We start from the raw sequence: 57,671 nt of genomic DNA, 5'->3' as shown, positions 1-57,671 counted from the left end.
AACCGGCCATAGACAAGCTGGGCCAGCGTCTCCTTCTCCTCGGGCTGCCCCAGCCCTGGCTTGGAGCCCTGCGCGCCAGGCGAAATATTGGAAACCAGTTTTAAGCTCAATTTGGGATCCCGAATTTTATTCTAATTGGCCTTCTAAGCGGCGACCAAAAACCTGTCAAACAAATTGCCGACGTAAAGACGATTTCATCCCTCCCCCTCGCCCCACCAGCGCCGCTCCGGCCGCCGCGCGGGAAGACGCCGGAAACACGCAACCCCCGACGCACGAAGAGGATTGGTTAAAAAAGCACCATGCCAACACAAAACCAACCACAACCAGCCTAAAAAGCTATCTTTTGTTTACCATTATAGAAGACAACCCATTGATTTATTTCAAATATGCCCGCAAATCGCTGAAATATCACACCTCACGGTTCCCATCATTCCCGATTTATGCATGGATCCGGCAACGCCGCCCCCCGCCACGCCTGTAAAATTATATGTCTTTTCATTGCCTTACGGCCCATGATGGCGCCGCGCGGAAAAGCGCGCAGGGGCAAGGACACGCTCCACATTAAGAAAAATATATTCTTGGCACGAAAACTGCTTCCCCGCCTCCGGGTGGCCGCCTGAGAGGTGCCGCCACAATCTCTTACTGGAGGGCTTCAATGGCGGATGCGACACAATCGGTCATAATCACAGCGGCGCAGGCAAAGAGTCTGTCTGCGCTGCCATTTCTGCAAACCTTCGTGCCGGAAGCGTTCTTCTTCACCGCCGGGGTGTTGATGCTGCTGATCCATGCCGGGTTCCTGGCTTATGAGGGCGGGGTCTCCCGCTCCAAGAACCTGTTGGCGACGATGACCAAAAATCTGATGACCCTGGCCACGGTGGGTCTGACTTTCTATTTCTTCGGCTGGTGGATCTATAACGGGTTTCCCTTCTGGCCGGGCACGGGCCCGCTGCTGGGCCCGTGGACCGATGTCTCAAAGCTCTCCAGCGCGGTGTCAGCCGGTTTCTCCGCGGTGACGGCCTCTTATCCCTGGTCGGATTCGTTGAGCCCGACCAAGGGCGACGAGTTCACCGGCGTGTTCTGGATGGTGTTCGCTCTGTTCGCCATGACCACAGCCTCCATCCTCTCGGGCGCCTGCATCGAGCGTATCAAGTTTGGCGCTTATTATCTGCTCTCCATCCTGCTGGGCAGCGTCATGTGGGTCATTGCCGCCGCCTGGGGGTGGAATTACTTCGGCTGGATGACGACGCTCTGGGGCTTCCATGATTTCGGCTGCGCCGTGGTCGTGCATTGCGTCTCCGGCTGGTTCACCCTGGGTGTGCTATTGAACCTTGGCCCGCGCATCGGCAAATATAATGCGAATGGCACGACCAATGTCATCAAGCCGCATAATATCGCGCTGACCATGGTCGGGCTGATGCTGATTTTCGTCGGCTTTTATTTCTTCCTGGCCTGCTGCGAGGTCTATCTGCCCGGCTATACGACCATCGTGAACATCTATGGCTCGCCGACGACCTTGGCGATGCTGGCCGTGAACACCACGCTGGCGCTGGCGGCGGGGCTGATGGGCGCCTATGTGTCGTCCAAGGGCGATCCGTTCTTCACCATCTCCGGCGGTCTCACCGGCATCATCACGGTGGCCTCGGGCATGGATCTTTATCAATCCTCCCTGATCATCGTGCTCGCCTTCGCCGGGGCCTGGATCATGCCGAAAACCGCCACCTTCATCGAGAAAACCCTGCGGATCGACGATTCCGTGGGCGCCTTCGCGGTGCATGGCGTCAGCGGCACCATCAGCGGCATCCTGCCGGGCATCTTCGCCGTTGGGTATATCGCCCAACCCGGCCAGGCGCCGATCAACCTGATGGGCCAGATCGGCGGCACGGTCATTTGCGCCATTCTGCTCGGCTTCATCCCCGGCTATGCGTCAAGCTGGCTGCTCAAGAAGTTCAACCTGCTGCGTGTGCCGCCAGAAGTGGAAACCGCTGGCCTCGACATCAAGGAGCTCGGCGTGCACGCTTATCCCGAAGATATGCCCGCGGATGCCGCCGTGCTGCCGGCTGAGTGATTTTTGAAAGGAGTTTCGCAATGGGTTCCCCCTTCAAGACCGCCGATCAATTTCTCAACGCCACCGGGCCCCTGCATAGTTTCGCAGGCCACCCCGATACAATCGCCGTATTCACGGTTCTGGCCGTGGCCTTGACCGTCTATGCATTGGTGAAGGCTTTCACGATCCATCATTGACGGCCATCCGCCAGCGCCCTCTCCTCATGGGAGAGGGTCTCTGGCGGATGCATCCTCGGCCTCATGGCGCGAACGCGCCGGATAAGCGCACAGCGTGCCGATTCGCGTATCGGTCAACGCCAGGCCCACCGCAAAACAATAAACGACCTGAAGCGACTCATCCCTCATACCCAGCAGACGATGCACCTCATCGTCCAGAAAACATCCAATACCCGTGCCACCATGCCCCAGTGCCTGGGCTTCCAGATATAGACGCTGGCCGACCAACCCCGCCTGCCAGTGTAGCTGGCGGTAGCACCATGGGATCTTGGCGATGACATCGCCAAATTCAGCCAGCATGCAGATTGTCACGCACGCATCCGCGGCGATGGCCTGCCGACAGGCCAATGCCCGCGCCAGCTTGCGAAAATCCCCCTTGGCCAGCAATTTGAACGCCGGCAGCTCGGGCATGGCCACGATTTCATCCCACAGGAACGCGGCATCGAGACCGGCGCGCAGACCCAGTTCAGCCGCCAAGTTTCCCGGCAATGCGTACAACCCACGCTCCACCCCTTCGACATTATGCGCGAACACCAGCAGATGCAGCCGCGTGCCGCGCAGCAATTGGGAAACGGCATCCAGCAGACGCACGAAATCCGAGCGCGGCATGACATGGTCGCGCGCGTAGCGTTGGGCGCTGCGACGTTTCAATATAACCTCCGCCGCGCGCGCCAGCGGCGCGGGAGAGTCCGGCGCGCCACCATGCAGTTCCATGCTCTTGCTCATGCCACGGCTGGCCTTGGCCACGGCCTCGATCACCGGCCAGCGATAGATCGGGCGGGCATCGAGCAAATTGGCGATGCCAGACCAGACCGCCTGGCCAATGAGTCTGGGCGCCAAGCCGTAAGCCGACGCGCCGGCGCCTGGCGTGGTTTCGATATGGAGCAGCACTTCCGGCTCTTCCCTTTCAGCGCATCCGAAATCCAGCGCCCGGTCCAGCCCGAGCAAGCCGCCAAGTGCCTCCGTGCCGATCCCAGGGACAATCCGCGCATACCAGCCCAACGCGGCACAGGACGCGGCGAGCGCACCGAGCGCATGGCCAATATCGAGCTGACAATAACGAAACGCGCGCTCGCCATATTTCCAGGCCTCGCGCCATGAAACCGAGCTGAGGGCAACCCACAGGCCAGGCTGCGCGAACCGCGTTTTACAACGCTGTTCCAGCGCATGATCCTCCGGCCGGTAATGATGCACGCCATCCGCCACACCGGCAACGCCGCATGCCAGCACATAAACCTCCGTGGGATGCAGATTTCCGCTGGAGGGATTGCAGCGCAGAGCCCAGCGGTCCGGTCCGTATTCCTTGATCGCGGCGAGGCCGAAACCCAGTTCGAGCATGGCCCCCACGCCACGGCGGCCAAGCATGACGGGCGATGATTGGGCCTGCCCGGTCAAGCCCGCATAAGGTGTCTCGATCCCGTCCGACACCAGCTTCAAGGGCGTGACCGGCGCGCCCGCATAATGCCGGTATGGCGATGGCTGGGCATCCCAGTCGAGCGTCTCGGGACCGGCCGCATAGCCATCCAGCCTATGTTTGGTCTGGCGGTGATAGGCAAGCACGGCCTCGCCTCGTTCCCGCGCATTTGTCTCCAAGATATCTGGCATGGATCGCTGGCCTTTCCTCAACCGCGCGTTTCGATGTTTTTCGCAAACAATTTTCGTGCCACCGCGCGAAATTGTCCGGTTCTTGCATAGGGCTTGGCAGACAAAATCCCGGGGAATGAATCATGTACGATGTCGCCATAGTGGGAGCGGGTTTGAGCGGCCTGGCACTGGCCGAAATGCTGGAAACGCGGGGCCAGTCGGTTCTGATTCTCGAAGCGCGCGGGCGCCTGGGCGGGCGGATTTTGAGCGAGACGGATGCCGCCAGCGGCTTGGCGGTCGATCTGGGCCCAACATGGTTCTGGCCGCACCGGCAAGCGCTTGTCGCCACGCTGGCGCAACGCCTTGGCATTCCATCGTTCCCGCAAAGGGATGAAGGCGCCAATTTGTCCCTGGCCGACGCCGGCAAGGGGCCGGAACGGACCCCTCCCCAGCACGTGCATGACAAGGCCCACCGGTTGACCGGCGGCATGGCGGCATTGATCAAGGCCCTCGCCGCGCGGCTATCGCACACGGACATCCGGCTGGGCCATGTGGTTCAGGCCCTGTTCGATGAAACCACCCATGTCCGCCTTGCCTGGAGTTCCGGCGCGATGAGCGGTGAAACCCTGGCCCGGCGCTGCGTGCTGGCGATGCCGCCGCGACTTGTCGCGTCCCTGACATTTTCACCGGATCTGGACAAGGCGGCATGGTCGGCTCTGCGACATACCCCAACCTGGATGGCGACCTCCGCCAAGGCTGGCACCGCCTGCGCCAACCCGGTCTGGCGCGACGAGGGCTTGTCAGGCTCCGCCTTCGTCACACACGACCAGGCCGTGCTTGGCGAGATATGGGATGCCTGCGACGCCACCGGCACCCAAGCCGGGCTGGGTGGGTTTCTCAGCCTGTCCCCCGCCTTGCGGCGGGATTTCGCCACGGGGCTGCCAATGCTGATCGCCAGCCAGTTCACTCAGCTTTTCGGCGGGCATTTGAGCCTTGGCACGGCATTCTATCAGGATTGGGCGGACGAGGCCTTTACCTGCGCGGCCGCCGATCTCATCGACCCCGCGACCGACCATCCGCCCCGCGCGGACAATTTATTGCGCGGGGCTCACTGGAACGACAGGCTGCATTTCGCGGGCGCCGAAACGTCCGCGCGCGATCCCGGTTATCTGGAAGGCGCGCTCGACTCCGCGTGGCGGGTGGCGCAAACCCTGCATGAAGCCGATGAACGGGCGGAATTGCTGGCCCGCCCCGCCAACGCCGCCGCGCTCGCCAGTTTCAGCCAATGGATGGCGACACAGCGTGCCGCCGGTTTCTCCGCCTATCGCGTGGCCTTGTCGCGCAGCCTGATGCGCCAGGCCCACGAACAGCTGACCCAGCATGCACTGCTGGGGGCGGTGGAAGACAGTCTCGCCCAGGCGCTGAACCGGATCGCTGAACTGCCCTTCGATGGGGCCGACGCATCGGTGACACAGGGGCGCTCCTGCCTGCTCCCGGCGGTGCAGGCGCCGTTTAAGCCGTTTCTCGATGGGCTGCTTGCCGATGTTCTGGAATTCAACGCCGTATCCTGCGCGCTGTCCAATTTCCCCGACGAGCACAAGCCGCCGCGCGACTACATGAACGCCATCATGCGCGACATCGCCGCCGCCTGGGTCGAGTTTTCGCAAAACGCCAACGATCTCCTGCTGGCGGCGCATCCCCCCAGCGCCAGCGCAGGAGCGGCATGATGGCCAATATGCGCCTCTATATGGCCCCGGGTTCCTGCTCGACCGCCGCGAACATCATCCTAGAGGAAATGGAGGAAACATTCGAGGCCGTGGTGATCAACATCCCGGCGGGCGAGAACCGGCGCCCGGAATATCTGGCGGTCAATCCACGCGGCACCATTCCCAGCCTGCTGTTGAAGGATGGCGGCGTGCTGACCGATCTGATCTCGATCGCCGAATGGCTGGGCCGCCATTGCCGGCGTGGCCGCTACTGGCCCGCCGACCCCGCCGCGCAGGAGCATGCCCGCGCGATCATGCGGCATGTCACAGACATAATTCACGGTCAGGGCTTCGCGCGGATCTTCGTTCCGCAAGCCTATGGCCGGGAGGCGGAACAGACGGCGCGAACCATGGCGGAAGGCCGCCGGATCGCCACACAGGCATTGGCCGAGGCCGCCGGCATGCTGGCCCCCGAAGGGTACGCGCTGGGCGCGTTCAGCGTCGTCGACCCGATCCTGTTCTATGTCGCGTTCTGGGCGGACAAGACAAAGATCCCCCTGCCGGCGCGCCTGCTCGCCCATTACCGGCTCATGCTGGGGCGGGATGCCGTCTACCGGGTCTTGCGCGAGGAAGGCTACGACCCCACCCAGCTGGGCAAGGCGGCATGACCATTCCTCGTTTTCTCCTTAACCCTTGGATGGAGGACCATCATGGCTGAATTATTTGTTATCTGCGAAACACAGGAAATACAGGAGGAGAATGTGCGTGGCTTCGTGCTCGCGCGCATGGTCGACGGAACCATGACTCCTTGGCCCATTCTCGTCGCCCGCAAGGGGGGCGCTTTTCATGCCTATGAGAATAAATGCCCGCATGAAGGGGTCAGACTCGATGCGCGGACCGAAGACTTCCTCGACGAGGATGGCAATTTTCTAAAATGCGGCACGCATGGCGCGCTGTTCGATCTCGATGACGGTCAATGCTTCATCGGCCCCTGCAAGGGCGCGAGCCTGAAGCGGATCGACATCGTCATCGACGACGGCGATATTTGCCTGATCGATGATTCGCTTACCGAAGAGGATGGGCTGCATCTCGAAGAGCCGGACGCCCATCCGGAAGTGGTGATCACTTCGGAGTGAGCCCGCCGCCATCCTGGATATGCGCCGCTATTCGGCGCCTATCTCCGGCAAAGTGACCCTGACCGGCGCCTCGCCGGCCATGGTCACCAGCGCGCTGAGCAGAGCGCCGTCCTCGTCGTAAAAATAACGGTGGGACAGTTCCACATCGGCATGGACCAGCTTGTCGAACCCGATCAACCGCTCACCATCGTCGAACCATGCGCGGATGAAGGTGTTGCGGTTCAGGGCCTGCTCACCCTCGATCGGGCCAATCAGCCGGAAAGGCAGGCCGATCGCGGCATAGGTCACGAAATAACGGCACGCGCGCGCCGCGGGAACGACCTCGACAAGGACGGGCATTGCCCCTCACCCAGCGGAAGCGGCTGTGACGGTCTGGATCACCTCGAACCCTTCGAATTTCGGCGGACCGAGATAAAGCGGCTTATGCCCGCCAGCCCCGGCATGGGCCTTGCGAAAGGCCTCGGACGTGGTCCATGCCTCGAAATCCGCTTTCGAACGCCAGACCGTATGCGAGGCGAACAGCGTATGATCTTCCGCTTCAGGGCCCCGCAGCAAATGAAACGCCACGAAACCAGGGACCTCCCCCAGGTGACTTTCTCGGCTTTTCCAGACGGTCTCGAAGGTCTCTTCCTCCCCCCGGATCACCTGGAAGCGGTTCATCGCGATGAACATCGACAGCTCTCCTTCATGCAAGAACGCGCCGACGGCGCGCCCAACCTTGCTTTCTGCCTCCTGGATGGCAACACCGCAACCCGCGCGGCGGCGGAACGTCACCTCATGGCGCTGGGACATGACGTGAATGCGGCGCCATATCCATGCCGCGAAATATCGAGCAGCGCTGAAAGATCTCCAGCTCCGGCGCCACGCGCTTCTGGCTGCAATATTTGGCCGCGAGCTTGGCGAGCCCCTTGATGTCGCGGCCGCTTGCCTCGGGGAACAGATCCGCGAGACGCTCGGCCATCGCCGCGTCAACCTCCAGGCCGAACTGCTCGACCATCACCCGCCAGATACGCGCGCGGCTCTCACGGTCGGGCGGATAATAACGGATCAGCGCTATGCAGCGCGAGACGATGGCCTCGTCAATATCATCCACACGATTGGTGGTGAGGAACAGCAGCCCGTTGAAATATTCAAGCACGCGCAGGAACACGCCCACAACGGCGTTCATCGTCATGTCGTCATCGCGCCGTTTGATATAGACATCCGCCTCGTCGATCAGCATGACCGCGCCCCAGCGCTGCGCGCGGGTGAGCACATCCTTCAAGGCGGTTTCCATCTGCGTGACATTGAGGCCAAGCTGACCCGAATGGACACGATAAAGCGGACGGCGGATGATTTCCGAATAGATCTCGGCGGTCAGCGTTTTACCCACCCCAGGTGGACCGGCGCAAAGCACGGTCGTACCGCCGGACTTGCCCTCCACGATGTCGTCCATCAGCACATCCATCTCGGCGGTGAGGATGTCGATCAGGTCGGTCTGCTCCGGCGGCAATACCAGCTTGCCCTTGAGCGCGGGCTGGTAGGCATAGGGCTCCATATCGTCGACATGCACCCAGACATAATGATGCAGGTCGAGATGAAACATCAGGATGAAGCCATGCACGGGCACCTGCGCGAACATGCCGGGAGGAATCGCGTCGGCCAGCAGGCGGATAACCTCCTCGTTCTCATATTGATTGCTTTTGCCCGCGCGGCGCAGATAGGAGGTGAGGATCTCGCCAGGCACATCCAGTGTCAGCGCGCGCTCGGTGAGAATGCTCTCGTCATTGACGAGCCTCGCCTTGCCACCCGAAGCGGACAGCACCACCATGTCCTTGCGTGTCCAGTCTGTATCACGCCGCGCCGAGGCTGGATCCTCGGCGTAAAAGGCACGGCCCTGCGCGGCGAATTGCTCCCCATACCGGCCGCGCCAAGCAAAATAACGTTCAGCCGTGGCATCGTAGGCGGAGATCAATTCCGGCGTTTCCTTCAGGAAGCCTTTGTTCACCAGCACCTCGCCCAGCTTGCGCCCTTCAATATCGCCAGCGGTGACGCGGAGCACATTGGTAACAAGCGTTCCCTTGGCATTGGCCTTGAGTTCGATGAAAATCTTGCCGCTCTCGTCGCTATTGGCCGGCGTGTAATCCAGACGCGTCACGACATAAGGCAGCGGACGCCGTGAAATATCCGCGCTGAACAGCCAGCCACGCACCCCGTCGGTAACCAGATGACGCACCAGATCAGCCAGAAACTCCTCCAGATCATTGGCGCCATAGGGTTGGCCCGCATTGCCCAGAACATCGCGCAAAGTGGCAAGCTGAGCCGCGCGCACCTGATATTCCGCCCCCGCGCACCGGTAGAGTTCCCCCAGAAATTCGCATTGCGCATCGGATAGACGCGCGACCGGCACCTCCACCTTTTCACCGAAACGCAATTGCGCGCGCAATGGCTCAAGATCGGGGAACGCGCCGACCACCCTGTCCATATGTGCACGCTCGATCGTCAGCTTCATGCCGTGCAGCCTTCCGCCAGCGCGGCGACCACAGGCCAGCCGATCTCACCTTGCGGATCGAGCCCGCGCAGGGCTTGCAACATCGCGGTGGCATCGTCATGCCGCCCGTCGCGCAGGGCGATGAAAGCCAACGCCTTCAGCGTATAAAGCGCGAAGCGGCCAGGATCGGCGGGGCCGGTCCGCACGCTGCGCCATAGCCGCCAATCCGGGGCCCATCGCGCCTGCCGCGCGGCTTCCGCCAGCCCAGCCTCCGCCATGATACGCGCCTGTTCCAGCCGGCCGGAATAAGTGTGGATCTTGTAAAGGCAAAAATACGTCGGCAAGGCGGAGGGGTCGATCTCCAGGGCCTTGCGAAACAAGGCATCGGCCGCACCCTTATCGCGCCGATGCGCCAGAACGCCGGCCTGAAGCAGGGCATCAACTTCATCGGTCAGATGACCGAAATCAATTCCCTCGAAGGGAACATCCGTCCGCATGCATGACCTCCACGAAGTTCAGACGCTAAGACCAGCCCGGATCAGCGCCGGGACAACGAACGCAACAGACCTTGCGTTTCGTCCTGCAAATCGATGTCCACGGCCGGCGCGCCAAGCAGCAGCATGTTGGCGATGAAGGCCGCATCGTTGCGCGGCTCCTGCAAGGCTTCGCGCAGGATCGGTAGATTATCCTCGATGTGCGACATGAAGGCGACTCCCTTGTCGCATACCTCGCCCCACTGGGAGCGGGTCCAGAGCGCCAGCGGATAAAGGATCTCGCTCTTGAAATTGGACCCCATGGCCCGTTCAAGAAAACGCATGCCCGTGGTCCATGTCTCACCATTGCGCATGGGCGGCGGCGTTGGGTCGCCCGCGAGCATCTTCTTGCCCGCCTGCCCGACATGGTCGTCCAATGAGACCGGTGCCGCGATATCCCCCCGGAAATGCCACAAGCCCGCATGACCGGGAAAATCCGTCCCGAATTTTTCACGCAGCCCCGCCTCGACCCGCTCTACGGCCGCCTTGTCGCCCTTGGTCGCCGCATTCATGCAAAACGCGATTAGCGTGTCATCGCCGATCTGGTGTGCGATCCCGCCGGCCAATTGCCGCGCCGTCAATGCCGGCGTCACGCCCTTGGCCGGCATCTCCACCTGGCCCGCGCGATAGGCCGACAGAAAGGCCGTGATTTCAAGCCAAGGCAAATAATATTCGAGAAACGCCTCCGCATCCACATAAACGATGGCGAGATTGAGCGGCTGCTTGCGCTTCGCCAGCTCTGTCATATTGGTCATTCGCGGCCTCCTCATGTTCCGGGCGCTTCAGGGACAGAGGAAATAAGCAGCAATCATGCCATGTGGAGGCCAGGCCAGCGCGTCAGCCGACGGCGCGCTTTTAGGAGAAACCCGACAAAAACCGTCACCTTTGCGACATTCCATACCTTGGAGCCAAGCCGATCCACGACATTCGCCCTGGTGCGGTATTTGCTTTTCATGCCTGACACCCCTTACAGGAAAGCGACGAACTTGCCGTTCATCTCCATCTGTCATACGAGCGCCCTCCACGAAGGCGGCATGGGATTTTTTCGCGCGGGAAAGAAAAGCGTGCTGCTGCTCTGGCCGAAAGGCGGCGAGCCCAAGGCGTATCGCGGACGCTGTCCGCATGCGGATGTGCCCCTCGACGAAGCGAGCTTCGACGGACATATTCTGACCTGCCCTCATCACGCCTGGGGCTTCGACGGGGTGAACGGCAAATGCGTGACCCATATCGTGCGCAACACGCTCCACCCTTATCCTTTGCGTGTGGAGGACGACGAGTTTCAGGTCGATATAGGGCCCGTCAAGCCCGCCCCTTCGAAACAAGAGCAATGAACAGAAACAGCCCGCGCCTCCACGGTTGAAAACCAAAAATGCCCGGCATCCGAGGGTGCCGGGCATTTTCATGTCAGGCCATGTCGGCTCGTTCGGGAACCGGCATGCCGAGCCATTCCTTGTAGAAGGCATCCACATCCGGCTCAAAATCCCGGATCACCGGATACCATGGCGTCGGCGCCTCGACATCGTGCAGCGTGGCGCAATGCGGGCAGTAATATTCACGCAAAACCTGCCAATCGGTGCTGGGCGTCATCAGCTTGGGATAAATTTCCTCCATCTTCGCGGCGGAGTCCCGTACATGGATATGTGCGTGCAGTTTCCAATTCTCCCGCCAGCCGCAAAAATCATGGCCACATTCACAACGTATCTTCCATTCCTTGCTCGTCTTGAGCTGGACAATATATAGTTTCGGCCCCAATGGCAGCACGATGCGGTCGTCCCAGGGCATACGCTCCTGCAATATCTCCACATAGGTCGCGAAACGTTCCGGATCCTTTGGCGTGGAAAGCATCTGGTGCAGGGTGTCATCATCGATCGTGCCATCGATCAGATCCGCGATCTTGGTTCTCGTATAAGCCATTTGTTCCTCCTGATGTTTTTTGGGGGCGGCGAACCGCCCCGCCGGTTTTCATTCCTCGACGAACTGCACGGTCCGCACATCCGGCAATTCCGACAGATCCATGGAATATTTCGATCCATAGGTCGGCACGCCAATCTCATCCTCCGTCAACTGCCACTCGGCGGGCAATGTCCAGAAGGATTTGAACTCCTCGGCGAAACGAGGCCCAAGCTTGAACGAGGCCGCGAACATCTGCTTGACTTGCGAAGCCGCCTGCTTGGCGATGATCTTCTCACGTTCCCGCTTCATCCATTCAGTGACGGGAATGGATTTTTGCAGCCTCTGCTTACGAATTTCGTCGCGCCGGGCCTTGGTCGCGGCTTCATCCAGCCTGTACTGGCCATCCGCCCCCTTCGCCGCCACCACGCCATAGACGCCGGCAGCGAAGCGTTCCAGCAGGTAGCCCCCGTTCAGATCCTCCACCACACGGCACGGTTCACGATCCAGCGGGTCGCCAAAACCCGGCCCGCCACGCATATAATTGAGGTAAAGATCGTAATCGGCGAACATCTCCTCCGTGGTGATGGCCTGCTTGTCGCGCTTGATCCGGGCATCGGGCAGCAAGCCGTCGTAAACCGGATTTTCTGGATCCGCATCCCCGCCAAGAGGAATGGGCTTGCCCGTTTCAATCAGTTGCTTCAGCCCCGTTTCGTGAGCCGCGAACCGATAACCGGATGCCGCGGGGTAGCCCCCCATCAGCCCCCAGTCGGAAGAGATGTGACCATTGCCCATGAAGAACATTGTCCAGTCCTTGGCGTTCCAGACCATGCGCAGGCTCTCGAATCCGCAACCGCCACGATATTTACCAGCGCCACCGGAATTCGCCTTGATCTGCCGCCCAAGATAAACCAGCGGTTCGGCCAACTCCCAAATCTCCATATCACCCATATCGCCTTCCGGGTTCCAGATGGCGGCGGCATGGCTCAACCCGTCGCGCGCCGCCGTGGCGCCCGTGCCGTTGGCCGCGCACTCAAAGGAATTGACGGCATGGATCTCGTCATACTGGTTAAAGCCGCCCCCCTGCAGCCAGTTGGAGGTATTGGCATTGCCCGCGTTCACCTCCTCCAGATACCCACGGCCATAATAAGCGCGCGAAAGGCCACGCCATAACGCCGTCCAGGCGGAAACCAGAAAATGCCAGGAATAGGCGAAAGCCACGCGCCTGTCATCAGGGTTCATCCAGGTGCCTTTCGGCAACCGGAATTCCGTGCCGTAGGCGGCGCCGTCATTGATCATTTCGGACGGGATCAATGTCTGCGTCATCATCACCCATATGCCGGACGTGAAACTGACCTGGTGGGCATTGTAGGTATGCCACCCCCAACGGCTTGCCCCCTCAAAATCCAGACGCCAGGTACCATCCGGCCTGATGGTGATCTCGGATGGCGCATGCATGATCGTATCCAGCTTGGCGAAGTCGGAGGGTACGCGCACATCCTCATGGGAATAAGGCACATCGACAAACCCGACCTGCCGGTATTTACCGGGGATGGTCATTGCCTTGATCCGGTTTTGCAGGCCCAGACGGCCATGTTCGACAGACTCGTAGGCGAATTTCCAATAGGCGTCGATGCCCTCTTCCCTGATCACATCCTCGACCAGCTTACGGATCATATGGCACCCCGCGATGCGGGTGCGTTCATCGAGCATCCAATAACGCGTGGTGCGCACCATGCGTTGACTTTCATGCAACCAGTCGCGGAACAGCACGTCATTCTCACCGATCTTGCGGCAAGTGACGGAATAGCCGTCGCCAAAACGCTGAACCTGCCCAGTGCACATGGAACCGGGACCGACAGCGCCCGTGTCGATCACATGCGTCACACCGCCGACCCAGCCGATCAATTCTCCTTCCCAGAAAATCGGCACGATGGTGTGAATATCGCACGGATGCACATTGCCAATGAGAGAATCGTTGTTGCAGAAAATATCGCGGTCATTGACACCAGGATTTCCCTCCCAGTCATTTTCGATCATATATTTGATCGCCGCTCCCATGGTGCCGACATGGATGATGATTCCCGTGGATGTGAGAATGGAATCACCCGCCGCGTTATATAAAGTGAAGCAAAGCTCACCCTCCTGCTCCACGATCGGCGAGGCGGCGATCTTCTTCGCGGTTTCACGCGCATCGACCACTCCCGCGCGCAGACGCGAAAACAGCTTATTGTAGAGAATGGGCTGGCTGTCGCGCAGCTCCAGCTTGGTCAGGCCGGCATAGCTCTTGGTGCGTTTTGTCTCCGCCATGATATGGTCGCGGTGCTGCTTCAGCGTTTCGCCGCCGCGCACCACGCCGCGTGTGGCGGTTTGGGAATCGTTCACAAACTTATCCATGTTTCTCTCCATTCTGGCGCTTATAAACGCGCCGTTTTCATTACGGGATCAGACTTCCTTCAGGTGGAACAATCTGTGACCATCCAGCCAGGTCGCGAACCCATTGGGCACCACGAAGGTGGTCGCGTCGGATTCAATGATGGCGGGCCCCATGACCTTGTTGCCGGGCTTCAGGGATTCCATCTTATAGAGTTTCGCATCCACCCAGCGTTTATGCCGGTAGAACTTACGTGTGCCGATGAAGGCTTCCGCGGCTGGCTCCTCGCTCGCCAGCGCCTCGACGGGAATTTTCGGTTTGGTTATGGGCACCATGCCGCGCATGATGGCGCCGGTCACCGAATAGCCCAGCTCGGGAGACCGCGCGGACGCGGCATAGACACGCCCATAGGTGGCGTTAAAAGCATCCGTGAGCTGGTTCCAATCCTGTGCGGTCCCGACCGCCGGCAGGGGGGACTCGATCTCCAGATCGTTCAACTGGCCGCGATACTGCATGCGGTAACCCGGCTGAAGCTTGACGTGCGACGGGTCGTACCCATTCAGCTTGAATTCCTCCAGCACGTTATGGGTGAGCTCTTCCCAGGCAACCTGAAGAGTCTTGGCCGCATGGATACGCTGCTCTTCCGGTGCGTCCGGCGCCAGATTGATATCGAGCGATTTATCGTAGCGATATTCGAAATCCGCCGCCGCGCAGCCAAACGCCGAGAACCCGGCCGCCCAGGCCGGCACGATGACATCCTCGAAACCAAGCCCTTGCGTATAGCCATAAGTATGCACGGGGCCGGCACCGCCATAAGAGAAGCAGACGAAGCTCTGCGGGCTATATCCCTTACCGGAGATCATCGAGCGCAGATAATCGCGCAAGTCTGAATCCAGTAATTCGATCACGCCCGCCGCGGCATCCTCGACCGACAATCCCAGCGGATCGGCAAGCTGCACCTTGATCGCATCGACGGAACGCTGACGGTCAAGCTTCACCGCGCCGCCAAGGAAATTATCCGGGTTCAGATAGCCGAGCACCATATGGCAATCGGACACCGTGACGGTCTCGATGCCGCTTTCCTTCCAGCACACGCCAACACGGTATCCCGCTGAATCAGGCCCCAGCTTGATGGCCTTTGTATAAGGATCGAGCCGGATGAAGGACCCGGCACCGGCACCGACGGAATCCATCGCCACCAACGGCAGGGACAGCACGAGCCTTGCCATGTCCGGATCGTTCTTGATGGTCAGTTCGCCCTGCGTGATCAGCGCCACATCGAAAGAGGTTCCACCAATGTCGGAACAGGCGATATTCTTATATCCCAGCGTTTCTCCAAGATATTTCGCGCCGATGACCCCTCCGATCGGCCCCGAGACGATGGTGCGCGCCAGTTCCTTGGCCTTCCAGGAAATCGTGCCGCCATGCGTCGCCATCACACGAAAATCGAACTTCGTGCCGCGCTCCTTGAAGGCATCGGAAATACGCCGCAATGTCTGGCGCGACGGTTCCGCCGCATATCCTTCCAATATGGTCGTGTTCGTGCGATGGGTTTCCTTGCGCACCGGGTAATAATCGGCGGAAGCGAATACGGGGATTTCCTTTCCGCTGCGCGCGATTTCTTCCTGAACGATGTCCCTTGTCCGGCGTTCATGGGTCGAATTCTTGTAGGAGTGAAGCAGGCTGATGACGATCCCCTCAACCCCGGCGCCAATCAGTTCACGCGCCGCCTCACGTACCGTTTCCTCGCGCAACGGAATCACGACCTTGCCCATCATATCGACGCGCTCCACCACGCCGCGCGTGAGCTGACGCGGCACCAATGGCGGGTCGTAGCGATGCGTGTTCAGATGGATACGGTCTTCATAGGCATATCCAAGATGGCTTTGGATTGCCCGGCCCATCCTATGAAAATCCTCCATGCCGCGATTGACGATCAAACCGCATTTTAGCCCTTTTCTCTGCACAACGCGGTTGAGCATGGCGGTGCCTGAATACACACCGGTCTGCAATTGGTGCAATGCGTCATGCAGGGAGATGTCCCAATTGGCCAACCCATCCTCGCTGGAGGCGATCAGTCCAAGTGCTTCGTTCTGCGGTGTGGATTGCGCCTTGCCAACGACAAATTCCCCGTGCGCATCCACGAAGAACGTATCTGTCATGGTGCCGCCGGCATCGATGCCGAGCACCTGCACATTTCTGGTGTTCTTGCCTTCGTAGCCCACTTGCTTCCTCCTATTGTTTTGCTCTGCGGCCATATGGGCCGGGCAAGAACAATGGAGCAGAAGGCGTGCCAAGCTGGCTTGGTCAGGACTTTTCGTTACGACTCAAGGTTTTATGATTTTATCAGGCGTTAACAACATGTCCAAGAACCTCGACAGCCGGACAGTTTTGTCCGGAACTCGGACAATCACCGCGCCCGGTAACGGGAAAGGCGCAGATATAAAGTGGATCTCGCAATGCCAAGCCGGCGCGCCGCTTCTGAAAGATTACCGCCGCATGCCTCGATATGAGCCATGATGGTTTCGCGTTCAGCATCGCGCAGCACACTGGCGGCGGGGGGGGAGGAAGGCGTGACGGCCAGAATATCCTCGGGCAGTTCCTCCGGCGTGATCAGGCCCGATTCCGCCAGGGTAACCGCGATTTCCATGGCGTTGCGCAATTCACGTACATTGCCGGGCCAGCCATAAGCCATCAGCACATCCCTTGCCCTTGGATTCAAGGATGGCGCCTGGCGCCCCAACCTGATGGCCGCGCGCGAGGCAAAATGCTGGGCGAGCAGCAATATATCGCCGCCGCGCTCACGCAAGGGCGGCACCCGCAAACGCGCCACCGCAATACGGTAATAAAGGTCGCGCCGGAATCGCCCGCCCTTCACCTCATCGCTCAAATCACGATTGGTCATGGAAATCACGCAGATATCCACGGGCCGCCCCTCATGCTCACCAACGCGGTAAACCACCTGGTCCTCCAGAACACGCAGGAGATAGGATTGGAGATCCAGAGGCATCTCACCGATCTCATCGAGGCATAGAACACCATGATTCGCGGCCTCGATCTTGCCTGTGCGGCCCGCCTCATCGGCTCCCGTGAAGCTGCCCTTGGCATAGCCGAACAGTTCGCTGGCGATCAGCTCCTTGGCGACACCGCCGCAATTGACGGGAATGAACGGCCCGGCGGCAAGAGGGCCAGATGCGTGGATGGCCCGGGCAAACAGCTCCTTGCCCACGCCGGTTTCACCCTCGATCAGAACCGGCAGCTTGCTAGCCGCCAGCTTGCGCGCCCGCTCCCGCGCGGTTGCAATGGCTGGGCTGTCACCCAATATAGCGGTGAAATCCAACACCTCCTCCTTGGCGGCTTGCCGGGGATGGGACCAGCTCCCCCTCTGCTGCGGCCGGGCATGGTGCGTGATGATGAGACAGCCTAGAGCGCCATCCTCGCCCTCCACCACTTCCAGATTGGCGTTGGGCAAATGCTGGCGGATTTGTTTTTCCCATAATTCGGAAGGTATGCCGCGCATGATGTCCCGCAGCATTTTATGCGTTGTTTCCTGGGCTTCCAAAAATTTCAAGGCTTTCGGCGTACCGTGCACCAGCAGCCCGTGGCTGTCCAAGGCCAGGATCTCGTCCTTCAGCCACAAAGCACGCTTGGAGACAAAATGGCGCAGCAATTCCTCATGTTTCTGACGCGTGAGCCGGTCGAGCGACAGTTCGATCTCCTTGCCAATCCCGACCGCGAGCGCCAAATTTTGCCTGTTGAAGCCAGTGACCGGCCCGGAAATATCGATGACACCCAACAACTCGCCATCGCGCGGATGGTGCACAGGGGTGGCGGCACAGGACCAGCGCTGCACATCTTCGCAAAAATGCTCCGCCCCCAGAATCTGCACAGCGCGTTTTTCCGACAATGCGGTACCGATGGCATTGGTGCCGATACTGCCTTCAGCCCAGTGCCCGCCAGTTTCCAAATGGTTACGGCGCCCCTGCTCCATGGTGTGGGGATCTCCCGCGATTTCAATGATGAGACCGGCGGCGTCGGTGACGATCATCATCGAGGCCGTATCGGCCAGAAGTACGCCTGATCTCGCCAAGATGGGGCGTGCCATGCCGAGCAGACGGGCATTTTTCCGGCGCAGCTGAAAAAGCTCCGGCTCCGCGGCCAGTGGGGCCTCATTCCGGCGGGTCTGTACCCCGAGCGTGCGAGACCGCCGCCAGGAAGATGCCACCGCAACAGGAACCTGTTCCGAGATCCGTCCCGTCGAAAGGAATTGCTCCCATGCGGCGCGGATCGCTTTTTGCCGTTCCATTTTATTTCCCCCCGTTGAGGATTTGCCCTCAACTTTGGTCACTTTTTTGACAATAGCTGCCTACAGCTTATCGAGTCTTTCGCTTTGACGGAAGATGCCGCCTCTCTCCGGCAACAGGAGCGCTTATGAAACATTTCAATATGTTGTCGGAAACTTCGAGGAATAGCGTTTAAAAACTCCTTCATCTCGCGCTTCCGATCGGCATGACATGGATGTCATGTGAACAAGCCCGCATGCCAGCGGCGAAACGGGCAGGCCGGCCATTTCAGCAAGCCGCGCATGAAGGTTCGGAAAGCCCGCGCCCGCCTCCTTCCCTTCATCCACTCCGCCGCAAAAATCCCAATCAGCTTAAACCGCCCCGAACCGCCGTGACAGCCTGGTGGCGGCTTCACGCAATTCCTCGCCCAGCGCCGCCACCATGTCTGGCGTGGCCTCACTGCGCGTGAGGCTCAGCGCGATCCCCGCCACCGCGAGCCCATCATGCCCACGCAGCACCGCCCCCAGGCAGATCATGCCTTCCCGCACCTGTCCGTCATCGATCGAGAAACCGCGCGCGCGCATTTGCATCAACTCCTGGCGCAGCATGTCGATATTCCGCACGCTATGGGAGGTGAGCGGTGCCGGAAACGAAGGGGTCAGCAGATTTTCCAGGGTTTCATCCTCCAACTCCGCCAGCAATGCCTTGCCTGTCGCGGTGAACGTGGCAGGCAAGCGCATCCCGATACGGAATGTCACCCCCAGGGGCTGATCCGAATTACGGCAACTCAGATACACAACCTCGGCACCGTCGCGCACGGTCAATGTAACGGTATAGCGCGCCAGACCAGGATTTTCCGCGAAATAGGACTGGAAAATGGAGACAATGTCGAGCTGGGCCAAAAACCCGTTCGCCCAGCGCATGAGATACGGGCCGGGACGCAGGCAGCCATCATCCGCGCGGACGAGCAAATGCAGATCGAGCATGGCGCCGATCAGCCCGTGAGCACTGCTCTTGGGCAGCTTCAAGGCACGCGTCACTTCCGCCGCGTTTGGCGGTTTGGCGGCGGATGACACGTAATCAAGCACCCGGACAGCACGGCGCAAGGCCGGTACGCTTTCTGTTTCGGTTTCCATGGGCGGCAAACTTCCTCCTTGACTTGGTTCAGCCATCCTGACTAAGTTCAATTAAAAGAAAACAGTTCAACTTATTGAACTATAGCCAGGAGACACCGGATGCTCAAGCTCAAAAACCCCGCTCTTCTGCGTGATCGCTGCCTGATCGCCGGAAACTGGACCAAGGGCGGAAACGAAACCATCGAGGTCCACAACCCCGCCGATGGCGGGCTGGTTGGCAGCGTACCCTGCCTGGGGAGCACCGAAACGGAACAGGCGATCGCGGCCGCCGCGGCCGCCTTCAAGCCTTGGGCCGCGCGCCCCGCGCGCGAGCGCACCGCCATATTGCGCCGCTGGTTTGAGCTGATCATGGCCAATGCCGACGATCTGGCCGCGCTGATGACGGCCGAACAGGGCAAACCGCTCGCCGAAGCCAAGGGAGAAGCGGTTTATGCCGCCTCCTTCATCGAATGGTTCGCGGAAGAGGCCAAGCGCGTTTATGGCGAGACCATTCCCGCGCCAACGGCGGATAAAAGGCTGATCGTGCTGAAGCAGCCCATCGGCGTCTGCGCGGCCATCACGCCCTGGAATTTCCCGGCCGCGATGATCACCCGCAAGGCCGCTCCAGCCCTGGCGGCTGGTTGCACCATGATCGTCAAGCCCGCCGAACAAACACCCCTCACCGCCCTTGCCCTGGCGGCCCTGGCCGAGGAAGCCGGGGTACCGGCGGGCGTGCTGCAGGTCATCACCGGCCATTCCAAGCCCATCGGCGCGGCCCTCACCGCCAGCGATGTCGTGCGCAAGCTCTCCTTCACCGGTTCCACCGAGGTCGGGCGCATTCTGATGGCGCAATCCGCCCCCACCATCAAGAAACTCTCCCTGGAGCTTGGCGGCAACGCCCCCTTTATCGTCTTCGACGATGCGGACCTGGACGCGGCGGTGGAAGGGGCCATCGCCTCCAAATACCGCAATGCGGGGCAAACCTGCGTCTGCTCCAACCGCCTTTATGTGCAGGCGGGCATCTACGACGCCTTCACCGCGAAGCTGGCGGAAAAAGTAGCGGCTTTTCCCATCGGATCCGGCACGAAGCCCGGCGTCGTGATCGGCCCGCTGATCGACGAGGCCGCCATCGAAAAAGTGGAAGCGCATGTGAGCGATGCCTTGGCCAAGGGTGCCAAGCTGGTCACCGGCGGCAAGCGTCACGAGCTTGGCGGCACCTTCTTCGAACCGACGGTGCTCGCCAATGCCACACAAGACATGAAGGTCGCGCGCGAGGAAACATTCGGCCCCGTGGCTCCGGTTTTCCGGTTCGAACATGAGGAGGAGGCCATTGCCATGGCCAACGCCACGGAATTCGGCCTTGCCGCGTATTTCTACACTGAAAATGTCCGCCGTGCCTGGCGCGTGGCGGAGGCATTGGAATACGGCATGGTCGGGCATAATACCGGCTTGATCTCGAATGAGGTGGCGCCGTTTGGCGGCGTCAAACAATCCGGCCTGGGGCGCGAAGGCTCGCGCCACGGGATCGAGGAATATCTGGAAATTAAATATCTCTGCACGGCGGTTGGCTGAGGCAAAGCGGAAAGGAGAGGCAAATGAACCCGTTTGAATTTCGTACCGTCCCATCCATCGAGGTGGCCTGGGAAGGCTCCAGGACGCTAGGTGAAAATCTGGCCAAGCGCTTTGCCGCGCGTAAATTGATGCTGGTGACGGATGCCGGGCTGGTGAAGGCCGGAATCATCGCCCCGATCGAAACGAATCTGAAAAACGCCGGTTTCAGCGTCGTCACGTTCGACAAGGTGGTGGCCGACCCGCCGGACCATATCGTGCTGGATGCCGTAAAATCCGCCAAGGCCGCTGGGGTGGATATTGTGCTCGGGCTGGGGGGCGGCTCCTCGCTGGATATTTCAAAGCTTGTTGCCATCCTGATCGAAGGCAAGCAGGCCTTGCCGGACATGTATGGCATCGGCAACGTGAAAGGTGGTCGCCTGCCGCTGGTGCTGATCCCCACCACCGCCGGGACCGGCTCGGAAGTGACCAATATTTCCATCATCACCACCGGCGAAACCACCAAGATGGGCGTGGTCGCGCCGCAGCTTTATGCCGACCATGTGCTGCTGGATGCCGCGCTGACCGTGGGCTTGCCGCGCCTGCATACCGCGGCCACCGGCATTGACGCGATGGTGCATGCCATCGAGGCTTATACCGGCAAACACAAGAAAAATCCGCTCTCAGACGCGCTGGCGCGTGAGGCGCTGCGCCTTCTGGGTGGCAATCTGCTGACCGCGTGCGAGGATGGGACAAACCGGGAAGCGCGCGAGGCCATGTTGCTCGGCGCGACATTGGCGGGCCAATCTTTCTCCAATTCGCCCGTGGCGGCCGTGCACGCGCTGGCTTATCCGCTTGGCGGGCACTACCATGTTCCGCACGGCCTCTCCAACGCGCTGATGCTGGGCCCCGTGCTGCGCTTCAACGCCAAGGCCGCGGCGCCGTTATACGCGGAGCTGGCGGATGTGATGAGCGTGCCCGGCATGGGTGACACCGCCGCACGGGCCAGCGCCTTTGTCGCACATATGGAAAAGCTGATGGATGCGAGCGGCGCGCCAAGACATCTGCGTGATGTTGGCGTAACGGACAACACGCTCTCGATGCTGGCATCCGACGCGATGAAACAGACCCGTCTGCTACAGAACAACCCCGTGGAGATCAGCGAAGCCGACGCCCTGAACCTCTACCGCGAAGCATTCTAAGGCAATCGCCTTCCACCCCGCATCAGATCATAAGCAGAGGAAAACGCAATGAGCGATATACGACTTTATATGCTGCAATCTGGCACGCTGAAATGTAAGGTACACAATATCAAGATGAATGAAGGCAATGGCGCGGATTACGAAATCCCGGTGCCGTTCTTCTTCATCGCGCATCCCAAGGGACATATCATCATCGATGGCGGCAACGCCATCGAGGTCGCCACGGATCCACGTGGCTATTGGGGAGGCATCTGCGATGTCTATTGGCCGGTTCTGGACAAGGACAAAGGCTGTGTGGATCAGGTGAAGGCACTGGGCTACGACCCCAAGGATGTCAGATACGTTGTACAGTCGCATCTGCATCTGGACCATAGCGGCGCGATCGGCAGATTCCCCAACGCAACCCATATCGTGCAGCGTGCTGAGTATGAATATGCCTTCACGCCCGACTGGTTCGCCGGCGGCGGATATATCCGCAAGGATTTCGACCGGCCAGGCCTGAAATGGCAGTTTCTGAAAGGCGAAGTCGACGATTTCTACGACATCTATGGCGACGGCACGCTGACGACCATATTCACGCCAGGCCATGCGCCGGGGCATCAATCCTTTCTGGTGAACCTGCCCAAGACAGGCCCGATGCTGCTGACCATCGATGCGGCCTATACGCTCGACCATTGGAATGAAAAATCCCTGCCGGGATTCCTGGCCTCGACCGTGGACACGGTGCGTTCCGTGCAAAAACTACGCACGCTGGCGGAAAAGACCGGTGCGCAAGTGGTCACCGGCCATGACCCCGATGCCTGGCCAAGCTTTAAGCAAGGCCCTGATTATTACGATTGACGACACAAAAAAGGCGGTGCCCAGGCACCGCCTTTCCGCCGAAGAGATGGATTGAATCCAGCGTCCAGAAGCCGCACATCGAACAACATAAGATCGCAAACACCCTCTACCGGACCAGGATTCCCCCGTGCGACGCAATGCGATGCAACAAGGCCTCGTGAAGAATTCCAGCCTGCTCCAGGCCGGCGATCGGGGCCAGAGTGTTTATCGCCGATGCACCAGCTTCTGCCCCGCCACCGGGGCGCTGAAACCCGGCAAGCGCCACCGCCGCCCTTGAATGGCGCAGAGGCAACCGACGCCACAATGGCGCCCACCGTCAATTGCTGACCGGAACGGGAACCATGGCGGCGCAGATGCCGGAGTGACACCGGCTCCGGCAGACGGTTCGCAACGGCCCTCCGGTCTCGTGCGACGCCTGAGTCCGACATCTCAACCGACCAACGTCGCCTCGGTCGCGGCGCGCAGTTCGGCCTCGGTGACGCCGTCGGCCAGTTCGACCAGCTTCAGCCCACCCGGCACCACCTCCAGCACGCCCATGTTGGTGATGATCCGGTCGACCACGCCCGCCCCGGTCAGCGGCAGGGTACATTTGTGCAGCACCTTCGATTCGCCGTGCTTGTTGGCGTGGTCCATCACCACCACGACACGGCCGACACCGGCGACGAGGTCCATCGCCCCGCCCATGCCCTTCACCAGCTTGCCCGGGATCATCCAGTTCGCCAGATCGCCGGTTTCCGAGACCTCCATCGCGCCCAGGATCGCCATCGCGATCTTGCCGCCGCGGATCATCCCGAAACTCATCGAACTGTCGAAATAGGCGGTCTGTGGCAGTTCGGTGATGGTCTGCTTGCCGGCGTTGATCAGGTCGGCATCCTCCTCGCCCTCATAGGGGAAGGGGCCCATCCCGAGCATCCCGTTCTCCGACTGCAACGTCACGTTCACCCCCGGCGGGATGAAGTTCGGCACCAGGGTCGGGATCCCGATCCCGAGATTCACATAGGTACCGTCCTTGAGTTCCTTCGCGGCGCGCGCCGCCATCTGATTGCGATCCCACATGATCAGACCTCCTCGCCGCGATCGGCACCGGCCGCACCCGGAACGGGGGCGTCGTCGCGCTTGCGCGTGGTGCGTTGCTCGATGCGTTTCTCGTGTTGCCCCTGGATCAGCCGGTGCACATAGATTCCCGGCAGGTGGATCGCATCCGGATCGAGGCTGCCGGTCGGCACGATCTCCTCGACCTCCATCACACAGACCTTTCCGCACATCGCCGCCGGCGGGTTGAAGTTGCGCGCGGTCTTGCGGAAGATCGCGTTGCCGCTCTCGTCCGCCTTCCAGGCCTTGACGATCGAGAGATCGGCGAAGATCCCGGTTTCCAGTATATAGGTCTGACCGTTGAACTCCTTGTGCTCCTTGCCCTCGGCGATCACCGTGCCGACGCCGGTCTTGGTGTAGAAGCCGGGGATGCCGTGGCCGGCGGCGCGCATCCGCTCGGCCAGCGTGCCCTGCGGGTTGAATTCCAGCTCCAGCTCGCCCGACAAATACTGGCGCATGAATTCGGCGTTCTCACCGACATAGGAACTCATCATCTTCTTGATCTGCTTGGTGTCGAGCAGCTTGCCCAGCCCAAAGCCATCGACCCCGCAATTGTTCGAGGCGATGGTGATCTGCCGCACCTTGCTCGCCACCAGCGCGTCGATCAGCAATTCGGGAATGCCGCAGAGCCCAAAGCCCCCCGCCGCGATCAGCATCCCGTCGAACAAAAGCCCGTCCAGAACCTCCGCCGCCGAGCTGTATACCTTCTGCCTCATTCACGCCTCCTTCTTGGTTTTGCGTTCCCGCGCTGGGCCAAAGCCGGCGCGCTTGCGCCAGTTGCTCAGGCTGCGGCGGTTAATCTCGATCCCCCGGCGCTCCAAAGTGGCAGCGAGTTGGGCATCGGTCAGCGGCGCCCCGGGGGATTCGGCCTGGATCAGCTCAGCGATCAGCGCTCCCACCGCTTCGCCAGAGAGATCCTCATGGCCGTGGCGGGCAAAGCGCCCGCGCCCGAACAGACTGTCCAGTTCGAACACCCGCACCGGCCCCTGCACCAGCAAGTCGGCGCGGATCCGCCCCACCGTGGTCTCGTGCAGCCCCAGCGCCGCGCCGACCTCGGCATTGCTCAGCGGCCGCAGATATCTCATCCCGTGCTCCAGAAATTTGCGCTGGTGATCGACGACATGGCCCGCCACCCGCAACACCATCTCGTTGCGGCGGCCCAACGTGCGGGCCAGCCAGCGCGCAGTGGCGCGCGCCTCGGCGTCTGCCGCGGCGCCAGGCCGGGCCACGATCTCCGGGGCGCTGGCACGGTTGAGCGCGACATGCCAGCACCCCGCAGGATCGCGGTGCACCAACAGATCGGGCGCGCGGCGCAGAGCCGGCGCGCTGTCGAAGCGGCTGCCCGGTTTTGGATCGAGGCCACGCAACGCGCGCACCATCGCCCCGAGCCGGTCGGGCGTGACGCCGCAGAGTTCGCACAGTTCCGGCGCCGCGCCACGTGCCAGTTCCGGCAGATGCGCCAGCAGAGCGCGCATCGGCGCGTCCAACGCACCGCGCTCCTCAAGCTGGAGCGCAAGACATTCCGCGAGCGAGCGCGCGAAAAGGCCCGCCGGCTCGACACCGCGTTGCAGTTTCACCAGAACTGTCTCGGCCTGTTCCGGCGGTGCCCCGGCTTTGCGGGCAATCGCGTCCAACTCCTCGCCGAGCCAACCAGAGGGTTCGAGCGCGGCGGTGAGGGCCTGCGCCAGAACGACATCCTCGTGGGTGTCGACCAGCAACCCGAGCTGCGCCTCGACATGGGCATAAAGCCCCAGCGCCTGCGCCGTGTAGGCATCGCCGTCGAAAGCCTCACGCCCGGCCAGCTCGCCGAGCAGCCGCCAGCCGAGACGCGGCGGCTCCCGCGCCTCCATCGGCAAAGAAATCTCCAACGCCGGATTTATGGCCGCCTCCTCGACCAACAGCCCGGCGAGGTCGGCATTGCTCAGTTGCAGCAACCCGATCGCGCGCTGCAGCACCTGCGTCAGCCGCTGCGAGAGGTGCTGGCTCTGATGCAGGCCGGGGCTCACGACACGCTCCACCACGACCGCCCCCTGGCGCGGAAACGGTGCCACCTCGGTGCCACCGCCCTCCCGGCGAGACGAGACTGCGGCCGGATCGCGCAGGTCATTCCCCCTCCCCGAACACGCCGCGGCTCAGACCTGGCCCGGCTCGAGCACGGTGGCATAGTTGGCCACCGCCGCGCCACCCATGTTGATCACCACGCCGAGTTCCGGAGCCTCGATCTGGATGTCCCCGGCCTGCCCGGTGAGCTGACGATAGCTCAGCGCATGCATCGATACGCCGGTGGCGCCCACCGGGTGTCCCTTGGCCTTGAGCCCGCCCGAGAGGTTCACCGGCAACTTGCCGCCGCGATAGACCGTGCCCTCGTCGAGCAGCCGTCCGCCCTGCCCCGGCCCGCACAGGCCGAGCGCCTCGTACATCAGCAGTTCCGCGATCGTGAAGCAGTCATGCACCTCAGCAAAGCTGACATCCTGAACGCCGATCCCCGCCGCCGCATAGGCCTGTGCCACGGCACGCTTCGGTCCCTCGAACAGCAGCAGGTCGCGGCGCGACATCGGCAGGTAATCCGAGACCTGCTCGGCGGCACGGATATGCGCCGTGCGCTGGCCCGCGGCGGGTTCGCCCGCCAGCACCACGGCCGCGGCGCCATCCGAGATCAGCGAGCAATCCGACAACCGCAACGGCGGCGCGATCAGCGGGTTCTTTTCGGTGATCTCGTTGCACTGCTCGAAGCTCAGGTCGCGCCGCATCTGCGCCAAGGGGTTGGCCAGTGCGTTCTTGTGGTTCTTCGAGGCGATCTTCGCCATTGCCACCATCGGGTCGCCGTAGCGCTCGGCATAGGCCTTAGCCGCCAGCGCGAAGACCTGCGGGAAGCTCAGATGCGCCTCCGCCTCGTCGCCCTGATAACCGGCGCTGGCGAGGGCCTTCGTCACCTCGGGGGTGGCGCGATGGGTCATCTTCTCGACCCCGACCACCAGCACCCGCTTCGCCCGGCCCGCGCGGATCGCGTTCATCCCGGCATAGAGCGCTCCCGAGCCCGATGCGCAGGCGTTCTCGACCCGCGTCGCCGGCTTGAAACGCAACCCGTCATCGGCCTGGTGGATCAGCGAGGCGGCGAAACCGTCATCAGCCATGCCGGCGTTGAAATGGCCCAGATAAACCGCGTCGATATCGGTGCCCGGGAGCCCGGCCTCGGCCAAGGCCTCGCGGGCGGCCTCCACGATCAGCTCCTCGAGACTGCGCGCGTCGAAACGCCCGAATGCGGTGTGACCGCTGCCGACGATGTGAATTCCAGTCATGTTCTCTCCTTTGTTTCGGCCCCGGCCACCTCCCTCTTTGGGACCACCGGAACCCCCGTTTGCCTGTCAAACCATGCCGGGACGATCCCTCGTCGTCGCTCCGGACAGGCTATAACCCCACGTTGGCGACCATACCGGCTTTGCCCTCCGTGAGCCGCGCTCGCGGCCACCGCCGCTCACCGCCATTCACCTCCGCGCGCCGTCGCGCAGGAAGCGCGGCTGAATCACGAAGCCCTCGGCGGACAACCCCTTCGCCACCTTCAGCGGCAACCGCTCGTTGAACCAGGCGCGCGTCGGCAGCTCGGGCCGGGACGCCGCCCCGCGCAGCGCCGCCGCGTCGCCGGGCAGATCGACCAGCAGGACGCGGATCTCGGCCTCTTCCTCGGGTCCGAGATCCTCGCCGATGAACACCAGCGCTCCGTGGCCCGGCGCGATCGGCCCGGAGGCCGGCCAGCGTGCCAGCCAGACCGGCGCATAGGCCACCGACTGCACGCATTGCACCACCAGCGGCGCGCTCACGCCCTCGACCTCGACGATGCCCTTGAGCCGCATCAGCCGGCCCTCGTAGCGCTGCAGGATCTCGCCGATGCGTAGCGCGAAACCGCGCCAGGCCAGCGGCGGCAAGGTGACCGAGAAGCTGCGCAGCCGGTCGGAATGATGCGAATGCACCGGCGCAAGCGCGGCCCCCGGCGCGGAGGGAGCCGGGACGAACCCCAGCCAGTCTCCCAAACCCTCCGGCGCCTGCTCGGCCGCGTAGAGCCCACCGCCGAACAGCGCCGCGGGGTCGGCCCGCGCAGCATCCAGCAGCGGCGCGGTTGGGTTGAGCTCGGCCAACCGCGCGCGCAGCGCCTGGCGCGCGGCGGGCGTCGCCAACGGTGATTTCGACAGCACCAGCCGGTCGGCCAGCACCGCCTGCGAGCGCGCCTCGGCATGGCGGGCCAATTGCTCTGCGCCATGCATCGCGTCGACCACCGTCACCACCCCATCGCAGAAGAACCGCGCCGCGACATAGCGATCCTCCATCAGCGCGCGCACCACCGGCAGCGGGTCGGCCAGCCCGGTGGTCTCGATCACCACCCGGCTCACCGGCGCGATCTCACGCCGCGACATCCGCTCGTGCAAACGCTTGAGCTCGGTGATCAGGTCGCCCTGGACGGTGCAGCACAGGCAGCCCGAATCAAGGATCACCAGCGCCTCGTCGATTCGTTCGACAAGGTGGTGATCGACGCCGATCTCGCCGAACTCGTTGATGAAGATCGCCGCGTCGCCCATCTCCGGGGCGGCCATCAGCCGGTTCAGCAGCGTGGTTTTGCCGGCCCCGAGGAACCCTGTCAGCAAAGTGACCGGGATCCGTCCGCGCGGGCGCTGGTTGACCAGGACATGCGGCGGCGCATCCGTCGTCATCGGTGAAATCCTCCCTTTCTCCACCCTCTGGGAAGCAAGTTTCTTTCCAGACCGGCCGCGCGCCGGGAATCCGGGCCCTTGCAGGAAAAAGGCCGCGACAGTCGTCCGATCGATGGAGGCAAAGGCGCCCGGAACCGTCCGATTTCCGGACGCAACGCCGCAAATGCACGGCCCGGGATGCTGCAACCGCGCGGTTCCGGCCAGCGTGAAACCCGCCCGCGCAACCGCGCCACTCCGCAGGTTTGTTTCCCGGTTTTTCGCCAAAGCCCGAAACATGGGCTTTATTTTTCTGGCCCGGGCAGCAAAGCGCGTTAGACTGGGCGCAGGAGGAATGGTGCACGAGCAGCCCGGTCTCGGCTTCGTATCCGCATCCGTCAAGCGCCCCAGGAAGGGGGTGCGTGGAGGCGCCGGAGGCTGACTGCTTTGCACCCAGAGGGAGAGGCAAATATGCCCGGAACCGAGTTGCGGCAGCGTTTTTCGCGCCCGGAGAACGACCATCACATCATGCGCTCCTGGGAGCGTTTTCTGGGCGGAGAGGAGCCCGGATCGGACACGTTGCGCCGGTTGATCGGCGCTTCCTGGCGGCGCTGCCATGGCGAGGTCGATCCGACCCGCGACCAGGCACCGCCACCGATGCCCGGCGAGGCGCTGCACGGCGTGCTCGAGGGCAATGGCGAGCTGATCGCGGCGAGCGGCACGGTGATGGCCTCGGCGCGCGATTTCCTGTCCGAGACCGGCACTGTGGTGGTGCTCACCGATGCCGCGGGCGTGGTGCTCTCCGTCGAGGGTGACACCGCGCTGCGCGGGCGCACCGAGAACATCCACCTGATGCCCGGCGCAAGCTGGAGCGAGGCGAGCTGCGGCACCAACGCGATCGGCACCGCGCTGCAGATCGGCCAGCCGATCCAGATCCATTCGGCCGAGCATTTCTGTTCGGGGATCAAGCGCTGGTCCTGCTCGGCCAGCGTGATCCGCGATCCGGTGAACCAGTCGGTTCTGGGCGCAATCGATATTTCCGGGCTCAACGACAGCTATTCGCGCCATTCTCTGGCGCTCGCGGTCGCCACCGCGGGGCGGATCGAGAACCGGCTGGCCAAGCATGAGATGGGGCTGCGCTACCGGCTGCTCGACCAATATCTGCAGCGGCTGGGCGCGGTCGGACGCGACGGGTTGATCGTGTTCGACCGGCACGGCCGGGCGGTGAAGGCCAACGAGCGCGCCGCCGACCTGATGACACGGCTGGCCAAGGATCGGGTCGAACACGGCGCGACGATCCGCGACCTGCAGATGCCCTGGCACAAAGGCCGGATCGATCCTCAGCAACTGCCCAACTGGATCGATCGCGACTGGATCGAACCGGTGCAGGTCGACGGCGACCGGCTCGGCGCCTTTCTCGTGCTCCCCGACAAGAGCGCGCTGGTGCGCCGCAACTCGAGCCATGTCGTGGCCAATCCCGGCAGCGGCCCGTCGGACGCGTTCGGCCAGCTGATCGGGCAAGCGCCACGCTATGTGGCGGCATTATCGCGGGCGCGGCAACTGGTGCGCAGCGCCGCCCCGCTGTTGCTGCTGGGCGAGACCGGGGTAGGCAAGGACGCCTTCGCCCGCGCTTTCCACGACAACGGCAGCACCGCCAAGACGCCTTTCGTCGCGGTAAATTGCGGCGGCTTCTCGCGCGAGCTGCTGACCTCCGAGCTGTTCGGCTATGCCGAGGGCGCCTTCACCGGGGCGCGCCGCGGCGGCATGATCGGCAAGATCGAGGCGGCCAATGGCGGCACGCTGTTCCTCGACGAGATCGGCGAGATGCCGCTCGATCTGCAACCGCACCTGCTGCGGGTACTGGAAAGCGGGGAGCTTCACCGGATCGGCGAGACCCGGCCACGCAAGGTGGAGTTCCGCCTGATCGCAGCCACCAACCGCGCCCTCAAGAGCGAGGTACAGGAAGGACGGTTCCGGATGGATCTCTATTACCGGATCGCGGTGACAACGCTGGCCTTGCCGGCGCTGCGCGAGCGGCGCGAGGATCTGGCCCCGCTGGCCGAACACCTGCTGGCGCAGATCGCCGCGCGCTACCAACGCCCTGCCCCGCGAATCGCTCCGGAGGCGTTGCGGGCGCTTCACGACCACGATTGGCCCGGCAATATCCGCGAATTGCGCAACGTGCTGGAAAGCGGCCTGCTGATCTGCGAGGGCGAAGAGCTACGCGCCGAACACCTGCCGCCCGACCTGTTCGACACCACGCCGCCGCCGCTGCTGGCGACCGGTAACGGCCCCTGCCCCGGAATAAGCCCGTTGGAACTGGCCGAACGCGAGGCGATCCTGCATTCGGTGCGGCTGCACCAGGGCAACCTCACCTCGGTGGCGCGCGACCTCGGAATCGCCAAGAGCACGCTCTACGTGAAGCTCGACCGCTTTGGGCTGAAGGAAAGCGTCGCAATCCTGCGCACCGGAGAGCGCTGAGCACAACGCTGAACACCCGGGCCGGAACCAGGCCGGATCGGAAAAAGAACCGGCGGCGCGCTTTGGGAGGAGGAGGAAGAGAAAGCGCGCCGCCGGCTCCGCTCAGCTCCGCAACCGGGCGAGCGCGTCGAGAACCGCCTCGGGGACATGCCCCACGGGGATCTCGGCGAAGCGGAACAGGCCCGTGACCAGTTCCGGCAGTGGTTCACCGGCGAAGAGCGGCGCGCTCACATCGCACCCCCGCGCCGCCGGTGCGGTGCCGATCGCGGCGTTGAACAGCCCCTCCGAGCCCGGCGTCACGTCGCGCCCGACCACCGCCCAGCGGTAATGCCGCGCGGCATTGAGCACCGGCGTGTAGCGCTCTGCCGGGCCGGGAATCTCGCCCTCGACCAGCAGCAGACCACCGACCGGGCGCGTCGCCACGCAGCGCAAGAAGTCGGCGGCATACATCGCCGCATCCTCGACCAGATCGTCGTCGAGTTCGGGCTCGCGCCCCGCCGCGGCTTGGGCCCAAGCCATCCAGGCCCCTGGTGCCGGCATCGAGAGCACCAGCGGAACCTGGCCCTGCAAATGCGCCCCCACCGCCTCGGCCACCTCGTCGATCAGCCGCCGCGGCCCCTCCTCCTCCAGCATCCGCCGCATCGGATAAGCGGCGCGTTTCTTGGCTCCCATCTCGGTTGCCAACCCGGGCGCGCGGGCCAACCAAGAGGTGAACATCTCGCCCAGATCCACCACCGCCACGTCGGCGCGCAGCAGGCCTCGCGCCTGGGTGAAGAAGGAGAGGTATTTCGCCGGCCCGCCGGCCCAGGGATCGCCGCCCTCACCCAGCAGAAGCCGCCGGGCATAGCCCGACGACTCCAGCCAGACCCGCAGCGATCCGTTCAGATCATCCGCGAGAGAGGCGCTCACTGCTTCTCGTTCCCGCCGATGCCGGCCGCCGCGAGCCGCGCTTCCAGCTCGGCGATGCGCACGTCCTTGGGGTGGCGCATATAGTTCGGCCGGGCCTCGTCGCCGCGCCGGGTGATCTCGGGCGAGCCCATGTAGAGCGTGCCCGTGTCATCGCCCCAGCAGCCGAAATATTGTAGATGCGCCGGCGGCTTGGGCTTGTTCCACGCCTTGACGAACTCGGCATAGGGCACCGAGCGGGCGATCCGCGCCTGGCGTTCGGCGGCGCGCGCCGCCTCGGTCGCGTCGAAGTCGATCGCCAGCGTCTTGGCGTCGAACACCACCTTGTAGAGCCGTGCCGCGACCTCGGCCGACATCAGCCCTTCCTCGATGTCGCGGATCACGCCCACCGGATCGCGCTCCAGCAGGTCGCCATAGCCGGCACCCGCCCCCTGGCTGATCATGTAGAGCTCTCCGCGTTTCGAAATGTCGAAACCCAGCCCCATGTGATGGGTCGAGTATTTCGCCGCCTCGAAGGGGCGCTCGTTCATCAGCTCCTCGATCGAGTGGCGGAACTTCTCGGGCGTCTCCATCAGAATGTCGTAGACGTCGACCCCCTCGACCTTGCACAGCGGATAGGTGCCGCAGGCATAGCCGCCGAACAGCCCCTGCAACGGCGGGATCTTGGCGCCCTGGGCGGTGGTCATGAAGCCCCACTGCTCGGAATCCTTGGTCGCCACCATCATCGTGTAACCCTGGCCGCCACGATACTTACCCGGCGCGATCGCGTCGCGGGTCATCTTCTTCGACACCAGTTGCAGGAAGGGCACTTCCTCCTCGTTCAGCTCCTGCTCGCCGATGTCGGCCATGGTCGCGAAGATCGGCGCCAGCGCGTGCTCGCCGTCGCGATCCACCGTGGCCCCCGCGCCCATCCCGTTGAGATCGGCGCAGAGATTGCCAAGCGTCTCGCCGTGCTGGCTCACGCCGCCCCAGATGAAGGTATTGATCATGTTGAAGGTCGGGGCATGGACCTTGGTGAACTTCTCCGGGCAGGAATAGAGGAATTTCGCCACCGCGTGCTGGCCCGCGGTGAAGCCGGTGAAGATCGACATCAGCGATTGCGAGTTCGGCGCATCATAGGAGCAGTTCACGATCGAATGCGGATCGGTGATCACCTCGATCGGCGCGAAGGCTGCCTGCCCGCGCGGCAGGTCGGGCCAGACGTAGCACAGGAAGACCTGCGCCAGCATGCCCTTCAACCCGGCGACGATGGTGTTGGTGGCGCGGTTGGTGAACTCGGGGCTCGAGCCGCGGAAGTCGAAGATCAACCGGTCGCCGGCCTTCGTGAGCTTGCAGTTGATCTTGACCACGCAGTTCTCGCGCAGCGTCGAGTCCTGGATGATGTAGGTGCGCACCGTCATGTCCGGCCATTCTGAGATCCGGCGCTTCACCTCGGCGCGCACATCCTCCATGGTCAGCCGCAGCGTGGCGACCAGCGCCTGGGGCCCGTCGGTCTTCAACGTCTCCTCGATGCGCTGCTTGATGCGCAGGCAGGCGAAGAGCTTCACCTTCATGTCCTCGTATTGCAGCTTCGGCTCGCGCACCGAGTTCTGCAGGAAAGTCAGGATGTCGCGCTTGATCTGGTAGTTCTCGACCACCTTGAACGGCGACATCTTGAGCCCCTCGTCCGAGGGGCTTTCCGCCATCGAGGGCATGCCGCCCGGTTCGATCGCGCCGTTCTCACCCTCGTGCACGGTCGAGGCGACCCAGCAAACCAGCTTGCCCTCGTGGAAGATCGGCAGAATCATCGACTGGTCGGTATTGTGCACGTTGCCATAGCGGGAGTCGTTGTGGATGAAGCCGTCGCCCTCCTTCACGCCCACGGTCGGGTCGTTCATCCAATTCTTGATGATGAACTTGATCGGGTGGTGCACCAGCGCCGAGAAGATCAGCACCCCGCCGGCCGAGGCGATCGCGAGGTCGCCGCTGGCCGAATAGACGCCGGTGATCACATCGCCCCATTTCGCGCCCGGGGCCGCGCCCATCTGCTCGACCATCTCGTAGCCTTCGTCGCAGCCCGATTGCAGCCGGTCGCGGATCTTGGCGATGACGTGGCTGTCCGAGACCTTGCCGATCGCCGCCGCCTCCTGGGCGTCGCGCGGCATCAGGTCGTGGTTCTGCATGATCTCCGGGTCGGGCCCGAGGAACAGCGTGGTATCGTCGAGGAACTTCTTGATCAGATTGATTTCCCCGGCGGAAGGCAGCTTGCCCTTGCTCATCTCGTTCATGGATTTCTCCTCCTGTCGTGTTGGGACTTTCCCCGACGCGCTCCTCCGCGCCAGGGAAGCATGGGTCAGTTCACCGGAACCGACGCTTCGTTGCGCAAGAACCACGAGGCGTCCTGTTTCGCGGCGACATAGGTCCAGCCCGGATTCACGAGGAAGGTTGTGACCTCGGAGGCGATGATCGCCGGCCCCTCGATCTCGACGCCTGGGGCGATGTCCTTGCGCGCCCAGACCGGGGTGTCGAAGGCCCCCTCGAAGCCGACAAAATGGCAGCTGCGACGGCTCGATGGCTCCGGCGGCAGCTTGCGCTCGGCTTTCGGCAACGGTTTGATGTCCTGGAATTTCACCGTCTCGTGGCGAGCATAAGTGGCCACCCGGATGGTGTTGATGCGGATCCCCGCCTCGGGCGCCTGGCTGCCCTCGCCGAAGCGCTTGCCGTAATCGTTCGAGAATTGCGAGATGATCGCGAGCACGTCGCCGGGGCCGTGCACCTCATGGCTGGGGATCACCGCGGTGGTCTGCACCAGCTGGTTGCCATAGCGCATGTCGAGTTCCAGGTCGTGCTGGATATCCTCGGACTTGACGCCCTGGCGCAGCAGGTCCTGCCGACCCTTCTCCTTCAGCTCGGCCACGATCGCGTTGAAGCGGTCGTAATCGTCGAAGATCGCCCGGCTGTTGCTATCGTAGAGCACCATGTAGAGCGATTGCTCGTGGATATGCAGCTGGTGCATGTTGCCCGCGCCCACCGCCGAGAACACCGAGGACAGCGGCGGCGCCAGGATCTTGTCGATATTGAGGTTCTGCGCGATGCCGCAGCAATGCAGCGGGCCGTTGCCGCCATAGGCCAGCATGGTGAAATCCTTCGGGTCGTAGCCGCGCGCGCGCAGCTCGGTGAACAGCCCGTTGGCCATGTTGTCGTCGACCTTCTCGCGGATCAGCTTGGCCGCCTCGATCACCTCGCAATCGAGTTCGTCGCACAGCGTGTCCTCGATCGCCGCCTTGGCCCGGCGCGGGTTGAGCGGGATCGAGCCACCGGCATAGTTCGCCGCGTCCAGGTAGCCCAGCAGCAGGTCGGCATCGGTCACGGTCGGCTTCATGCCGCCACGGTCGTAGCAGGCCGGCCCGGGGTCGGAGCCCGCGCTTTGCGGGCCGCATTGCACGGTCTTGTACACCCGGTCGTAGGAGGCGACCGAGCCACCACCCGCGCCCAGCGTCACCAGATGGACCATCGGCACCGAGACCAGCCAGCGGTCGATCACCGGGTTGAAGTCATAGTGCTTCACCCCGCCCTCGACGACGATTCCGATGTCGTAGGAGGTGCCGCCCATGTCGGTGGCCACGACATTGCCAAGCTCGGCCTGCAACGACAGATGTTCCGAGGCGCCGATACCCGAGACCGGGCCCGAGTGGATCGTCTGCAGCGCGTCGGTCGAGTTCAGCTGCGCCATCCCGCCCGAGTTGTGGATCACCAGCATCGGCTTCTCGTAGCTATGCGCGCGCAGATTCTGCTCGAGCGCGGAAAGCGCGTGATACATCGTCGAATGCAGGAAGCCATCGACGATGGCCGAGGTCGAGCGCACATATTCGCCCTTCCGGCCCGCCACCTGGTGCGACAGGATCACCGGGATCGCGCCCAGCAGGTGAGAGGGATATTCCTCGAGCAGGATCTCCTCGATGCGCTGCTCATGGGCGGGGTTCACCACCGCGTTCACCAGCGCCACGACGATGATCTGCGCGCCACGGTCGACCAGCTCGCGCAGCTGCCGGCGCACGTCTTCCTCATCGAGCGGCATTACCAGCTTGCCCTGGAAATCCAGCCTCTCGCGCACGCCATAGATCATGTGCGGCTCGACCAGCGGGGCGGGGCGCCGCGCGTTGGGCATGTCCTGCTTACCCAGGTCGTCGAGCCCCTCGCCATAGCCGCGCGCGCGGCTCAGCGGCACGGTCGCCTCGTAGCCGGCGGTGACCAGCATGCCGATCTTCGGCCCCTTGTGCTCGATCAGCGCGTTGGTGCCCAGCGTGGTGGCGTAGCGCACCGAGTCGACCTCGCCGAGGATCTCCTCGAGCTCCAGCCCCAGCGTGCCGCAGGCCTTGCCCAGCGCCTCGTTGAAGCCCATCGCGAGATTGTGGTGCGTGGTCAGCGCCTTGGTCTCGATATACTGACCACCCCAGACGACGAAGCAGTCGGTGAAGGTGCCGCCGATATCAACGGATACACGTTTCATGGTCTCTCCCTTTGTTTCTGCGGATACCGGGGCGCTCCTGCGCGCCGGGCCCGGCTTCCTGTCCTGATCGGCCCGCCCCTGCCGGGCGGACCGCGGCGATACTCAGTGGCTGTGACCGCGCCCGGCCACCACGGCGGGCCCGGCATCGGGCAAGGTCTCCTCGCCGCGCGCCGCCCATTGCGCCTTCAGCGCCGCGACATCGACCTGCATGTCCCACAGCGGCGGATGGCCTGGAATCGCATATTCGGTCTCGACCTGGGTGCCGCAATTCGGGCAGCAGAATTCCAGGATGCGCACCCATTCCGGGTCCGGGCTGAAGGTGAAGCGATACGTCTCGGGGTCGATCACCGACGGGTGGATCTCGCGCGGGTCACGATCATGGACCAGCAGCCCCTCCTTGTAGTTGCCCGAGGCCGGCGCGATCACATGATCGCAGACGCGGCATTCCCATTTCTCGGTTTCCAGGTCGATACGCAGATATTCGGTCATCGGAACTTTCATCGCTCTCACTCCTCCCGGTCCAGAATGACGTCCCCAGCCTCGGAGACGGTCATGAGCCAGCCCGCGGGGATGCGGGCGGTAAAGAAATCCTCCTCGAGAATCGCGGGCCCCTCGGCCCAGTCGCCCGCCGCCATCGCGCCTAGGCTGTAGACCGGCAGCGCGACCCGTCCGGCCTCGGTCAGCACCTTGCGGTTGGCCGAGGCCTTCGCCTGGGTCTTGCGGGTGATCGCGACGTGGCGCGCATCGCCCCGGCGCAGCGACTTCACTGCGACCAGCTCAAGCTCAAGCTCCGCGGCCCCGGCCAGTTCGGCGGGGAAGCCCGCCCCCTCGGCCAGTGGCAGCGTCGTCTCGCCCGCCGCGCCCTGCGCCACCAGTTGCGCCAGCACGCTGTAGCTGCCAGGCTCGAAGCCCTCGGCATACATGTCACGCGCCGCCTTGGTGGTGAGCGCGTCGAGCGCGGTCTTCAGGCTCGCGTCGTCACGCCCATCGAGGCTGACCACGTAGCGTTGCGAGACGTCGCAGGAGCCGATCCCGTAGGCCGAGAACACCGCCGCCATCGCCGGCATCGCCACCCGCCTGATCCCGGCCTTGTCGGCCACGCCGCAAGCAAGCAGCGGCCCGGCGCCACCGAAGGCCATCATCACCGTGTCCAGCGCGATCTTGGTGAAGCGATGCAGTTCCTCGGCGACCTTGGCCTCGAAAGCATCGGCCATCATCAGCACTGCGGTCTCGACATCGACGCCCAGCGGATCGGCGATATTCGCCTTCACCGCCGCCTCGGCACGGGCCATGTCGAGCCCCATGCCGCCGCCGAAATAGGACGCCGGGTCGAACAGCCCGGCCAGCAGGCTGGCATCGGTGATCGTCGCCTCCTTGCCGCCGCGACCGAAACAGGCGGGCCCCGGCAGCGCGCCGACGCTCTCGGGGCCGATCACGATCTTGCCGTCGACAACCTTGAAGACCGAGCTGCCGCCGGCTCCGGCCGAGGAGATCTCGCACAGCGGGAAGGAGACCGCGATCCCCTCGACATGGCCGCGCCGGGTCTCGGTGACCTTGCCCTCGGTGCACTGGCCGATGTCGGTGGTGGTGCCGCCGACGTCGATCGAGACCGCGTCGCGGAAGCCATAGAGCGCCGAGAACGCCTTGACCCCTTCCATGCCGCCGCGCGGGCCCGAGGAATAGGTCTTGATCGCCACGGTCTTCGCCACCCGCGAGGCGTCGCCGTCGTTACGGAAGATCAGGAGCGGGTTCTTGGTGCGGAAGTCGCGCAGCCGGTTCTCGGCCTGATACAGGAAGGCCTCCATCGACGGATGCAGGAAGGAGTTGATCAGCGCCGACCAGGCCCGGCGTGCCGGATCGCGATCCGCCGTCAGGTCGGAGGCGTAGAGCACCGGCACCGCGCCCAGCAGGTGACGCGGATACTTGCGCAGCGCGATCTTCTTGACCTTGTCCTCGAAGACATGCGCGCCCTCGCCGCCGAAGCAGATCACCAGCCGGTTCGCCCCCTGCGCGGTGAGCTGGTTGATCACCTTCACCACCTCGACCTCGGCCGCCGCATCGTCCAGCGTCGCGGTGTCGACATAACCGACCCGACCGCCCACCAGCGCCCGGAACACCTCGGGATCGAGCGCCTCAAGCGCCGCCGGCAGCGCCGTCGCGCCACTGTCGAGCACCAGCCCGAGCTTCGGCCCCTTACGCTCGCAGATCGCGTTGGTGCCCTGGGTGGTCGAGTAGCGGATCAGCTCCACCTCCTCGAGCAACCGCTTCACGTCGGTGGCGCCGTAAAGCACCTCGGACGCCTTGCCGAGCCCTTCGAAAAAGCATTTCGAAAGGTCGTAGGGGGTGGTCAGGACCTTGGTCTTGCGGATGCCCTCGTCCAACATGATGCACACGTCGGTCAGCGTCCCGCCATTATCGATGTTGATCTGAAATGCCATCGTGCATTTTTCCTCCCGTTCGGTGTTTTCGCAGGGAACGGACCGGCGGCATGGGTCTCCTCTCTCTCGGCCCGCGCTCCCTGCCAAGGGGGATGCAGCTTTCTTTCCGAATCCGGACAGAGAGGCCCAGAAACAATCCAACACACTGATTTATATATTTAATTTTTTATACGGAACATTTAATCCGCGCCCGACCGTCCGAAGATCGAACGTCGCGCTTCTCCGACCGTCCGTCCGGCAGGCGGCCGGATCAGCAAGCGGCGTGAGCTCGACCTTTTTCGCCGAATGACGACTCCGCCCCACAGCACGCCAGCCTCAGGCCGGGGCGACGCGGCACGGCCCGCGCCGGACGGACAATCGCCACCGGCCGGGGGCAAGACACCAGCATTTCACCGATGCCACTTTCAAAAACACGGGATGCGCAAGCGGCATTGCCGCCCTCCACGAACACGGGATACGCCAGACTATCGACCATATCCGCCAGCATCGCTTCGCTGGCGCAAGCCATGCACCCGGTCGCAATCACGAACGAGCATTGGCAACCCAAGATCAGACGCGGGTCCCCCGCGCCGTCGCGGCCTCGGTCATGGGCTTCAGAAAAACTCCAGATAACGTTCCGTTTCCCACTCCGAGACGTGGGCCATATAAGAAAGCCATTCTTCCCGCTTATAATCGAGCCATGCTGTTTTCATGTCAGCCCCGAAGACCTGTTCGGAAAGAGGATCCTCGGCAAAGGCCTCCAGCGCCTCACCCAGCGTTCGGGGCAATTGACGAATACCCTTGGCGCGCAGCTCATCTTCGGCGGCTTGATACATATTGTGCCTGTTCGGCTCGCCAGGGTCGGCGGCGGCGCGTACGCCTTCAAGACCCGCCGCCAGCACCATCGCCGCCCCCAAATATGGGTTGCAGGAACTATCCGCAGAGCGCAATTCAATACGCCAGCCCTGCGGCTTGCGGCCCATGGGCGGACTTGATAGGGGACGAAAAATCCTCAAACACGGCTATATGTTCGCCACGGCGGATGAAAGCCGTTGTTCGCATCGGACAAGTCGTGACCCAGATCGAGAAAACAACATTCCCCGCAAGCGTAAAGACAGCCCCGCAGGCCAAGCGGCGCATCGGCCGGCCGCGAAACGCCTCTGGGGACAATGTGCATATGATATTGCACATCGCGCTCGACCTGTTTTCGGCGCAGAATTATTCCTCGGTCACCATCAAGGACATCGCGCGGGCCGCGGGCGTCAATCCCTCCCTCGTGCATTATTATTTCGATTGCAAGGAGGATTTGTTCCTGAAGGTGGTGGAGTCCACCGCCAACAAAGCCTTCGATACTTTCGAGGCCATTCGCAACAACATCGTCGCCCCGCTCGATGTGCTCTCGCTCTGGATTGAAAACCATATTCTTCAGTTTGAGCTGATGCGAAAACTGATTCAGATAAGCCTCGATTACGCCACCACGCACGACCGTTCGCCACGCATCGATGCCGCCATCCATAAATTTTACCGGATGGAAGCCGAGGTGCTCGGCAGCGCGCTCGAACGCGGCATGGCTGATGGGGTATTCCGGCGCCGGAACGTGGAGGAAACGATCACCTTCATTTCCACTTTTCTCGACGGCTCACTGCTGCGGGCCGTCTTGTTCCCGCAAGACTTCGATCAACCGGCGGCGGTGCGGCATATGCGCCATGTCGTGCTGGATTATTTGCGCCCCGCCTGAACCCGTCTGCTGGATTTTACATTCCGGAAACGCCCCCCTTGGGCGTTCCAGCCCGTGCCGGTTACGCGCCTCAATACACATCCCTCAAATAACGCTTCTCCGCCGTGAGCCGTTCCGCATAGGCGCGCGCCGCCTCCGCCTCCATGCCGCCATGGTCGCGCAATATGCCAAGCAGCGTCTCGTTCACATCCTTGGCCATGCGCGCGGCGTCGCCACAGACATAGAAGCGCGCCCCGTCCCGCAGCCAGGCCCAGATCTCCGCTCCCGCCTCGCGCAGCCTGTCCTGCACATAGATTTTTTGCGCCTGGTCGCGCGAGAAGGCGGTGGAGAGCCGGTGCAGATACCCGTTGCGCGCCAGCTCCTCCAACTCCTCATGGTAATAGAAATCGCTCCCGGCCCGCTGCTCTCCGAAGATCAGCCAATTCCGGCCCTTGGCGCCACGGGCCTGGCGCTCCTGCAAAAACCCCCGGAACGGGGCAATACCGGTGCCAGGACCGACCATGATGATGGGAAGGGCATCATCCTCCGGCAGATGAAAATGGCCCGATGGCTGAATGAACAGCCGGGCCCGCGCCGCGCGGTCCGCCAGAAAGCGCGAGCACAGCCCCCCGCTCGGCCGACCCGCGAACTCATAACGCAGAATATTCACCGTCAGATGCACCTCGCGCGGATGCGCGCTCTGGCTGGAGGAAATGGAATAAAGCCGCGGCGTGAGCGGCTTCAGGGCCGCCAGCCAAGCCTCCGGCGCGGCGCGGACCGTGAAATCCGCCAGCAGGTCGCGCAACTGCCGCCCCCAGAGCCGGCTCTGGCGGGCGGGATCGTCATGCGCGCCCAGCCAGTCCGCAATCGCGGGGGTCAGCGCGGCGCAGAATGCCAGCAAGCCGGGCGTCAGACGGGATATATCGCGCGAAGCCAGAAGATCCGGCGCGAGACCGGTCAAACCGGCCATCTCTTCCAGCAAGGCGGGATCGTTTTCCGGCCAGATGCCCAACGCGTCGCCAGGCTGGTAAACCAGCCCCGAATCACCCAGCTCGAACACCAGGTGGCGCGTCTCTTTCTCCGAACCAGCCCCGTTAAGCCGCAGATTGGACACCAGCCGGGCCTCGAATGGATGGGCGCGGGAAATAGCCGGCGCCGTGGCCGCAGGCAGCGCGGCTTCATCCAGCCTCTCCTGGCCAAGGGCCGCTTGCGCCTCGTCCAGCCACTCAAGCGCCTTGTCATCCTCGCCGGGCTCGCAATTGCGGCGGCACAATAATGGCCGCGCGCCCAAGGCCGTCAACCGCGCCTCCAGCCCCGCGCCGAAGCCGCAAAACTGGGCATAGGCGGAATCCCCGAAGGCCAGCACACCAAAGCGCAGGCCATCCAGGCACGGCGCATCCGCCGCCATCAGGTCACGCCAGAACCGCGCGCCATTATCCGGCGCCTCGCCATCGCCAAACGTGCTGGCGAAGAACAAAACATCGCCGGAGAGTTCGGCGGGGGCGACATCGTCCATCGCCTTCGCCTCGGCATGGAGGCGCCGCGCCGCCTCGCGGGCATGCCCTTCCGCCGTGCCGGTTTGCGAGGCATAGAGGATGGTCACGGGCGCGCCTGTCCGCGCCACCGGCGCGCGCGAGAGCAGCCCCGCCAGCACGCCGTTGAGATAAAGCCGCCGTTCCGGCGCCACCGGCGCGTTGTCGGGCAAAACCGGCACCCCTTCGGGGTTCAACCCATGGCCTTGCAAAAACCCGTGCAGATACAGCCTCTCATCATCCGCCAATGGCGCGGGCCGCGGGCCCAGCAACGCCCGCAAGGGGGCCAGCGCATCCGCCGCCGCGCCCTCCTCCTGGGGAAGCTCCTCCCGCGAGGGTGCCGCCACGCGCGTCAGCGCCACGGCGCAGAATTTATAGGCCGGCTGCAACGAGGTTCCATCCACGGCCTCGCTGGTGATCTGGTTGATCGCCAGATCCTCCCCGAACACATCGTTCCAATGAAACGGGACGAATAAGCAACCACGCCGCACAGTCTCACTGACCAAGGCGGGCAGCACGGCGCGGCCACGGCGTGACCGCAATTCCAAGATCTCGCCCGTCCGCACCTCCAACATCTCCGCGTCCAGCGGATGGATCTCCACGAACGGCCCGGGATTGAGCTTGTTCAGGATGGGCACCTTCCCGGTCTTGGTCAGCGTGTGCCATTGATGTTGCAGGCGGCCGGTGTTGAGAATGAAAGGATATTCGTCGTCCGGCAATTCAGCCGGCGGCAGGCAGGGGCGGGGAAAAAACACCGCCTTGCCCGAGACGGTGGGAAAAACCGGCGCACCGCTTTCCATATAGCGAATCGGGTTGCGTGGTCCGGCTTGCGGCCCCACCGGCCATTGCAGGGAGGTCTCACCAAGCCGGGCATGGCTGGCGCCGGAAATATCGTAGCCGGTATACGGGTTGGAAAAACGTTTGATCTCGTCAAAGATCTCGGCGGCATTCGCATAAACGAAACCAGGATACCCCATGGCGGTGGCCACCTCCGCCACCCATTGCCAGTCCGCCAACGCCTCGCCGGGGGGTGGCACCGCCTGGCGGGCAAGGGTCATGTTGCGTTCGGAATTCACCATCACCCCGTCGCTCTCGGCCCAGAGCGCGCCCGGCAGGAGAATATCCGCGTAAGGGGCGGTTTCCGTCTCCTGATACGCATCCTGGGCGATGACCAGCTCCGCCCCGCGCAACCCGGCGACAACACCCGCGCGCGCGGGCATGCTGGCCACCGGATTGGTGCAGATGATCCAGCAAGCCTTGATGCGGCCTTGCGCCATTTCGGCGAACATATCCACCGCGCCGATGGCGGGCGCCGCGCGCAGCGTGCCCGGCGGCAAATTCCAAACGGTTTCGGTAAAAGCGCGGTCTTGCGCATTCTGCGCCACGCGCTGGCCAGGCAGGCCAGGGCCCATATAACCCATCTCGCGGCCACCCATGGCGTTGGGCTGCCCGGTGAGGGAGAACGGCCCGGCTCCTTCCCTGCAGATGGCCCCCATGGCCAGATGCAGGTTGCAGAGCGCATTGACGTTCCAGGTTCCATGCACGCTCTGGTTCAACCCCATCGTCCAGAGACCGACCAAGCGTGGGCTGCGCCCGATCCATTCCGCCGCCTGGAGAATATCCGCCTCGGCCAGCCCGGTCATCCGCGCCACGCGCGGCAAGGTGTATTCCGCCAGCAACGCCGGCATCGCCTCCCACCCCTCGGTATAAGCGGCGATAAAGGCAGGGTCGGTTTTGCCCGCCTCATGCAGCAGGCGCAAAATGCCGTTGAGCAGGGCGATGTCGCTGCCCGGCTTGAGCTGCAGGAACAAATCCGCCTTTTGCGCCGTGGCGCCATGGCGCGGATCCACCACGATCAGCTTCGCCCCCTGGCGCACCCGCTCCAGCAGCCGCAGGAACAGGATCGGATGACAATCCGCCATGTTCGCGCCAACGACCAAAAACGTATCGGCATGGTCGAAATCGTCATAGGAGCCAGGCGGCGCGTCCGCGCCCAGGGAGAGCTTGTAGCCCGAGGCCGCGCTGGCCATGCAAAGCCTGGAATTCGCCTCGATATGCCGGGTGCCGATAAAGCCCTTGGCCAGCTTGTTGGTGAGATATTGCGCCTCCAGCGTCATCTGGCCGGAGATATAGAAGCTCACCGCATCGGGCCCATGCGCGGCGATAATCCCGCGCAGGCGCGCCGCGATCCGTTCAATCGCCGCGCGCGCGGGCAAGGGCTGGGGCTCCGCATCCCGCGAGGGGCGCATCAAGGCCCCGGTCAGGCGCCCCTGCGTCAGCGGCACATGGCAGCTCACCCCCTTGGTGCAAAGCCGCCCTTTATTGGCGGGATGGGTCTTGTCACCGCTGACCTTGACGATCCGCCCATCCTCCACATGCAGCATGATGCCGCACCCCACCCCGCAATAAGGGCAGATCGATTTGATGTCCTGCATGCTCATACCGCCCGCTAGGGCCGCCTCACGCGCAAAGGGCCGCCGGGGCCGCCACGGCGTGACGCACCGCCAGGGCCTCGCCGACCAGAACCAGCACCGGCCCGCCCCCCATTGCCCGCAGGGCGATGGGCAGGCTGCCCACCGTGCCATTGACGATACGCTCATCCGGCCTTGAAACATTCTCGATGGCGAGCGCCGGTGTCGCCGGGTCCAGCCCCGCCTCCACCAGATGCGCCGCGAACCCGGCAAAGCCCATCGCCCCCATATACACGGCCAGCGTGCCGCCTTTTTGCGCCAGGGCCGCGAAATCATGGCCCGGAATTGACCCGTCCGCCGCATGGCCGGCGACAAAATGTACCGCCCGGGAGACCAGACGCTGGGTGAGGGACAGCTTGAGTGAAGCCGCCGCGGCCAAGGCGGCCGTCACACCCGGCGCCACATCATAGCCGATGCCCGCCGCCTCCAGCGCGCGCATCTCCTCCGTGGCGCGGCCAAAGATCATCGGGTCTCCCCCCTTCAGGCGCAGAACCAGCCCGTCGCCCGCGCTGGCCTCACGCACCAGCAAGGCGCAGATCTCATCCTGCGTCATGGCATGGCGCCCGCAGCGCTTGCCGACATCGATGAGCTTGGCCGCCGGATTGGCGAGCGCGAGAATCTCCGCGCTCACCAGCGAATCATGCAGCACGACGCTAGCGGTTTGCAGAAGCCGCAGCACCTTGAGGGTCAGCAGCTCCGGATCGCCTGGGCCCGCCCCCGCGAGACAGACGCGCCTCACGACGACGCATCCAGCAATATACGGCCATTCTCGACCTTCACCGCATAACGCTTGGCGCACCCCTCGTCGGGTCCCTGCGCGGCTCCGGTTTCCAGCGAAATCACCCAGGCATGCAGCGGGCATGTCACGGCGGTGCCATGCACGATGCCCTGGCTGAGCGGGCCTTGCTTGTGCGGGCATTCATCGCGCAGCGCGAACACGCCGTCATCGGCCGTGCGGAAAATGGCGATATCGCCATGCGGCGTCTTCACGCAGCGCGCGCCCAGACGCGGAATGTCCGAGAGCGCGCCGACATCGGTAAATATAGAAACGGTCATGTCCATCACACCAGTTCCGTCAATGGTTGATATTGCCGCCGGTTTTTCGTGGCTTCCTCGGCCCAGGGGTCGCTCTGCGCGAAACTCTGCGCATACAGGAACTTGTCGTGGAGCGCCTGGCGGTTGGCCGCATCGTCGACGATACGTTCCCGCACATATTTCAGGCCGACCCGCTCAATCCACGGCGCCGTGCGTTCCAGATACCGCGCCTCCTGCCGATAAAGTTGCAGGAAAGCCCCGCAATACTCCAAAACCTCCGGCTCGGTGGTCACCTTGCAGAGCAGCTCCGTGGCACGCACCTTGATGCCGCCATTGCCCCCCACGTGCAGCTCCCATCCGGCTTCGGTGGCGATCACGCCGAAATCCTTGATCGTCGCCTCCGCGCAATTGCGTGGGCAGCCAGAAACCGCCAGCTTCACCTTATGCGGATGCCACGACCCCCAGGTCATCTTCTCCAGCGCGATGCCCATGGCGGTGGAATCTTGCGTGCCAAAGCGGCACCATTCCGAACCCACACAGGTTTTCACGGTGCGCAGCGCCTTGCCGTAGGCATGGCCCGAGACCATGCCCGCCGCGTTGAGGTCCGCCCACACGGCCGGCAGGTCCTCCTTCTTCACGCCCAGCATGTCCACGCGCTGGCCACCGGTGATCTTCACCGTGGGGATGCTGAATTTCTCGCAGACATCAGCGATGGCGCGCAGCTCCTTGGCGGAGGTGACACCGCCCCACATGCGCGGAATCACGGAATAAGTACCATCCTTCTGGATATTCGCGTGCAGGCGCTCATTCACAAAACGCGATTGCGAATCATCCTGATATTCTCCTGGCCAGTCGCAAAGCAGGTAGAAATTCAGCGCCGGGCGGCAGGCAGCACAGCCATCCGGTGTTTTCCATTCCAGCGCCTGCATCACGGCGGGAATGCTCTTGAGATTTTGACCACGGATGCGCTGACGCACCTCATCGTGCCCATGGCTGGTGCATTTGCACACCGGCTTCACCGCCGCGGGCTTGAACTCCGCGCCCAAGGTGAGCTTGAGCAGCCCTTCCACGAGCCCCGTGCAGGACCCGCAGGACGCGGAGGCCTTGGTACGCGCGCGCACATCGTCCACGCTGGCGCAACCTTCCTCGATGGCCTTGACGATGGTGCCTTTCTTCACCCCATTGCAGCCGCAAATCTCGGCATCCTCGCCCAGCAGCGCCAAGGTTTCGTTCGGGTCCGCCGTGGCGGCGGCGGGGCCGTAAATCACCGTCTCGCGCAGCGCGCCCAAATCCTCTCCATCCTTCAGAAGCTGGAAATACCAGTTGGAATCGGAGGCATCGCCAAAACACACCACGCCGGCCAGCCTGTTATCGCGCAGCACCAGGCGCTTATAAATCCCGCGCGCGGCATCGCGCAGCACGATGTCCTCCGCGCCGTCGCCACCCAGAAAATCCCCGGCGGAGAACATCTCGATGCCTGAAACCTTGAGGCGCGTGCCCGTCGCCACGGGCGTGAAAACGCTTTGCGCCACACCGGTGAGATGATCCGCCACGACCTTCGCCATGTCCCAAATCGGCGCCACGAGCCCAAAGCATTGTTTTTCAAACTCGATGCATTCGCCAATGGAAAATATATTGGGGTCGGAAGTGCGCATCGTGCCATCCACCTGGATACCCCGGTCGCATGCCAGCCCGACAGCGCGCGCCAACCCGGCATTGGGGCGAATGCCCACCGCCATCACCACCAGATCCGCCTCGATGCGCGTGCCATCCTTCAAAAGCACGGCGCGCACCGCGCCATCCTCACCCTCGCCTTCCAGGGCCTCGGTATTGGCGCTGGTGAAAATCCTCATGCCGCGTGCCAGCAATTTCTGCTCCAGCAAATGCGCGGCGGAGGCATCGAGCTGGCGCTCCATCAATGTGGGCATCAGATGCACCACCGCCACCTCCATGCCGCGCAGATTGAGCCCATGCGCCGCCTCCAGCCCCAGCAAGCCACCGCCAATCACCACCGCCTTGCGGCCCGGCTGGGCGATGGCCAGCATATCGTCCACATCCGCCTTGGAGCGGAAGGTCATCACCCCGGGGCGGCTGGCACCTGGCAGGGGCAACGCGATCGGGTTCGATCCCGTGGCGATCAGCAACGCGTCGTAGGGCCGCTCGGTGCCGTTCTGGCCACGCACAATCCTGGCCTCGCGGTCGATCCAGTCCACATGCTCACCCGCGATCAGCTCGATCTCATTCTCCCTGTACCAGTCGAGAGAATTGATCACGATCTGATCGAAGCTCTTATCTCCCGCCAGCAGCGGCGAAAGCATGATGCGGTCGTAATTCGGGTGCGGCTCGGCGCCGAACACCGTGATCTCAAACTTCCCTGGCGCGCGCGACAATATTTCCTGAACCGCGCGCATACCGGCCATCCCGTTGCCGATGACGACGAGTTTCTCAACGCTCATAGCGGTGTCCTTTCGGGTGTGAAGCCGGAGAGTCCAAGAGGGATTGTTGCCGTCCCTCTTGATCCTTGAACCGGCTCCGCTGATTGATAATCCAGATCAGATCCTGACGGAGCCTTCCGCGTAGCCGCGGGAGAAGCTGACACGCCATTCATTGCGGACGACATTGATGCCGATGAAGGCGACGAAGGCGAGCGCCGCGAAAATCAGGAACCCATATTGGTAAGACCCCGTCCATTGCTTGGAAAAACCGAGCGAGGAAGCCAGGTAGAAACCGCCGATGCCCCCCGCGCAGCCGACAATGCCGGTCACCACGCCGATCTCCTTCACATAACGCACGGGCACCAGCTGGAACACCGCGCCATTCCCCGTGCCCAGCGCCAGCATCGCCACCACGAAGCAGCCCAGCGCCATCTCGATGCTCGGCAGGCCAAAACTCACCGCCACCAGCGCCACGGCGGCAATGGGATACAGGATGGACAGCGCGCCAATGCCGCCGACCTTGTCCGCGAACCAGCCGCCGATCGGGCGGAACATCGACCCCGCGAACACACAAGCCGCGCTGGCATACCCCGCATGCACCGGCGCCAAGCCATACTGGGTGTGGAAATAAATCGGCAAAGACGAGGCCAGCCCGACAAATCCGCCAAACGTGACACCATAGAACAGCATGAACCAGTAAGTGTCCTTCATGCCGAGCACGGCGAGATAAGAGGCGAGATTCTGCTTTGGCCCCTGGTCCGGCGCGTCCTTGGCGAGAATGACGAACAGCACCAGCACCACCGTCATCACCCCCGCGGCCATGCCGAACACATTGGTCCAGCCAAAGGCCAGACCCAAGGCGGGCGCGAAGAGTGCTGCCAGCACGGTGCCGGAATTGCCCGCCCCGGCAATGCCCATCGCCTTTCCCTTATGCTCCACCGGATACCAGCGAGAGGCCAGCGGCAGCGCGATGGCGAAGGAGGCTCCCGCCATGCCGAGCACCACGCCCAAGCCGAGAATGGCGGCAAAGCCCGGCACACCGAAGATCCAGGCGGCGAGCAGCCCGAGGATCACCACAAGCTGCGAAAAAATACCTGCCTTCTTGCCGCCTATATGGTCGGCCAGCGTACCGTTCAGCAGCCGCAGCAGCGCGCCCGCCAGCACCGGCGTCGCCACCATCAGCCCCTTATGGGCCGGGTCGAGGTCGAGCGCCTTGGCGATCTGAATCCCCAATGGCCCCAGCAGCACCCAGCACATGAAACTAAGATCGAAATACAGAAACGCGGCCACCAGCGTCGGGAAATGGCCCGATTGCAGAAAGCTCTTGCCTTGAGCGTGAGTCATTGAACACCTGAAAACGACGCCGTCTCGCGCCGCACGCGGGCCCTCCTTGGCCAGCCACATAGAAGAGCGGGGCAACCCCGATCCGAACTTTCAGATCTCCCTTGACCGGAAAGCGCGCGGACTATGTTCCGCAAATCCGGGAAAAGCAGAAATAACACGCTCCACGCAACAAAAAAATCTTATAAAATGCACGACAAAAACATCAGTTGAACTGATTTTGATCATGAACGAGAAAAAATTCATCTATCTCGCTCATTTTTTATTCAATATACGTCTCATCCGGTGGCAAAGCCTCATCCTCCCCCCTGCCCCCGGCCAACTCAAACAGATCCGGGCGGTAGAGCCGCGCCGTCACCTCCTCCAGGCCGGCTGGCGCCTTGCCCCAGCGCCGCATCTGCCGCGCATACCATTGCGCCTGCCGAATGGATGGATAAGGCGCGGTAAAGGCAGGGCCGCCTTGCGTCTCGTCCAGCGCCTGGGCCAGCAGGCTCGCGGGCAGGTCGAGATATTCAGGCCGGGCCAGCAACGCCGCCAACTTCGCACGGCCGGCCGGCTCGGTACAGGCTTGCTGGGCGCGCAGCAGCACACGCAGCAGGGCGGTCAGCCGCTCAGCCCCACCAGAGGCGAAATCCCCGCGCAGGGCCAGACATTTTTCCGGATGGCCAGACCAGATGTCACGGCTGAGGCAGGCGGTGAAGCCCATGCCCGCATGCGCCGCCACCAGCCACCACGGCGCCCCGGCGCAAAACCCGTCAATGGCCCCCGCCGCCAGGCTGCCCACCATTTCCGCCGGCGGCAGCACGGTGATGTCCACATCGCGTTCCGGCATGACACCCTGGCCCGCCAGCCAATGGCGCAGCAGCAGATCATGGGATGAAAACCCATGCACCACCGCCAGACGCAGGCGCTTGCGCGCCGCCAGCGCCGCCATGCCATCATGTTCGAACACCTCCCGGCAGGCATTGGCCAGCGTGAAGCCATTGCCATTGGTCGAAAGGCTCATCGGCACGACCAGATCCACCGGCCGGCCGCGCAGCCCGGCGGCGCAGGCCATGGCCAGAGGCGGCAGCATCACCGCCCCCTCCAGCATCCCATAAGCCAGCTTATCGGCGATATTCGCCCATGACGGCTCAACCGACAATTCCACCCGCAGCCCCGCCTCGGCGAACATCCCCTCCTGGCGGGCCAAAATCACGGGCGCAGCATCGCATAACCGCAACAGCCCCAAACGGATCGGATCGTTCATGATTTATGTCCCCGCCTCGTCCATGCGGCCAGATAATCGGTGGCCACGTCGGCCAGGCGTTTCTGCTGGTCCATGGCCCGGCGCTGCAAAAAACGATGCGCGGCCGGCTCGCTCATCCGCTCCTCCTTCATCAGCAGGCGCTTGGCGGCATCTATGGCGCGGCGCTGCGTGGCCAGCTCCTCCACCTCCTGCAATTTCGCCGCCGCCACCTGGTTGCGCTGAAAAAACGCCACCGCCAGGCGCATCACCAGCTTGGCGGCGTCCGGCGCCACATCCTGGCCGTGATAAGAGCTGACCCCGGCGCTGATGGCTTCCTGCATGAAGCCGGGATCCTCACCGTCGAGAAACATCACCACCGGCGGGGCGGCGCTCTGCGCGGAGAGCGAGTCCAGCATGTCTCGGTCTGGCCGGGCCATGTCCACCAGCACCACGTCGGGGCGCAACCGCTCCACCTCCGCCAACAAGGAAACGTCTCCCGCCAATGAAATGACCGAAAAAGCAGCATCCAATTTCATCAACTGCGCAGCCAATGCCTCCCGGCGGGCCGTATTGGAATCAGCGAGCAGAATTTTCATGGCGACTGTCGGTCCATGCGGAAAACCGAGCAACTTCCTTGCCAGAAACAGCCTTCATACGGCCACGCCTTGGTTGCGGCACAGCAACGGACACAAGCCGCCGCCTGGCCAATCCCCCGGTTTCCCGGGGCCAGCACGGCATGGCCCGTGCAAAATTAAATTAACAATTCGTTACTCGCCTGTCCCGGGCGAGCTTTGCCCGCCAGACGCGCCCGCGCGGAAAAAACAGCCCCATCCTGAGACCACACGATTGATTGTCAAAAGAAAATTCCACGATTTCGCCCTTGGAAGAACAATTTTGTTCGCACACGAAAGTTTTACATGCGCACATGTTCTACTTTAACTAGAAGCCATGAAACCGCACCGGGCAACCCGTCTCAGGTGACATAGGGAGGCAAGCGCGCATGAGAACAGGACTGACCCGGATACTCATGAGCGCCTCGGCTCTGTGGCTGGGCGCCGCCTTGGCCGCGCAGGCCAATGACCTCGTCGATCTCGGCTATGCCAACGGCCTAGTGCTGCGTGGAACCGGCGCCACGCAATCGGTTTATTTCCCGCTGCCCGTGAATAGCCAGGGGGCAACGCTCGCCCTGTCCTTCACCGCCTCCGCGGCCCTGAACCAGACCTCCAGCATCACCGTCATGGCGGGCAACGTGCCTCTGGCCACCGTGCCGGACACGGCCGCCAGCCCCATCCAGATCCAGGTGCCCCCGCGCTTCACCCAGGGCGCCTTCCTCCAGCTTTCCTTCGTCACGGACCATGCCCGTTGCTACGACACGACGGCGGACTGGGTGGTGGTCCAGCCCGAAACCTCCCTGACACCCAAAGCCCCCAACCCGTTGGGCGTCGGCGATCTGTGGCGCAACGCCACGACCCCTCTGACCATCGCGGTGCCGGCCACCCCCACCCTGGCGGACATCCAGACCGCGCTGATCCTCTCCACCGCGCTGGTGGAGCGCGGCATCGCCCCTTATTTCACCAGCGACACCGCTCAGGCGAATATCCTGATCGACCCATCCGCCAAGGCGCTCGCCACAGCGCAGCCGGATGGGCAGCCATCGCGGATCGTGGTGCCCGACGCGGCCGCGGCGCGCGCCCTGGTGGCGGCGGCCCCCGCCCTGCGCGACCAGGCGCAAAGCCACGCCCATGCCACGCTGGAGCCCGCCGCCACCAGGGCGGCGCGGGGTGTGAGCTTCGGCGCGCTGGGGCTGGGGCCGATGAACATCGCCGTGCGCCACGATGCGCGGATGGATCTGGACCTGCCCTTTTCCGCCCTGCCCGCCAACCGCCACGCCACCGCCATCACGCTTTATGGCCATGGCATGTCCCTACCGCCGGGGCAGAGCGAAATCATCTCCCTCGAACTTGGCGGCAATGTCGTCTGGAGCCGCGCCTTCACGGGCACGGTGGCGCTCAACGGCGTGAAAGTGCCGCTGCCGCAACCCCTGCTCGATAGCGGCGCCAAGGTGCAGCTGCATGCCATCCGGCTGGGGCAGGTTGACGCCTGCGAGACCTTCACGCCGCTCACCTTCACATTGGACGATTCGACCCGGCTGACATTGTCGGACGGCCCGCCCTCGCCCATCCGGTTCGCCGGGTTCAACACCGCCGGACGCGGCCCGGTGCCGGTGCTCACGGATCTGCCGCCCGCGAGCCTGCCGCCCGCCTTGCCGCTCTTGGCCGAATTGCTGGGCGCCGCCGGCGCCAACCCCCTGGCGGTGACGGTCTCCGGCACGCAAACCCCGCCCACCAGGCCCTTCATCCTAGTGTCGCACCAAGCCACGCCGGTGGTCAGCATCGCCCCCATCCCGCAGACCAAGGGCCCGCTCGTGCTGCCCCTGCCCAACCAGCAGACCAGCGTGACCCTGCCGGACCATGGCGATGACAGCCTTCTGCAACTGGTCAGCGCGGGCAAGGGACCGGCTTATGTGCCAGGGCTGTGGCTGAACCCGGGCAGCCCGGCGAGCCTCGCCCAGGCCGCCCTGCCGGGAGACGGCAACGTGGCCCTGTATGACGGCGCCAACAGCCCGGCCACCTTCCTGACCACCCTGCACGACACCGTTCTGCCCGCCCAGCAGACCGACATCTGGGCGATCCTTCTGGATAACTGGAACATCGAACTGCTGGGTGCGCTCTGGCTCATCCTGCTGGTGCTGCTGGTCGTGCTGGTCGTGCGCCGGCGGAGGCGCGGCAAATGAGAGCTTGTCATGTTTACACCTTGGCCATGCTGTCGGCCCTGCCGGCGGCGGCCCACGCCGGCGCCTGGCCGGAGCCGGCCGGGCACTGGCTAATGATCGACAGCCTGAGCTATTATCAGGTCGGCGTCTCCGGCTACGACACGTTCGGCCGCCCCGCCGGCACGGGCACATACCGGCAGACGGAATTCTCCCCCTATATCGAATACGGGCTGAACAACCGCTGGACCATCGGCATGCAGCCACGGATGCAATATGTCAGCCAGTCCGGCCTGCCTGGCACCAAGAGCACATTCGGGCTGGTGCAATGGAATCTCTTCCTGCGCTACGCGCTCTATCAGGATAATTGGAACGTGGTCTCGGTGCAGGGGCAGGTGGGCCCGCCCGGCGTGGCCAATGGCGACGTGCCGATGCTGGCCCAGCCCAATGGCGAATATGAGGCGCGGCTGCTGTATGGCCGCGGCTTCGTCCTGCCCAATGGCTGGCGCGGCTTTACCGATCTTGAGGCTGGCTACCGGGTGGAGAGCAATGGCTGGGCGGACCAGGTCCGGGGCGATGCCACGCTCGGGCTGAACGTGACACCGGATTGGCTGTTGATGGCGCAGAGCTTCAACACCGTGAGCGTCGGCCACGCGCAACCCGGGGAATCCGATTATAATCTCTACCGTGTCGAATTCTCCGCCGTGCGGACACTGACCCCGCATATTTCCCTGCAATTGGGCGCCTGGCACGATGCCGGCGGCAAGGACATCGCCCTGGGCAATGCCGGCGTCGTGGCCGTCTGGCTGCGTTACTGAGCCATGTCCGACGCGCGGGGGTTCACCGAGCATGAATTACAGACACTAGCCGCCCTGCGGCAGGCGGAGCGCCTGACACAGGCCGAGCAGGACGAGGCGCTGCGGCTCAGCCAGCAATGGCGCTCGCCGTTGCCGGATGTGCTGTCCGCCATGTACCGGATCTCCAATTTCGACTGGGCGCGGCAAATGTCGAAAAGCTGCGACCTGCCCTTCGCCAATCTACGCGAGATCTGGCCGGATCCGGAGCTGGTGAACAAGGCCGACCGCGCCATCTATACCCGGCATGTCTTCCTGCCCTGGAGAACCGACCAGGATGGCGCCCTGGTCGTCGCCGCGCGCAACCCCGACGACCCGGCCATCCAGGAGCTGATGCGCGCGCGCCACCCCGACCGGACCATCCGCTATGCCGTCACCGGCAAATTCGACGTGATCTGGGCGATGCAGACCCTCTTCGACGACGATCTGAGCCTGAACGCACGCGAAGCACTTTATGATCGCGAACCAGAGCTTTCCGCTAAAACCACCATGTCCGCCGGGCAGAAACGCAGCCTGCTGGCCCTGCTGATTCTGCTGCTGCTGGGCTTGACGGTCAACGCGCACGCCACGCTGGTGGCGCTCTCCGCCCTCATCTCCGCGCTCTATGCCGCCTTGTTCCTGTTTCGCGGCATCCTGACGCTGATCGGCAGCGGCAGGCGGGTGGATCTGTCCGTCAGCCACGCGGAAATCGCCGCGCTGCGGGATGCCGACCTGCCGGTTTTCACCGTGCTGGTGCCGATGTACCGGGAATCCGAGGTGCTGCCCATCCTCGTCGCCTCCATCAGGCGGCTGGATTACCCGCGCTCCAAGCTGGATGTGAAGCTGGTGCTGGAATCCGGCGACAGCGAAACGATCAACGCGGCCCGCGACCTGGGCGCGGAGGATCTGTTCGAGATCATCCGCGTGCCGGACAGCCAGCCCAAGACCAAGCCGAAAGCCTGCAATTACGCGCTGCATTTCGCCCGTGGCGATTATACGGTGATCTTCGATGCCGAGGACATCCCCGAGCCGGACCAGCTGAAGAAAGTGGTGGCCCTGTTCCAGGCCTCGCCGAAAAATGTCGCCTGCGTGCAGGCCCGGCTGAATTATTTCAACCGCGACGATAATTTCCTGACCCGGATGTTCACGCTCGAATACAGCCATTGGTTCGATTATCTGCTGCCTGGCCTGCATGTCCTGAACATCCCCATCCCGCTGGGAGGCACCTCGAATCATTTCCGCACCGAGGTGCTGCGCGAACTGGGAGCGTGGGATCCCTACAACGTCACCGAGGACGCGGATCTTGGCGTGCGCCTCACCCAGGCGGGCTACCGGGTGGCGGTGGTGAATTCCACCACCTTCGAGGAAGCCAACGGCGTGCTGAAAAGCTGGATCAACCAGCGCAGCCGCTGGATCAAGGGCTATATGCAGACCTGGCTGGTGCATATGCGCCGCCCGGTGCAGCTCTACCGGCGCCTGGGCTTTATCGGCTTCGTCGGCTTTCAGATGTTCGTGGGCTTTCCCCCCTTCACCGCCCTGATCAACCCCGTTCTGTGGCTCACCTTCCTGGTCGCGCTGGTGATCGGGCCGGAACATGTGGCCGCCTTGTTCCCGCCGGCCGTTCTCGTCGTGGCCCTGTTCGACCTGCTGATCAGCAACGCGATGTATGTCTATTTCAATCTGGTCGCGGCCTCGAAACGGCAATGGTTCAATCTGGTGCCCTGGGGTCTGCTGGCTCCCGGCTATTGGGTGCTGCATTCGGTGGCGGCCTACAAGGCGCTCGGCCAGCTCATCACCAACCCGCATTATTGGGAGAAAACCCAGCACGGCACCTCCGCGCAAACACGCGAGAAAGTCGCCGCCCTGGCTCTGGGCGACACCCCCAAACCCGGCGCGGAGACAATGTGAGCGCCGGCACCGCCACCTTCGTCAGCTCGCGCCGGAAAGCGCTGCTCAGCAGGGGCTGGCGGGCGGGGTTGGCCGTGGGGCTGTTCTCCGCCCTGCTCTTCACCTTCGTGGGCAACCGCTTGCAGGTGCATGGCTACACCCCCCCCGGGCTGGAGCAGATCTGGAACAGCACGGCGCAGGACCCGCAGGTCGCCGGGCAATGGACGACGCAATTGCTGATCGCCCTGAGCCGGCTGCTGCCCGGCAGCTCGATCAACACGCTGACCGTGATGACCATCATCGGCGCATCCTTCGTCCAGGGCTTCATCGCGCACGATCTGGTCAGGCGTGGCTGGCAACCGGCACTGGCCGCACTGGCGGTTGGGCTGACGGGGCTGCACCCGGTCATACTCTACCTCGCCACCAACGGCTCGCCCACCTTGATCTATGCCATCGCCGCGAGCCTCACCATCACCGCGCTGGACCGGCTGGAAGCGATCGGCGACACACGATCCCTCATCGTGATGGGGCTCAGCGTGGCGCTGCTGTTCCTCACCTGGCCCAACGCCATCTTCTTCGCGCTGCCCCTGGCCCTGCTGCTGCCCCTGGCCTTCCGGGCGGGGCGCAGCGTCCAGAGCCTCGCCGCGATGTATCTCATCATCGCGGCCCCCAGCCTCATCGCGCTCAGCGCGGTGGCCATCGGCGGGGAACTTTTCGCCCTCTCCTGGGCCAGGACAATCGCGAGCTGGAGCTCGCCGCTGCACGGCAACAGCCTGGAGGTCGTCGCCCAATCCTCCTGGCTGCGCGCGTTCGGCGGCAAGCCCATGCTCGCCTTCCTGCAATCACTCGCGCTTTGCGCGGTCATCATGCCGCGCGGCTGGGTGATTCTGATCCGGCTGCTCATCCGGCCGACGGAACGCCGCCAGCCCGCCACGGGCCTCGCCGCGCTGCTTCTGCCCCCCTTGGCGGGAGCGCTAGCCACTTGGTTCTGGCAAACCTCCTCGGCCTGGAGCATGCTGGCCACCTCCATGCTCTGCTGCTCCGCCTGGGCGACGACGGTGCGCTTCCGCCGCGTGGAACAACGGCTCTGGCTGCTCTTCATCCTCTGCGGCGTGGTGGCGGGCTGGACCACCCCCTTGCTCTGGGGCGCGCCGGATCTGGAAACATGGCGGCGCCTCGTTCTGGCGCCGCTGCCCTTGCATTAGCAGGGTGCTGAAAAACGCCGGCCTCGGCGCCATCCCGGAAAACGTGATGGCGCAATTCAATACGCGGCGATCTGGCAGGTATTCTCGGGATATCGCTCAAAAGCAAAAGGCCCGCCGGAGAGGCGGGCCAAATGCAAGTTGAGATGGTTGCGGGGACCGGCTCTGGCCAGAACTTGGGTCCATCGCAAGTTG

At 63.5% G+C, this 57,671-nt stretch carries 46 protein-coding genes (1 of these 46 running past the window's edge); 16 read left to right on the top strand and 30 right to left on the bottom strand.

The annotated features are described in order from the left end of the window. Positions 1–110, bottom strand: partial view of a GntR family transcriptional regulator gene (locus tag AB7D48_RS13465; RefSeq protein ID WP_427980033.1) — the 5' portion only. 652 nt of this gene lie to the left of the window's left edge; the window shows 110 of its 762 coding nt (coding positions 1–110); its start codon is at positions 108–110; the stop codon falls past the left edge of the window. Positions 111–655: 545 nt separating this feature from the next. Here AB7D48_RS13465 and AB7D48_RS13460 point away from each other — a divergent pair. Together AB7D48_RS13460 and AB7D48_RS13455 are read left to right on the top strand one after the other, a co-directional pair. After that, on the top strand, positions 656–2,065 hold the full coding sequence (locus AB7D48_RS13460; RefSeq protein ID WP_427980031.1) for an ammonium transporter: 1,410 nt from the start codon (positions 656–658) through the stop codon (positions 2,063–2,065). Between the two features lie 20 nt (positions 2,066–2,085). Continuing rightward, positions 2,086–2,241, top strand: a complete 156-nt coding sequence (locus AB7D48_RS13455; protein ID WP_427980029.1) for a hypothetical protein — start codon at positions 2,086–2,088, stop codon at positions 2,239–2,241. Between the two features lie 24 nt (positions 2,242–2,265). On the opposite strand, the gene AB7D48_RS13450 is transcribed toward AB7D48_RS13455, so the two are convergent. Continuing rightward, entirely contained in the window at positions 2,266–3,885 is a 1,620-nt protein-coding gene (locus tag AB7D48_RS13450) for a nitroreductase family protein (protein WP_427980026.1), read from the bottom strand. Between the two features lie 122 nt (positions 3,886–4,007). Between AB7D48_RS13450 and AB7D48_RS13445 the strand changes: the two genes are divergently transcribed. The 3 genes from AB7D48_RS13445 to AB7D48_RS13435 are packed head-to-tail and all read left to right on the top strand — an operon-like array spanning position 4,008 to position 6,706. After that, positions 4,008–5,591, top strand: a complete 1,584-nt coding sequence (locus tag AB7D48_RS13445) for a flavin monoamine oxidase family protein (protein WP_427980024.1) — start codon at positions 4,008–4,010, stop codon at positions 5,589–5,591. Further along, complete coding sequence (locus AB7D48_RS13440; protein WP_427980021.1) at positions 5,591–6,238, top strand: glutathione S-transferase family protein; 648 nt, start codon at positions 5,591–5,593, stop codon at positions 6,236–6,238. Before AB7D48_RS13445 ends, AB7D48_RS13440 begins: the two co-directional genes overlap by 1 nt. 42 nt (positions 6,239–6,280) lie before the next feature. Then, positions 6,281–6,706 carry a Rieske (2Fe-2S) protein gene (locus AB7D48_RS13435; RefSeq protein ID WP_427980018.1) on the top strand — a complete coding sequence of 142 codons (426 nt, stop codon included), beginning with the start codon at positions 6,281–6,283 and terminating at the stop codon, positions 6,704–6,706. 27 nt (positions 6,707–6,733) lie between these two features. On the opposite strand, the gene AB7D48_RS13430 is transcribed toward AB7D48_RS13435, so the two are convergent. Genes AB7D48_RS13430 through AB7D48_RS13410 form a run of 5 tightly spaced genes read right to left on the bottom strand, consistent with a single transcriptional unit; the run spans position 6,734 to position 10,464 of the window. Further along, on the bottom strand, positions 6,734–7,045 hold the full coding sequence (locus tag AB7D48_RS13430) for a DUF6156 family protein (protein WP_427980015.1): 312 nt from the start codon (positions 7,043–7,045) through the stop codon (positions 6,734–6,736). A gap of 6 nt (positions 7,046–7,051) precedes the next feature. Continuing rightward, on the bottom strand, positions 7,052–7,498 hold the full coding sequence (locus tag AB7D48_RS13425; RefSeq protein WP_427980013.1) for an antibiotic biosynthesis monooxygenase family protein: 447 nt from the start codon (positions 7,496–7,498) through the stop codon (positions 7,052–7,054). Then, positions 7,482–9,197, bottom strand: a complete 1,716-nt coding sequence (locus AB7D48_RS13420; protein WP_427980010.1) for an ATP-binding protein — start codon at positions 9,195–9,197, stop codon at positions 7,482–7,484. Before AB7D48_RS13420 ends, AB7D48_RS13425 begins: the two co-directional genes overlap by 17 nt. After that, positions 9,194–9,673, bottom strand: a complete 480-nt coding sequence (locus tag AB7D48_RS13415; protein ID WP_427980007.1) for a hypothetical protein — start codon at positions 9,671–9,673, stop codon at positions 9,194–9,196. Before AB7D48_RS13415 ends, AB7D48_RS13420 begins: the two co-directional genes overlap by 4 nt. Positions 9,674–9,714: 41 nt before the next feature. Then, positions 9,715–10,464 carry a hypothetical protein gene (locus tag AB7D48_RS13410; protein ID WP_427980004.1) on the bottom strand — a complete coding sequence of 250 codons (750 nt, stop codon included), beginning with the start codon at positions 10,462–10,464 and terminating at the stop codon, positions 9,715–9,717. Between the two features lie 198 nt (positions 10,465–10,662). On the opposite strand from AB7D48_RS13410, the gene AB7D48_RS13405 reads away from it, so the two are divergent. Beyond that, the gene (locus AB7D48_RS13405) at positions 10,663–11,040 is read left to right on the top strand and encodes a Rieske 2Fe-2S domain-containing protein (protein WP_427980001.1); all 378 of its coding nucleotides are present in this window, start codon (positions 10,663–10,665) and stop codon (positions 11,038–11,040) included. A gap of 73 nt (positions 11,041–11,113) precedes the next feature. On the opposite strand, the gene AB7D48_RS13400 is transcribed toward AB7D48_RS13405, so the two are convergent. The 5 genes from AB7D48_RS13400 to AB7D48_RS13380 form a co-directional block, all read right to left on the bottom strand. Continuing rightward, complete coding sequence (locus AB7D48_RS13400) at positions 11,114–11,623, bottom strand: acetone carboxylase subunit gamma (protein ID WP_427979998.1); 510 nt, start codon at positions 11,621–11,623, stop codon at positions 11,114–11,116. 48 nt (positions 11,624–11,671) lie between these two features. After that, entirely contained in the window at positions 11,672–13,996 is a 2,325-nt protein-coding gene (locus tag AB7D48_RS13395; RefSeq protein WP_427979995.1) for a hydantoinase B/oxoprolinase family protein, read from the bottom strand. Positions 13,997–14,044: 48 nt separating this feature from the next. Continuing rightward, on the bottom strand, positions 14,045–16,198 hold the full coding sequence (locus AB7D48_RS13390) for a hydantoinase/oxoprolinase family protein (protein WP_427979992.1): 2,154 nt from the start codon (positions 16,196–16,198) through the stop codon (positions 14,045–14,047). Between the two features lie 185 nt (positions 16,199–16,383). After that, entirely contained in the window at positions 16,384–18,078 is a 1,695-nt protein-coding gene (locus AB7D48_RS13385) for a sigma-54-dependent Fis family transcriptional regulator (RefSeq protein WP_427979990.1), read from the bottom strand. Positions 18,079–18,627: 549 nt separating this feature from the next. Next, positions 18,628–19,392, bottom strand: a complete 765-nt coding sequence (locus AB7D48_RS13380) for an IclR family transcriptional regulator (RefSeq protein ID WP_427979988.1) — start codon at positions 19,390–19,392, stop codon at positions 18,628–18,630. A gap of 99 nt (positions 19,393–19,491) precedes the next feature. Here AB7D48_RS13380 and AB7D48_RS13375 point away from each other — a divergent pair, with 99 nt between their 5' ends. From AB7D48_RS13375 to AB7D48_RS13360, 4 genes are all read left to right on the top strand, one after another. Next, entirely contained in the window at positions 19,492–20,943 is a 1,452-nt protein-coding gene (locus AB7D48_RS13375) for an NAD-dependent succinate-semialdehyde dehydrogenase (RefSeq protein WP_427979986.1), read from the top strand. A 23-nt stretch (positions 20,944–20,966) separates the two neighbouring features. After that, positions 20,967–22,121 (top strand): iron-containing alcohol dehydrogenase, encoded by a 1,155-nt coding sequence (locus AB7D48_RS13370; RefSeq protein ID WP_427979984.1) that lies wholly within the window; start codon positions 20,967–20,969, stop codon positions 22,119–22,121. Between the two features lie 48 nt (positions 22,122–22,169). After that, positions 22,170–22,961: an AttM family quorum-quenching N-acyl homoserine lactonase gene (attM, locus tag AB7D48_RS13365; RefSeq protein ID WP_427979981.1), complete on the top strand. Its 792-nt coding sequence runs from the start codon at positions 22,170–22,172 to the stop codon at positions 22,959–22,961. 127 nt (positions 22,962–23,088) lie between these two features. Beyond that, on the top strand, positions 23,089–23,238 hold the full coding sequence (locus AB7D48_RS13360; protein ID WP_427979978.1) for a hypothetical protein: 150 nt from the start codon (positions 23,089–23,091) through the stop codon (positions 23,236–23,238). 152 nt (positions 23,239–23,390) lie between these two features. Here AB7D48_RS13360 and AB7D48_RS13355 read toward each other — a convergent pair whose 3' ends face one another. From AB7D48_RS13355 to AB7D48_RS13335, 5 genes are all read right to left on the bottom strand, one after another. Beyond that, a complete protein-coding gene (locus AB7D48_RS13355) occupies positions 23,391–24,020 on the bottom strand; it encodes a CoA transferase subunit B (RefSeq protein WP_427980040.1) in 630 nt (209 codons plus the stop codon). Further along, the gene (locus tag AB7D48_RS13350; protein ID WP_427979976.1) at positions 24,020–24,769 is read right to left on the bottom strand and encodes a CoA transferase subunit A; all 750 of its coding nucleotides are present in this window, start codon (positions 24,767–24,769) and stop codon (positions 24,020–24,022) included. Before AB7D48_RS13350 ends, AB7D48_RS13355 begins: the two co-directional genes overlap by 1 nt. Then, complete coding sequence (locus tag AB7D48_RS13345; RefSeq protein ID WP_427979974.1) at positions 24,770–26,104, bottom strand: RNA polymerase factor sigma-54; 1,335 nt, start codon at positions 26,102–26,104, stop codon at positions 24,770–24,772. Between the two features lie 81 nt (positions 26,105–26,185). Continuing rightward, positions 26,186–27,352 carry a thiolase domain-containing protein gene (locus AB7D48_RS13340; protein ID WP_427979972.1) on the bottom strand — a complete coding sequence of 389 codons (1,167 nt, stop codon included), beginning with the start codon at positions 27,350–27,352 and terminating at the stop codon, positions 26,186–26,188. A gap of 186 nt (positions 27,353–27,538) precedes the next feature. Continuing rightward, positions 27,539–28,756 carry a CobW family GTP-binding protein gene (locus tag AB7D48_RS13335; RefSeq protein WP_427979969.1) on the bottom strand — a complete coding sequence of 406 codons (1,218 nt, stop codon included), beginning with the start codon at positions 28,754–28,756 and terminating at the stop codon, positions 27,539–27,541. A 447-nt stretch (positions 28,757–29,203) separates the two neighbouring features. On the opposite strand from AB7D48_RS13335, the gene AB7D48_RS13330 reads away from it, so the two are divergent. After that, positions 29,204–31,213, top strand: a complete 2,010-nt coding sequence (locus tag AB7D48_RS13330) for a sigma-54-dependent Fis family transcriptional regulator (RefSeq protein ID WP_427979966.1) — start codon at positions 29,204–29,206, stop codon at positions 31,211–31,213. Positions 31,214–31,315: 102 nt separating this feature from the next. On the opposite strand, the gene AB7D48_RS13325 is transcribed toward AB7D48_RS13330, so the two are convergent. The 6 genes from AB7D48_RS13325 to AB7D48_RS13300 all read right to left on the bottom strand — a co-directional run bounded on the left by AB7D48_RS13325 (position 31,316) and on the right by AB7D48_RS13300 (position 40,008). Further along, on the bottom strand, positions 31,316–32,122 hold the full coding sequence (locus AB7D48_RS13325) for a hypothetical protein (protein WP_427979965.1): 807 nt from the start codon (positions 32,120–32,122) through the stop codon (positions 31,316–31,318). Next, the gene (locus tag AB7D48_RS13320) at positions 32,119–34,386 is read right to left on the bottom strand and encodes a hydantoinase B/oxoprolinase family protein (protein ID WP_427979962.1); all 2,268 of its coding nucleotides are present in this window, start codon (positions 34,384–34,386) and stop codon (positions 32,119–32,121) included. The genes AB7D48_RS13325 and AB7D48_RS13320 overlap by 4 nt, the downstream gene beginning before the upstream one ends. A gap of 65 nt (positions 34,387–34,451) precedes the next feature. Then, positions 34,452–36,608, bottom strand: coding sequence for a hydantoinase/oxoprolinase family protein (locus tag AB7D48_RS13315; protein ID WP_427979959.1), 2,157 nt, complete (start codon positions 36,606–36,608; stop codon positions 34,452–34,454). A gap of 102 nt (positions 36,609–36,710) precedes the next feature. After that, positions 36,711–37,109, bottom strand: a complete 399-nt coding sequence (locus tag AB7D48_RS13310) for an acetone carboxylase subunit gamma (protein ID WP_427979956.1) — start codon at positions 37,107–37,109, stop codon at positions 36,711–36,713. A gap of 5 nt (positions 37,110–37,114) precedes the next feature. Continuing rightward, complete coding sequence (locus AB7D48_RS13305; RefSeq protein WP_427979954.1) at positions 37,115–39,046, bottom strand: hydantoinase/oxoprolinase family protein; 1,932 nt, start codon at positions 39,044–39,046, stop codon at positions 37,115–37,117. Positions 39,047–39,639: 593 nt separating this feature from the next. Beyond that, the gene (locus tag AB7D48_RS13300) at positions 39,640–40,008 is read right to left on the bottom strand and encodes a hypothetical protein (protein WP_427979951.1); all 369 of its coding nucleotides are present in this window, start codon (positions 40,006–40,008) and stop codon (positions 39,640–39,642) included. A gap of 194 nt (positions 40,009–40,202) precedes the next feature. Between AB7D48_RS13300 and AB7D48_RS13295 the strand changes: the two genes are divergently transcribed. Beyond that, complete coding sequence (locus AB7D48_RS13295; protein WP_427979949.1) at positions 40,203–40,763, top strand: TetR/AcrR family transcriptional regulator; 561 nt, start codon at positions 40,203–40,205, stop codon at positions 40,761–40,763. Positions 40,764–40,833: 70 nt separating this feature from the next. Here AB7D48_RS13295 and AB7D48_RS13290 read toward each other — a convergent pair whose 3' ends face one another. From AB7D48_RS13290 to AB7D48_RS13260, 7 genes are all read right to left on the bottom strand, one after another. Continuing rightward, on the bottom strand, positions 40,834–44,709 hold the full coding sequence (locus AB7D48_RS13290; protein WP_427979947.1) for a molybdopterin-dependent oxidoreductase: 3,876 nt from the start codon (positions 44,707–44,709) through the stop codon (positions 40,834–40,836). 25 nt (positions 44,710–44,734) lie between these two features. Further along, complete coding sequence (gene cobA, locus AB7D48_RS13285) at positions 44,735–45,484, bottom strand: uroporphyrinogen-III C-methyltransferase (RefSeq protein ID WP_427979944.1); 750 nt, start codon at positions 45,482–45,484, stop codon at positions 44,735–44,737. Then, complete coding sequence (gene nirD, locus AB7D48_RS13280; protein ID WP_427979941.1) at positions 45,481–45,801, bottom strand: nitrite reductase small subunit NirD; 321 nt, start codon at positions 45,799–45,801, stop codon at positions 45,481–45,483. Before nirD ends, cobA begins: the two co-directional genes overlap by 4 nt. 5 nt (positions 45,802–45,806) lie before the next feature. Next, entirely contained in the window at positions 45,807–48,236 is a 2,430-nt protein-coding gene (nirB, locus tag AB7D48_RS13275) for a nitrite reductase large subunit NirB (protein ID WP_427979938.1), read from the bottom strand. 96 nt (positions 48,237–48,332) lie between these two features. Continuing rightward, positions 48,333–49,559 (bottom strand): nitrate/nitrite transporter, encoded by a 1,227-nt coding sequence (locus AB7D48_RS13270; protein WP_427979936.1) that lies wholly within the window; start codon positions 49,557–49,559, stop codon positions 48,333–48,335. Between the two features lie 259 nt (positions 49,560–49,818). After that, positions 49,819–50,805, bottom strand: a complete 987-nt coding sequence (locus AB7D48_RS13265; protein WP_427979933.1) for a CmpA/NrtA family ABC transporter substrate-binding protein — start codon at positions 50,803–50,805, stop codon at positions 49,819–49,821. Further along, positions 50,802–51,380, bottom strand: coding sequence for an ANTAR domain-containing response regulator (locus AB7D48_RS13260; RefSeq protein ID WP_427979930.1), 579 nt, complete (start codon positions 51,378–51,380; stop codon positions 50,802–50,804). Before AB7D48_RS13260 ends, AB7D48_RS13265 begins: the two co-directional genes overlap by 4 nt. A 431-nt stretch (positions 51,381–51,811) precedes the next feature. Between AB7D48_RS13260 and AB7D48_RS13255 the strand changes: the two genes are divergently transcribed. Genes AB7D48_RS13255 through AB7D48_RS13240 form a run of 4 tightly spaced genes read left to right on the top strand, consistent with a single transcriptional unit; the run spans position 51,812 to position 57,479 of the window. Next, positions 51,812–53,578, top strand: coding sequence for a cellulose biosynthesis cyclic di-GMP-binding regulatory protein BcsB (locus AB7D48_RS13255; RefSeq protein WP_427979928.1), 1,767 nt, complete (start codon positions 51,812–51,814; stop codon positions 53,576–53,578). After that, positions 53,575–54,372 carry a hypothetical protein gene (locus tag AB7D48_RS13250; protein WP_427979925.1) on the top strand — a complete coding sequence of 266 codons (798 nt, stop codon included), beginning with the start codon at positions 53,575–53,577 and terminating at the stop codon, positions 54,370–54,372. Before AB7D48_RS13255 ends, AB7D48_RS13250 begins: the two co-directional genes overlap by 4 nt. Before the next feature lie 3 nt (positions 54,373–54,375). Continuing rightward, entirely contained in the window at positions 54,376–56,295 is a 1,920-nt protein-coding gene (locus AB7D48_RS13245; protein ID WP_427979923.1) for a glycosyltransferase, read from the top strand. Beyond that, positions 56,292–57,479 carry a hypothetical protein gene (locus AB7D48_RS13240; RefSeq protein ID WP_427979920.1) on the top strand — a complete coding sequence of 396 codons (1,188 nt, stop codon included), beginning with the start codon at positions 56,292–56,294 and terminating at the stop codon, positions 57,477–57,479. The genes AB7D48_RS13245 and AB7D48_RS13240 overlap by 4 nt, the downstream gene beginning before the upstream one ends. Positions 57,480–57,671 lie beyond the last annotated feature (192 nt).

Source organism: Acidocella sp., assembly GCF_050253495.1.
Lineage (GTDB): Bacteria > Pseudomonadota > Alphaproteobacteria > Acetobacterales > Acetobacteraceae > Acidocella.
The sequence above is the reverse complement of the archived record's forward strand: the minus strand, read 5'-3'. Positions and strand labels throughout refer to the sequence as shown.

Bases quoted from the DNA above. Each gene is read 5' to 3' on its own strand.
- AB7D48_RS13460 (WP_427980031.1), top strand. From the start codon at position 656: ATGGCGGATGCGACACAATCGGTCATAATCACAGCGGCGCAGGCAAAG.
- AB7D48_RS13455 (WP_427980029.1), top strand. From the start codon at position 2,086: ATGGGTTCCCCCTTCAAGACCGCCGATCAATTTCTCAACGCCACCGGG.
- AB7D48_RS13450 (WP_427980026.1), bottom strand. From the start codon at position 3,885: ATGCCAGATATCTTGGAGACAAATGCGCGGGAACGAGGCGAGGCCGTG.
- AB7D48_RS13445 (WP_427980024.1), top strand. From the start codon at position 4,008: ATGTACGATGTCGCCATAGTGGGAGCGGGTTTGAGCGGCCTGGCACTG.
- AB7D48_RS13440 (WP_427980021.1), top strand. From the start codon at position 5,591: ATGGCCAATATGCGCCTCTATATGGCCCCGGGTTCCTGCTCGACCGCC.
- AB7D48_RS13435 (WP_427980018.1), top strand. From the start codon at position 6,281: ATGGCTGAATTATTTGTTATCTGCGAAACACAGGAAATACAGGAGGAG.
- AB7D48_RS13430 (WP_427980015.1), bottom strand. From the start codon at position 7,045: ATGCCCGTCCTTGTCGAGGTCGTTCCCGCGGCGCGCGCGTGCCGTTAT.
- AB7D48_RS13425 (WP_427980013.1), bottom strand. From the start codon at position 7,498: ATGTCCCAGCGCCATGAGGTGACGTTCCGCCGCCGCGCGGGTTGCGGT.
- AB7D48_RS13420 (WP_427980010.1), bottom strand. From the start codon at position 9,197: ATGAAGCTGACGATCGAGCGTGCACATATGGACAGGGTGGTCGGCGCG.
- AB7D48_RS13415 (WP_427980007.1), bottom strand. From the start codon at position 9,673: ATGCGGACGGATGTTCCCTTCGAGGGAATTGATTTCGGTCATCTGACC.
- AB7D48_RS13410 (WP_427980004.1), bottom strand. From the start codon at position 10,464: ATGACCAATATGACAGAGCTGGCGAAGCGCAAGCAGCCGCTCAATCTC.
- AB7D48_RS13405 (WP_427980001.1), top strand. From the start codon at position 10,663: ATGCCTGACACCCCTTACAGGAAAGCGACGAACTTGCCGTTCATCTCC.
- AB7D48_RS13400 (WP_427979998.1), bottom strand. From the start codon at position 11,623: ATGGCTTATACGAGAACCAAGATCGCGGATCTGATCGATGGCACGATC.
- AB7D48_RS13395 (WP_427979995.1), bottom strand. From the start codon at position 13,996: ATGGATAAGTTTGTGAACGATTCCCAAACCGCCACACGCGGCGTGGTG.
- AB7D48_RS13385 (WP_427979990.1), bottom strand. From the start codon at position 18,078: ATGGCACGCCCCATCTTGGCGAGATCAGGCGTACTTCTGGCCGATACG.
- AB7D48_RS13380 (WP_427979988.1), bottom strand. From the start codon at position 19,392: ATGGAAACCGAAACAGAAAGCGTACCGGCCTTGCGCCGTGCTGTCCGG.
- AB7D48_RS13375 (WP_427979986.1), top strand. From the start codon at position 19,492: ATGCTCAAGCTCAAAAACCCCGCTCTTCTGCGTGATCGCTGCCTGATC.
- AB7D48_RS13370 (WP_427979984.1), top strand. From the start codon at position 20,967: ATGAACCCGTTTGAATTTCGTACCGTCCCATCCATCGAGGTGGCCTGG.
- attM (WP_427979981.1), top strand. From the start codon at position 22,170: ATGAGCGATATACGACTTTATATGCTGCAATCTGGCACGCTGAAATGT.
- AB7D48_RS13350 (WP_427979976.1), bottom strand. From the start codon at position 24,769: ATGAGGCAGAAGGTATACAGCTCGGCGGCGGAGGTTCTGGACGGGCTT.
- AB7D48_RS13340 (WP_427979972.1), bottom strand. From the start codon at position 27,352: ATGACTGGAATTCACATCGTCGGCAGCGGTCACACCGCATTCGGGCGT.
- AB7D48_RS13335 (WP_427979969.1), bottom strand. From the start codon at position 28,756: ATGACGACGGATGCGCCGCCGCATGTCCTGGTCAACCAGCGCCCGCGC.
- AB7D48_RS13330 (WP_427979966.1), top strand. From the start codon at position 29,204: ATGCCCGGAACCGAGTTGCGGCAGCGTTTTTCGCGCCCGGAGAACGAC.
- AB7D48_RS13320 (WP_427979962.1), bottom strand. From the start codon at position 34,386: ATGAACGAGATGAGCAAGGGCAAGCTGCCTTCCGCCGGGGAAATCAAT.
- AB7D48_RS13315 (WP_427979959.1), bottom strand. From the start codon at position 36,608: ATGAAACGTGTATCCGTTGATATCGGCGGCACCTTCACCGACTGCTTC.
- AB7D48_RS13310 (WP_427979956.1), bottom strand. From the start codon at position 37,109: ATGAAAGTTCCGATGACCGAATATCTGCGTATCGACCTGGAAACCGAG.
- AB7D48_RS13305 (WP_427979954.1), bottom strand. From the start codon at position 39,046: ATGGCATTTCAGATCAACATCGATAATGGCGGGACGCTGACCGACGTG.
- AB7D48_RS13300 (WP_427979951.1), bottom strand. From the start codon at position 40,008: ATGGGCCGCAAGCCGCAGGGCTGGCGTATTGAATTGCGCTCTGCGGAT.
- AB7D48_RS13295 (WP_427979949.1), top strand. From the start codon at position 40,203: ATGATATTGCACATCGCGCTCGACCTGTTTTCGGCGCAGAATTATTCC.
- AB7D48_RS13290 (WP_427979947.1), bottom strand. From the start codon at position 44,709: ATGCAGGACATCAAATCGATCTGCCCTTATTGCGGGGTGGGGTGCGGC.
- nirD (WP_427979941.1), bottom strand. From the start codon at position 45,801: ATGACCGTTTCTATATTTACCGATGTCGGCGCGCTCTCGGACATTCCG.
- nirB (WP_427979938.1), bottom strand. From the start codon at position 48,236: ATGAGCGTTGAGAAACTCGTCGTCATCGGCAACGGGATGGCCGGTATG.
- AB7D48_RS13270 (WP_427979936.1), bottom strand. From the start codon at position 49,559: ATGACTCACGCTCAAGGCAAGAGCTTTCTGCAATCGGGCCATTTCCCG.
- AB7D48_RS13265 (WP_427979933.1), bottom strand. From the start codon at position 50,805: ATGAACGATCCGATCCGTTTGGGGCTGTTGCGGTTATGCGATGCTGCG.
- AB7D48_RS13260 (WP_427979930.1), bottom strand. From the start codon at position 51,380: ATGAAAATTCTGCTCGCTGATTCCAATACGGCCCGCCGGGAGGCATTG.
- AB7D48_RS13255 (WP_427979928.1), top strand. From the start codon at position 51,812: ATGAGCGCCTCGGCTCTGTGGCTGGGCGCCGCCTTGGCCGCGCAGGCC.
- AB7D48_RS13250 (WP_427979925.1), top strand. From the start codon at position 53,575: ATGAGAGCTTGTCATGTTTACACCTTGGCCATGCTGTCGGCCCTGCCG.
- AB7D48_RS13245 (WP_427979923.1), top strand. From the start codon at position 54,376: ATGTCCGACGCGCGGGGGTTCACCGAGCATGAATTACAGACACTAGCC.